The sequence below is a fragment of the Paenibacillus sp. MAHUQ-63 genome (genome assembly GCF_028765165.1).
GTDB lineage: Bacteria > Bacillota > Bacilli > Paenibacillales > NBRC-103111 > Paenibacillus_E.
Genome location: NZ_JARADB010000003.1, coordinates 115,343 through 172,398 on the forward strand (window position 1 = coordinate 115,343; position 57,056 = coordinate 172,398).

Below are 57,056 nucleotides of genomic sequence, written 5' to 3' on the forward strand. Positions count from 1 at the left end.
GATCTCCGTGCACGATATCGAAATCTTCCGCGATAGGCCCCTTGCCTTCATCGGGTCCGACAACCGTGCCTGTCGAGAGAATGACCGGCCGATTCTCGAATATCCAGCTCTGATGCCCCTTCAACATATGGTCAACCCCCACCCTTGATAATAAGATGCAAAAGGCCGACAACGAAAGCAGCCACGGTGCCGTACACAATTACCGATCCCGCCAATTTGAACATGTTGCCGCCGACCCCCAGCACAAGCCCCTCCGCCCTGTGCTCGATGGCCGCGGAGCAGAGCGAGTTGGCAAAGCCCGTGACGGGTACCGAGGATCCTGCTCCCGCCCATTGGGCCATTTTGTCGTAGATGCCGAAGCTCGTCAGGATGACGGAAATGATAATCAGGCAAGCAACCGTTGGATTGCCCGCCGTTTTTTCCGTAAAGCCGAAATAGTTGATAAAAATTTGCATGAAGCATTCACCGATCAAGCAGATCGTGCCTCCAACGAGAAAAGCCCGCAAGCAATTTTTCAATACCGGCCGCTTCGGCTCGATCCGTTTCGCTAGATCCTGATACTCCTGCTGCGTCATGGTCAGATTTTTCTTTTTATTGTTGGCCATACGTTCCCTCCTGGATATTCCGTACTCTTACGATCTCAACAAGACATGAAGATCTTGAATCACCTTCGTCAGCCTTTCGGAGCAATTTTCATACATCAGCTTGGCCTCGGGATGCTCCGTCGTCAAAGAAAAAAGTTCTAGATCGGCTTCGCATTTCTTCAACATGGCCAACAGCGCCGGACGCTCGGCAGGCCCAGGCACTTGCAATTTATCGTCGTACAGGTCGACGGTCAATTCACCGTGCGTATTCACTTGACCAAGAAAAACATTTTCTTTCGTTACTCCTAGCTTATCCAGTTCCGCTTGCAGCCATCCGACTCCTTTGCCAGCCTCAGCCAGCGGCTCTTCCTGTATGACACCGTCCATAATGACGGTTTGGGTCGGCTTCTCCTGAACCAGCTTCATCCCCAGATGCTTTGGCGTTAACGGCTGCAGTTCACTCTTCAGCAGAACGCTTAAGTCGCCGCTGGACTCCAGCATCGCGAACTCGACATCCGCTACCCGGAATACGCTTTTGGTTCGCAGCTGCTCCAGAAGCTCGTCTCCCGTATATCTTTCTTTTTTCAAATTATCCTCAAGCACTTTGCCGTCTTTGATCAACACCGTGCCCTTGCCCTCAAACCAGTTGCGCAGCGTCTTGCTTTTGAGCGTCAACAATTCCAAAAAGAAAGGGAGCAGACACCAAACCAATATAGCGATGATGCCATGCCAAAAATTGCTTTCTACGTCCGTAGAGATGACTCCCGCCAAATCCCCTAATGTAATTCCGATGACATATTCGAAAAATGTCAGCTGCGAAATTTGCTTCTTCCCGAGAATCCGCGTCATTACAAAAAGAATGACTAGTGAGCTGAACGCTCTGATAACGATATGCAACCAATCCGCCACAATCGTTCCACGCTCCTTCCTAAAGCTCTAAACAAAAACATTATGCACAAAAGAAGAGCCTGCTATCACCTCTGTCTTGATGGATTAAATTGTCAATAATGACTACGGAAAGTCGGGGTATATTAATGAGCGCAAACAAATGAAATCATCCTAAACAATTTGCTTGCAATCCCAATCCATGACGAAGAGGTGCCGAGATGACTGTAGCTTCCCAAGTAAAAACGACGTTAGCCTCCTTGAAAAGCGCACAAGCAAGCCTTGAAACATTCGCTTTGAGCACGCAAAATCAGGAGGCCAAGCAGCTTTATGAAACGGCTGCAATGGCTGCGCAAGATATCGTCAACCAAGTCGCTTCCCGCGTACAGCAATTGGAGAATGAAGAACCGCAGTACAAAGGCTTCTAATTCACTCCGATTGGCGGGCAAGCCAAAAACAGCCCTTAACGACAGAAGTCGTTAAGGGCTGTTCACATTGGGATTAATATAACATCAAAAGGATGACTGCAAGCAATACGAAAAGTACCAAAACAAACAAAATCAATCGATCTTCCTGCTCCATAAGAGCCGCCCTCGTTTCGAATGAAATATCCTTTATTGCAACGGCTGGCCGGATGCTTTCCGCAGCTCGTTGGCCAAGCGGTGAAATTCTTCTCTTGCTTGCGGGTCTTCCGTAGCCATATACGCCGCAGACAAGAAGGCAATGATTTTATTCGCGTCTTCCGCACTCAACACTGCTGTGTCCCCTCCTTACATCGTTGTACCGGGTTTACTTCCCGGTCCAATAGTCAAACGTCAGCAATCTGTTCTTGAAGAAGGCGTAAGGCAAATAACAATACCCTTGGTCCCCCCAACCCCGGCCCCACGAATTCCTCGCGATGACAACGCCCTGGCCTTTCTTCTTGCCGTCTCTATAGCCTACGGCAAGCATGGCATGGCCGCCGAGCAGCATCTCCTTGCTCCGGTTAGGATACGGAATTCGCCCGGTCCGCGCCGCCGCAAGGCTCTCGAACGAGGCATAAATCCATATGCCGAATACGACCGGCTGGCCGTCGGCCAACGCCGCTTTGATTCCTGCCAAATCGTGAATGCGGTGATAGCTCTCGATGCGGTACTCACCGGCGGTCGCTTCCGCTTCGCGGTCCGGCTTCACTTTGAATTTAGCTATCTGATAAGGCCACTCGCTTTCGGGACACACACCGATCTTCTGCAGCACCTTCATGCCGTCGCGAATGGTGGCGCCGGAATCCCGATTGACCGTTCCCTCCAAATCGCGTTCGTGCCAATAGTGAAACAGCCGGGATAACCGCAGATTGGCGTCCGGGTATCCGTTCTGTCTCAGCCAATATTCGCGAAGCCCGCTGACAATCGCATTCGACGTGCAAGAACCCAGGCTCCCTTGATTCACTACAGGAGACAGTCCCTTACGCAAGTCGACGGCAGCAGGCAGTTGAGATTCCCGAACATAATTTGCGCTTCGGTAATACAAATCGCGAAAGTCGCGCGGATCCCGTCTTACCGTCAGTTTCCGTTTCATCCGTTCCCCTCCCCGATGCTTCGCGCCCGTGTAATCCAGTGTATTCACCCATGGGCTGCAGCGTGCCAAAAGCGCGCATACCAGAGGCATGCGCGCGGCCGATCCTGCGTATTTATTTTTTCATCGCTTTCCGGTAAACGGCTAAGTATCGGTTCGTCATTCGGGACGTCGAGAACCGGCGTATGACGTACCTGCGGAGCGCTGCCGGTTCGGGGAAACGCCCCTGCTTGACTTTGGCGATCATTTCGGGGACGGACCGGCAGATCAGCTCGGGGAAGCCCGCCATGACCTCAGGCACCGCACCATGGTTCAACGCAATGACCGGCGTACCGCAGGCCATCGCTTCAATCATGACTAGCCCGAAGGGCTCCTCCCAGACCGTAGGGAACAACAGGCAGGAGGCGTGCTTCAACAGCTTCTGTTTTCTTCTGCCGCCTACAGGGCCGACGAATTTAATGTTGGGATTGCTGCGAATGCGCGGCATAATTTCCTTGCGAAACAAAGCCGCGTCCTTGACGGGCCCGGCAATGATGAGCTTGCGGTTCGTTTTTTCGGCAATCTCGATGGCATGCAGGACCCCTTTCTCACGCAAAATTCGTCCCATAAACACCATGACGTCGCTCTTTTTGGAACTGAATTCATATTCGTTCGGATTAATACCGTTGTAGATGAAATAGCCGCGATTGTTACCCATGACCATCTTCGCCCGTCTGGATACATAGACAGGATGCTTGACGCGCTGCCGAACGGGCAGATGCATCGTGCACACCGTAGGAATTCGCAGTTTGCGCGTACCCAAAGCCGAGGTGAACGTGTGATCGTGAATGACGTCGACGCGCGGAGGCAATTTGCGCAGCACGTACCCCCCGATCCCGGCGTCGCGAAGCCCTTTGGGGAACGGAATGAGTCTGGCACGTGTCCGACTGCCTTTAGCCGCGAACAGGATAACCTTGTGACCCTTTCGTACAAGGCTTTCGGTCAATTCATGAACAACCTTTTCCGTTCCTCCCTGATTCGTCGGCGGCAGCTTCTGGGCATCCGGATAATTGGATATCACTTGCACAATGTGAAGACGTTTCATTCACAGGTTCACTCCGTTTCCTTTATATTATCGTCATATGAATCTTGTAACATATCGAAATACGTTCGCAAGATTGCTAAGCTCTCTTTTCAAAATATGCAAGACTCCATGCATTGCCACGGACAAGTATCTTTCTCTCCAAAAATACTGGTTAAAAGAGGTCATAGGCAGCGCTTTCACTTTCGGCTATGATAGACCTGTGACGACGAATCACTTATGAAGAAAGGACCGACTGCTATGAGACAACTGACATCTTTGACTCGAACGTGCACAATGGGTCTGGCCGGTCTTGTAATGGCTGCGGCTCTGGCAGCTCCCGCAACGGCTCGCGAGAGCCAGTTTACTAGAAACGGTACGGGGCCCCTCTATTGGAGCACCTATGAATATCAATATACACATAATGCCCCTATGGACGAGGCGGAATGGAAAAAAAACATCGACTGGATTGCGAACGATTACAAACAGGCCGGGTACGACATGATTGCCTCTGACGGCTGGATCGAGGGCGCTCAGCGCACAAATGAAAACGGATACATTTTATCCCATAACGATGGCTGGCAGCACGATTGGGCGTATTGGTCTTCTTATATTCAGAAGAAGGGCATGAAGCTTGGCGTCTATTACAATCCGCTCTGGGTAACCCGAAGCGCTGCAGCCGATCCGACCAAGAAGGTCATCGGAACGAACTACAAAATTAGCGATATTGCCTCTTCCGCCGATAAGTTCAACGACGATCTGTACTGGGTCGATGTCACCAAGCCAGGAGCCAAGGAATATATTCAGGGTTATATCCAATATTTCAAAAATCTCGGGGTTCCTTATTTGAGAATCGACTTCCTCTCCTGGTACGAGACCGGCACGGATAAAGGCAGAACGATCGGTGTGAATCACGGATCGGCAAACTATCAAACCGCGCTGCGCTGGATGAAAGAAGCGGCCGGCGACGAGATGGAGCTGAGCCTTGTGATGCCGCATCTGAACAACCATGCTGCAGGCGAGCTGCCTTATGGCGACATGGTGCGGATTAACGAAGATCTGGCTCACGGCGGCTGGGAAAACCTGAGCGGACAACGGCAAAATTGGATGAACGGCTGGTCGCAGTGGGCGAACCCGTTCCAAGGCTTCACGGGCTTCTCCGACATTGCCGGACGCGGCTCCAACATGATTCTGGATGGCGATTTCATCCGGATGAATACGTTCCGAACCGATGAAGAACGCAAAAGCATCATCAATTTGTTCACAATGGCCGGCTCGCCGATCGCCATCACGGACCAATACGCCACCATCGGCAGCACCGGCGCCTTCTATAAGAACAAAAATATGCTGGAGCTGCATAATCAAGGCTTCGTAGGGAAGCCTTACTACAACAATGGGAATTCGTTCAGCAGCGATCCGCAGGCCAGAAATTCCGAGAAATGGCTCGGCCAATTGCCGGACGGCAGCTGGGTTGTCGGATTGTTCAACCGCTCCGATCAAGCCGCCGTGCGCTCTGTCGATTATGCCAAAGACTTGGGACTGAAGACGCCTGCGGCAACAACGGAGCTATGGACCGGGGCATCGCTTGGCAAGCTTGCGGCCTACTCCCCTTCGCTGCCCAAGCACGGCTCCCGCGTGGTGAAAATTGAGGCGGAAGGCTCGACTGTGAATTATGCGGCAGAAGTTGCGACATGGGTTGGCGGCACGCATTTTAACAATAACTATGCGGGTTATGAAGGCTTCGGATTCGTCGACGGCTTGAACGCCGCTGGCGCGAAAATCGTGTACGCGGTGGAGGCACCGGAAGACGGCGACTATGCGCTATCCTACCGCTATGCTACAGGTGACAAGGGTTCAAGTGCAAACAGTACGCTGCATGTAAGCGTTACCGATGAGCAAGGTGCTGCCGTTCAGCCTACGCGGGCAGTCGCCTTTGCTTCTACCGCCGGATGGAGCCATTGGTCCAATACGACAGGCCGCGTCCATCTGAAGAAAGGCGTGAATCTGATTACGCTGGAGCGGCAGAACTCCGATCAGGGCGAAATTCATTTGGACGGCATTACGCTGGATACGAACCCTCTGGCAAACGCGAATGCACTGCGGGTGATGAACGGCGATTGGGAAAGCGGTGACATTCGCGGTTGGCGCGAGTGGCACCCGGCCGGCCAAGCCCCCGCGTACGGCGTAGATTCGTTTGACGCCTACCAGGGCAGCTATAAGCTTTACTTCTGGAATACCCAAGCTTACAAACAGAGCGTCCATCAGATGCTGACCGGGCTGCCGAACGGCACTTATACCTTAAGCGCCCGGGTGAAAGAGACGGTCTACGGGAACAAGCCGAACACGGTCCGAATGGAGCTTAGCGAATACGGCGGATCACCGGTGTATAAGAACATCGTCCCTACAGCAGGCTATGTACGCATTCAAGCTAGCGCCAAAGTTTCGAACGGAAGGCTGGATATCGGATTTTACGTGGATTCGCCGGGCCTGACTTCCTTGCAAATCGATCAGGTGACGGTGGAGAAAACGAAGTAAGAAGCCGCCGCAAAAAGCCCGCAACGATGTTAACCATCGTTGCGGGCTTTCACTTGCAGTTTATCTCAAATAGCGTTGAAGCGGCAGTATTCCCTGCTTGCGAATACAGGCAGCAACCAGCTCTGCGACGGCAATGCCGCCTTGTTGCTGGAAATGCGTGTTGTCCTCGGCCCCTTGGGGGAAGTTCGGAAACTCTCCCGGCCAGGCCCATAAGAATAGCGACTTCGTTTCTTCCGGGCCGAGCGCTTCAAACAATCGCTTGCTCTCTGCGGCCAAATCGATCAGAACGACCTCTTCCGCTTCGGCCAGCTCCTTCATTGCCGTAATATAATCGCCATGCGTATCTATGAGCTTACCTTCGTTATCGAAAAATCTGCGCTGCACCGGCGTTACCAGAATCGGAGTCGCTCCCCGCTTCCGGGCTTCGCCGATATAGATCGACAAGTGCTCTTTGTACGTTGTATAAGGAGAAGTCGCCCGCTCCTCATCCAGCTTCTGGTCATTATGTCCGAATTGTATGAACAAATAATCGTTCGCATTGAGCTTCTCGAGGATCGGTTCGAACCGCCCTTCATTCAGAAAGCTTTTGGAACTGCGGCCGGAGACCGCATAGTTCGCCACCGCGGCGTCCGCTTTGAAGAACATCGGGAACATCTGCCCCCATCCCGCGTACGGATAACCTTCCAGCGGCTGATCGGTCACTGTGGAGTCTCCCACCAGGTAGAGGGTAGCCGCTTGCGGCGCGGAAACGATTTCCAAGGCGTTGATCCTCGGGGCAATCCCTGAGAAGGCGAGCCGTAGCTGCCCGTCTGTGACGTGCACGCTAAAGCTGTTCGCGGCAAATTCGCCTTCGGCTGTCCGGCACTCCGCCAGCAGCAGCCTCCCTTCACCGACCTTCAAGCCCGTACAAGTGGCGGATTTTGCATCGCCCATCAATGCATGAATCGTGTAGTTCCCGTCCGGCACATCCGCGATAAAGACGGCGCCGAGCGGAATACAGAAGTCCTGCCGCAGCGTACCCGGCTTCCCGCGATCACGCTCATAGATTGCCGCGCCTTCCATGAAGCCGTATCCGCTCTTCGCATTATACGTCGTACTGCCGCTAATCTTCGTGAATCCGGCTTTCGCGCTGCTTGTTTCCGGACCGAAGTCGAACTTCAAATGTATGCTCATCAGCTGTACCTTCCTACCATTCTCTGCGGTTCAGCAGGGAGGATAAGAACGTCAAGCCCAGCCCTTGACCCCAGCCTTGAATCCGCTTATACGGCACCCCTTTGTACCCGGCGAGATCCCTCATGACCGCGGTGCCCGCCGACACGCCCGTCACCGTACCGTCTTCGCTGATCCGGGAGAGGATGCCTTGAATCGACTTGTTCGTATATTTGTTATATAGCGGTCCGGCGCCGACAAGCGCTGCGGCGATACCGGCCGAGCCAGAGGTCTCCAAATAGGAATCCTTGTCCGTTAGCACCGTATGCCAGAGGCCGCTCTCATCCTGCAAACGAACCAGAGCGCTTAATTGATCGCGCAGAGAGCCTTCGATCATCATGAACGAAGGGTGCGTCACATGCACCAATTGCAAGGCGCGAGCCATCGTAATGGCAGCCCAAGAATTGCCGCGCGCCCAATAAATGCCTGACATATGATTCTGCGCCAGATTGTCCCAGCCGTGATAGTACAGGTTCGTCGTCCCGTCCTGCAAACAATTCTCATGACCGTGGTACTGCTTCAGCCCGTCTTCGAGATAATCGTCCCGCTTGAGCATGGAACCGATACGCACAAGGAAGTATCCCGCCATGAACATCGTATCCACCCAGGCCTGTTCAGGGAAATTGTACGTCTCCGAGTTTACGGTATGCTGGAAAATGCCGTCTCCGAAGCGCTCCGCTTCGTGGGTTAGGAAATCCGCCATCTGCGTCGCAATTTCGATATAGCGCTCTTCCCCTGTTTCCTTGTACAGCGTCAACAGGGAATGTCCGATCGAGATGCCGTTGACGGACAGCTTCGGCAGCCCGTCCTCCAGCTTCTCGTCAACCCAATCTTTCAACAGCTGCAAATACTCGGCTTTGCCGGTTGCTTCATAAGCTTCCGTAACCCCATAGAAAGCCACGCCCCCCGGCCAATCCCAATTAAAGTCCATGCGAAACGTTCGATGAACGACACGGTCTATCACGTTGCGAATTTCATCTTGATCGAATTGTAAAGCCGGCATCTCTTCAGTTCCTCCTTGTTGGTCGTATGTCATACGCTTCCTGCTATCCTTTCAAACCGCTCGTTGAGATCCCGTCAACAATATACTTCTGGAAGATGATAAATACGATAAAGATCGGAAGAAGCGATACGGTTGACATCGCGAACATACCGCCCCAGTTGTTCAAGGATTCGCTATCCAGGAACAGCTTCAGTGCAAGTGAAACCGGATACATCTCCGCGTTGTTCAAGTAAAGCAGCGGGGTATAGAAATCGTCCCATCTCCAGTAGAAGGAGAAGATCGCCGCCGTAACAAGGGCCGGAACAATGAGCGGTACGATAATTTTGAAGAAAATGCTGTATTTGCTGCAGCCGTCCATTTTGGCCGCCTCGTCAAGCTCGCCCGGAATCGTGCGAATGAATTGCATAATGAGAAAGATAAAGAACGGAATGCCGAAAAATTGCGGTACGATAATCGGTTTGAAGCTGGATAACCAGCCGATCTTGGCGAACAATACATACTGCGAGATGATTGTAACATCATGCGGCAGCAGCAGCGTCAGCATGACCATGGAAAACCAGAATTGGCTTCCTGCGAACTTGATGCGTGCGAAACCGTAACCCACCAGGGCTGAGGAAGCGACTGCACCAATGGTCGACAAGATGACGATGATGAAGCTGTTTTTCATAAAGGTCGCGAAGGTAATGCCCGCAAAGCCTTTCCATCCGGACAAGTAATTGCTCCACTCCAAGCGGCTTGGAATCAGGCTGGTGGCGGTCGTATAGATTTCTTCATTAGGCTTCAGGGAACTGGCGACCAGCCACAGTATCGGATAAATCGCTGTTATCGCAATCAGACAAACGATGAGATGGTACAGCACGGTTTTGATATTTTTAGCGCGTAGAGCCATGTCAGACCCCTCCTAGTTCTCGTAGTGAACCCAATATTTCGACGTTTTGAAAATGATCAGCGTGATAACACCGATCAAGATCAGCATAAACCAAGCCATGGCGGAAGCATAACCCATCTCGAAGAAGGTGAACGCCCGGTGGAATAAGTACAACGAATATAGCAGTGTATTGTTAAGCGGTCCGCCTTCACCATTGGAGATAATGTACGCCGGTGTGAACGTCAGGAAGCCCGAAATCGTTTGCAAAATCAAGTTGAACAGAATGATTGGACTTAGCAGCGGCAGCGTGATATTGAAAAATTGGCGAACCTTGCTGGCGCCGTCAACGCTTGCAGCCTCGTAATACGAACCGGGAATGTTCTTCAGACCGGCCAGGAAAATGAGCATCGACGATCCGAACTGCCATACGGACAGGAGCACGAGCGTGCCGAGCGCCGTTGCCGGATACCCGATCCAGGAGGTTGTCGTGTGAATGCCGATATTGTCCAGGAACGCGTTAATCAAACCTTTGTCACCGAAAATTTGGCGCCACATAATCGATACCGCAACGCTTCCGCCAATCAAAGACGGCAAGTAGTACGTTGCGCGGTAGAACCCGATCCCTCTTACTGCGCGGTTTAGCAGCATGGCAACCAACAAAGCGATAATCAGCCGCATCGGGACTGACGTAAGGACATAAATGAGTGTTACACGAATTGAGTCTATGATTTTGTCGTCATTGGTGAACATTTTCTCGTAATTCGCCAGCCCTACCCATCTCGGAGGCGACAGCAAATCATATTCGGTGAATGAGAAATACAGCGATGAAAACATCGGAAACAGCGTGAAGATAAGAAATCCGAGAATGAAAGGCGAGACAAACACATAGCCGACTATGTGATCATTTTCACGTAGTTTCATAGTTCCACTTCCTTTTGCTCTATTTATAGGGGGGCGGCCCCCATTTTCAAATTGAGCCGCCCTGCGTTACAGCTTGCGTTAGCGCTTCTTATTTTTCGCTAAAATGGCATTCGCTTCACTCATAAATTTGATGGCGGCTTCTTCGACCGAAATTTTGCGGAACAAGATTTGTTCCTGCATATCCCGCAGCAGCTTGCTCACTTCCGCCGATCCGATCGGATCGGGCGGGTCCATCGGTCTGCTGTTCTGCTCCGCCCAGGCGATATAATCGTAGACCTTCCGGTCTTCGACGGACAGCGAAGGCTTCAGAGCTTCCTTCACTTTGCTCGAAATCGGAATCCCCCGGTCGCCATTGATCAGCTTGTTGGCTTCCACATCGTTCAGAAACCAGGAGATGAATTTCGCAGCTTCCGTCTTCTGCTTGGAGCTCTTGGCAATGGAGAACAGCATCGTGGGCTTCAAGTATAAGCCCAGCTTCCCATTCGGCCCAGGCAGCCCGATTAAGTTCAGAGGCTTCTTGGCCGCCTCCTGCAGCGTCGCGAATTGATTGGACCAAGCCATCGTCATGAACCCGTCCCCCAGCGCAATGGGGTTTTCCTCCGGCGTCAGCTTGGACAGAGACTCTTTATCCCAGCTTCGCATGTAGCCGGCTTCGTACCATTTGAGATACATCGTGAAGTAATCTATGAAATATCGGGGGTCGCTAAACCCAAGACTTGTGCCATCCGGGTTGAAATAATGCTGATTCTGCGTGCGCAAATAATACGGAAAAAACTGATCGAACCGCATATGATCCAGCACTTTGCCTTGCTGCTTCATTCGCTTGGCGATTTGCTCCAAATCGTTCCACGTCCAGTTCGCAGGTATCGAGGAGATCCCCGCTTCCTGCAGCATCGTGGCATCGAAAGTTGTGCCCATCGCATTAAATCCGAGCGGAATGCCGTACAGTTTGCCTTCGACCCGGCCGGCATCGACCGACTTCGGCACTGCCGAGCTCACATCGATCGTTCCGCTGCGCGCAAGCTCCGACAAATCTTCCAATTGTTCTTTCGTCCCGTATTGGGTCAAGTACGAAATGTCCATCTGAATAATATCCGGCAGTTGATTGGCCGCCGCTTGCGGTGCAAGCTTCTTCCAGTAGTCGTCGAAGCCGGCATACTCGGTATCGATCTGCACGTTCGGATTCTGCTTCCGGTACATTTCGATCAGCTTCAACGTATAGTCGTGTCTGGCTTGGCCGCCCCACCAGGCTATCCTCAGCTTCACCTCTTGCTTGCGATCGTTATTTCCGCTCTCAACGGTCTTAGGCGTTCCGCTTGCTGGCGGTTGATTCGCGCTGCATCCGATCATAGCCATCATCAGTGGAATCAGGAGCAGGGACGGTAATCTTCTGCGTTTCATCGTTCGCTTCCCCCTAAATACCTTGCGCTCCACATTTCTTATTATGGGCTTACAGGAGCCAAAGTTGAATCAAAATTACCGCGATAAATGTTTAAAAAACAGTGTATACCCCTGTCACATCGACAGCTTCTTATACTCCGAAGGCGCACAGCCGGCAATCTTCTTGAACACTTGCGAGAAGTATTGCGGATTGTCGCCGAAGCCTAATTGTTCGGCCAATTCGAACATTTTGACGTCGTCGTTCGCTTTAATAAGCTCCATCGCTTTCTTGATGCGAACGGTCACCACATAGTTCGAGAATCGCTCACCGGTCTCTTTTTTGAACAATTTTCCCAAATAGTCCGGATTCATATACAGCATTTTGTGCGCAACCCAGTTCAGCGACAATTCCGGGTTGGACAGCTCCGCATTCACGATATCGATGACCTTCTGAACGACCTGTGAATGCTTGTTCCGGTTCTGTTCGAAGATCCCGCGGGTAATCTCGGAAGCGGTTTGTTTCAGCAGTTGAATGCTTCCCTGAAGCGTCTCCATCAGCGAGATTTGCCCGATTAGGCCCATGTACTGATGCATTTGCGGTTCCGCGCAAAGCCTCGTCATGGAGATGAACGTTTGGATGACGTACGATTTCGTCGTCTCGATGTCCAACCGGGAATTGACCAGCAGGTCTTGAAAGGCTTCGATACCCGCTTCGGCTTCCTCCCAGTTGCCTGCCCGAATCGGCAGCAGGATCCGGTCTTCGTCGTGAACGAAATCCGCTTGGCTGGGCACAGCGGAATCCAAAATATCGCGCATCGTAATCAGACCGCCTTCGCCCAGGTAGAACCGGTGGCTTAAGCAATCCAGCGCTTGCAAGTAGAGCCTGCGGGCTTCCCCGATCTCCCCGGCTTCACTTAAGGCGGCCGTCGTATCAATTTTATAATACAGCATGAAAATACGCCGGATTTCTGCAATTTGCTCGTGCAGACGCTGCATATCTTCTTGATCCTCGATCAGAACGATGATCTGTTCCGCTACGGTCGAGCTTAACAGCGGCTCGTCAAGAATGTCTTCGGCAATATTTTTCACTGCAAACAAATGCTCGTACTCGAACTTGTCCTCCATCCGGAACATCAGCAGCCGGACTTTCTTCCCGCTGACATGCAGCCCGAACAAATCCTGATAATATTCCCAATCCCGGCTCCCGTACGATTTATTCGTTACGAATTCCTTCAGAAACTGCTCTTTCACGTGAGGCAGCACCTTCTGCAGGTTCGCTTTCATCGATCGGACGAAATCCTCCTTGCTCTCCTCTTGCTTATACTCCGCGACAATTTCGCCCAGCGCCTTCAGAATGCTGTTCTCGTTGCATGGCTTCAGCAAATAATGTTTGACACCGTGCTGCATCGCGATTTGCGCATATTCGAATTCGTCGAACCCCGACAGCATAATAAAACGGGTATGCGGGTGCGTCTCCTTCGTTTTGGCCACCAACTGCAGACCGTCCATACCCGGCATCCGAATATCGCTGATCACGATATCAGGCTCATGCTCGCAAATGAAGGCATAAGCCTCGATGCCGTTGCGCGCCGTGCCGATCAGCTTCGTTCCGGCGGACGGCCAGTCCACGATCGAGGAAATCCCTTCCAGTATCATTCGTTCATCGTCAACCAACAGCACTTTATACATAGGTCATGAACCTCTTTTCGTCATCGGAATTCGTATCGTAATGCAGGCACCGCCGGACGCGCGATTCTCAACCTGAATGCCGTAATCGTCGCCGAACGTCAGCTTGATCCGTTCATCGATATTTTTCAAGCCGATGCCTGTGCCTTTGGATTTGCGCTCGCCGTTCAATATCTGCTCCAAGTACCCTTCATCGATACCTGGACCGTTATCTTCGACAACAAGCAGTACCGTCTCATCCTCTTCTCTGCCGGTTATCCGAATTTGGCACGGCTCCAGCATCACTTCTACCGCATACTTAATCGCATTCTCCAGCAGCGGCTGAAGTGTCAGCTTCGGGATGCTCTGCGTCTTAATCGAATCGGGAACATCCAACCGGAAATCCAGCCGTTCCTCGAAGCGGACCTTCTGAATGGTGATATAATGCTCCACCAGCTTCAACTCGTCTTCGATCGCAATCATATCCTGTTTAAGGCTGATCGACGAGCGCAGCAGATAGCCCAGCGATTCGACCATTTGGGAGACTTGCTTCTGTCCGTTCATCTTGGAGATCCAGTTGATGGATTCCAGCGTGTTATATAGAAAATGCGGATTAATTTGCGCTTGCAGGGAGCGGAACTCGGTTTCTTTGATGATAAGCTGCTTCGTATAGTTCTCTTTGATCAATTCCTGTATCCGCACGATCATCATGCGGTATGTTCGTTGGAGCAGCCCTACTTCATCCATTTGATTGGAGACAGGCAGCAGCGGCGGCAGCTCCGAATTCTCCAGATCCCCGATTTGCAGTCCCCGCATGTTGCTGATCAAGCCCTCGATCGGCCGTGTAACACTACGGGCAACCGCCATACCGAAACCGACAAGCAGGAAGAAGGAGATGAGGAACGCGGCGATCATCCAATTTTTCATCAATATGATATTGTGGAAAATCGTTTGGAACGGCAGCGTGTTATAATATGTCCAGCCCAAATAGTCCGAATGAATATGGGACACGAAATATTGGTCGCCGTCCTGCTCCAGGATGCGAAACCCTTTCGGCGATAGTCCGAATGTGCTGTCTTCGCTAATCAACGAAGTGGTGCTGACCGAACGGGGGTAAATCAGATGGCCGTCGGAGACGATGACCAGCTCCCCTTCTCGGGTGACCGCTTCTCTGGCATACTGATTCACCATTTTATCCAAGTTGACATGCAGCACGAGACTGCCCAGCTTCTTCAGCTCCAAATTGTCGGAGGATCGGATCTGCCGGGTTGCGATCAGACTGTAATCCAAGTCGTCCGGGTTCACCCAACCCAAGCTGCCGGCGCCGCGGTCCGACGTTTCTTGAATCAATTGTCTCCGTTCCGGCGTAAGCGTTGTCAAGTTGCCGCTGGAATAGCTGTTCCCCTTCACATCGGTAATATCAGCCGCCATAATATACGTCTCCGAGTTCATATACTGCACCAGCCGGTCAACGAGCTTAGCGCGGGACTGAATGCGGATATAATCGGATTCGTTCGAATTCATCACGATCAAGTGCTGCTGAATCTGTTCGTCGGACATAATCGAGAACGTCAACCGCTCCACTTTATTCAACTCATTCTCGATCAAGGTCGATGAGAGATTCAATACTTGAGAAGATTTTTCATAAATTTGCTGATCGTACATCGAGAAGGCGATCTGCAGCCCGACTAATGAAATACTTGAGCTGACAGCCATTGAGATCGTAATCAGCAAGAACAGTTTGGCTTTAATGCGCATATTACGGATTTCGTCAAACCATAGGCGAAAGCCCATTTTCATGATGGATCACCACATTTCGTTCTAAGTAAGAGACCTGTAGCAGTCTTCGCGGTTGGGCATATTATTCCCTTTATAAAAAGTAAAAAAGGACGTTGGGAATGATTCCCAACATCCTTGGCGGTCAAATATTTGGGGCAATCCATGGATTGGCTTGATGCGGCATCTCCGCAATAACGGTTACCGTTGACTGCTTGTGAACGAAGCCTCTAGGCCAAATAAAATACTTCGCGCATCGGCTGAATCGGGACGGCTTCACGGAAATCGAATGAGCCCACGACCATCTTGGACGTAATCGCGTTCCAACGGTTGCAAGCTTCGCTCTCAGCCAAGTAAGCGAAAGCTTTCTCCAAATCGTCGCAGTGGAACACATAGAAAAATTGATTGCCGTTCTGGAAAATGGAATAATCCCGGATCCCCGCTTTGCTGTGCTCCACCATAATTTCCGGCCAAGGAGCCAAATGCATACGTACGTATTCCTCCAGATCTTCCTCCCGAATCGTCCATGTCCATGCGAATTTACCGCTGCCTGTCATGCGTTTCACCCTCTCCTAATGTTGGATCACTCATGCTTTTACTTTAGCGCGCCCACCTCGTTCCGTCAATGCTTATCCTCATAAAAATAAAGAAAAACAAAAAACGGAAGCCCTGGAGGCCGCCGTTTTTTTGTCTTTAAATTTGTTTTTCTTTGATCGTCAAGATCAAAAACCAAATAAAGAAAGCGAAACAAAGAAATGCAAGGAAGCCGTACCCGCCAAAAATGTCATGCTTCCCTGCGAAATAGCCGAATCCCAAGCCGGCGAACGTATTCAGTGCATGTTCGCCAAGCGATTGGAAAGAATCGATGGTTGCCCGCATCGAGGAGCCGATTCGATGGTGCAGGTAGCCTGCCGACAGAGGCTCCATGACGCCTGCGAACAAGCAGACAGCCAGCATGGCGGCGAGTCCCGCATAGCCCTGACTCAGCGACACACAGGCGAAGCCAAGGGTCATGCCACCCGTGATAACAACAATCAACGTGCGGTAGCTGTACCGGCGCACCAGTGTATAAGCGAGCAGATTGCCCGGCAGCTGCAGCAGCATGATGGCGGCGGACAGGGCGCCGAAGAACAGGACCGGCATGCCGAGCCGGCTGGCGTACAGCTGCCAGAACTCTTCGATATAGCTCATCGCCGCACCGGTTACCATGCCGGAGATCATCACGAGACAGATCTTCGGGTTGCGCCGAAAGAATCGCAGCGATTCCTTCACATAAGCGCTCGCTGGGATCGAGGCTTCCTCCTCCGCAGCTTCTCTCCGCGGCTCGACAAGCAGGAAAGCCAGTAGAAGCGCTATCGCTGCGCTGACCAATGAAATCCAATAGTTCAGCTTCAGACCGAAGTGGCCCGCCAGAAAGCTTCCGCTGAGCGCCGCCAGGATGGCGGCGACGAAGTCACAGGCGTTCAATCGTCCCAGCGTTCGCTCGAACAGCGGCGCCTTCCCTTGCTCCTGCAGCGTATCATAGAGCAGAGCATTCTCCGAACCGCTGCTCGCACAGCGCGATATGCCCGCCAAGAAAGTGACCAGCGCAAAGTGCCAAAACTCACTCGCGCAGATCAGAATGGCGAATTCGCTGCATCCGAGCAGCGCGCTCAGCAGGAGCATGTTTTTACGGCCCCACTTGTCTGCCAGAATGCCGGTCGGCACCTCCAACAGCACGATGGTCAGGGCAAATATGATTTCCGTATACACGACCATCGGAATGGTCATGCCCCGTTCCTCCCAGTACAACCGTTCGATCACGTAGGCCGGGATGAGGCTTGAGAAAAAACGAAAAGCAAACAAAATCCGTAAGTTGAATCGGCTTGCCATGCGCGAAGCTCCTTTCCGTTATGGATGTGTGTATTCAACACGCAACCGCAACGGCGGGGCCCGCGAGCAGCAGAAGATCAGGTCTTAGCAGGGCGGTCTGGCTAACGCAGTCAATCTCATCATGCGCGCGCTCCTTCTCCGTCTTGTAACAGCCATTTATTGGGCTAACAATACCTTATATTGTTTAATAACGCTAAAGTGCATACCTTCATGATACAAATTAAAACTGAGAAATTGCTCGAGCGATTCCAGCTTCATTCCTGCCGAAGTCGTATAAGGAGGCACCTCGTCTTGCAGATAGGGCGCAAGCTGGCGGATTCGCGCCGGCTGTTCCTTCAGCAAGGCCGTCAGCTCTTGCAAGGTCGGGACGGCAAGGCCAGGCGGCGCCGTTAACGGAGACGTCTTGAATTCGAACTGTTCCTTGAATCCTTCGGGAACGAGCGTAGGACGTCCCGTGAATTGAAAAGCAAACCGTTCCAATACGACATAAATATGGCCTAGCTGCCACCGGATCGAATTGCGGAAGCCATCCGGAATCCGGTCTGCCGTCTCCTCGGAGATTCCCTCCACCGCTTTGAGAACCTGCGATCTTACGAAATCCAGCTGATTGAATAAAAAGTGCTCCATCGTCCTCACTCCTCCAGTTTTTCATTTGTGGCCTATTGTAGCATATTTCTCCGATTGGAAGTACATGGAATTTCAGGTCCTTTGGCTTAGCCAACGCACACTGTTCAGCACTAACCGCCGGTAAGCCTGAGGCGAGAAGGATGGGGCATGATGGCCGGGCTGCAGATAAACGACCTTCCCAAGTCCATATGCATGCTCCCATGCGGCGGGATACCGCTTGCCTTCGTATTCAAACTCCATGAACACGTTCTTCTTCGTGAATGGATCGAACTCGAACATGTAAGGCTCTTCCTCCAGCACAAAATCGGCTACGCCTTCCAGGAGAGGATGATTGGCGTCAGTTCCGTAATAAGCCAGCTTCTGATAGGGGGGATGCCCGGTGAATTGGGCGCCTATCATTTGCAGCAGCTCGTAGCTGCGCTGAAGCGAGATGCCGTTGTGAATGACAAGCAGACTTCCCCCGCCGGCTACATAGCGAAGCAGCCCCGCCGTTTGCCCGCGAGTGAGGTCTCTCTTCCAGCAATCGGTATAGGAAATGCAAACGGGATACGCCTCCGGCTCAAGGCAGGCGAAGCTGTCATAATTCTCCGTAGCCGTCAATTCGAATTCGTCTCCGAGTATGCCGGCAAGCTCGCTTCTCGCCGGCTCTAACGGATGCCAAGGAGCATCCGCCATATCACCGACCATCCATATTCTCGTACGCTTGTTCATAGCCTCTTCTCTCCTCATCTCCCAAGTTTACCAAGGCAGTTCGTTTCCGGTATCCGCTTCGATATACAGCGGCAGCTCGCGAAGCTGGTCCCCGTGCTCCTCGATCCGGCTTACGATATGAGCTGCAGCTTCCTCCGCCGTATACGTGCCGGCCGGATTCCATTCCCCGCTCATATACGATTTGACCCAGCCGGGATGAATCAGGAGCACCCTTCCGCCTTCCTTGCGAATCTTGTTATGTATAATCGTGGAGCCCATATTGAGCGCGGCTTTGGCCATACAGTATCCGAACCATGCTTCCCGGTTGCTGCTCCCGACGCTGCCGGCTTCGGAAGAAATGTTGACAATCAGCTTGCCGCCGTTCATGACCGGTTCGATTAACGCGTTCGACACCCGGATGGCGCCGACGGCCGTCACATTGTACACCCGCTGAATGTCGTCGAAATCCAGCTCGTCATGCACCGTCTTGACCGTGTCGCCCAGAATCGCCGCATTGTTAATGAGCAGGTCCAGCCGATCGGTCTTGCTTGTGATGAACTTCGCAGCCTCTTTCACGCTTTCGTCGGAACCGACGTCCAGCCGGAACGCCTGCAGCTTGTCCGGATACCGCTCGGCAAGCTTCGCCAGCTCCTCATGGCAGCCGCGAATCCCTCCTGCGTATACGATACATCCTTGACCAAGCAGCCGTTCCGTCATCGCGAGGCCAATGCCCCGGTCTGTTCCCGTAATACAAACGGATTTCCCCTGTAACATTCGACGTCCTCCCCCAAGCCCCATAATTTAGCCTTGCTTCAGTTCTTTCACCGTGCCGTCGCTGCAGCCTACGATGACGCCCGCCACCATGCCGATGAATAACCCGTTATCGACAACGCCCGGAATGCGGTTGATGGCATCGTGGCATTCGCTCGGGAGCGCGATTCGCTGGAACTCGCAATCCATGATGTAATTGCCGTTATCCGTAACGTAGGGCTGTCCTTCAACCATTCTCACATGGGGCTCGCAGCCTAACGCGCGCAGCTTCTTGCGAGTAAGCTCCCAACCGAAGGGCACGACCTCCACCGGCAGATGGAATCGTCCCAGCTCCCGGACGACTTTGCTCTCATCCACAACGACGATCAGCTTCCTGCTTGCCGCGGCTATAATCTTCTCGCGAAGCAGTGCGCCTCCGCCGCCTTTGATTACATTCCACGCGCCATCGACTTCGTCCGCGCCGTCAATCGTGATATCCAGCTCTTCGATGTCGGCGAGCGGGATCAAGGGGATGCCCAGCTCCACGGCCAGCCGCTCGGACTGCACGGATGTCGCCGCCGCTTGAATCCGGAGTCCGCCTTTTACTTTTCTGCCAATCTGCTGGATAGCCCAATAGGCCGTCGAGCCCGTACCCAAGCCTACGATCATCCCGTCCTGAATTGCCTCTACCGCTTTCTCGGCTGCCGCCCGTTTGCTGTTCTCATGAGCCATCGGCCATTCTCATTCCCTTCTGTTCGAGACATCCTGTCATTCTTCTTCCCGTCTTCATTCTTTCTCAGCCAGCTTCCGAATCAGCACCGCGACTTGCTGCAGCCCCCATTCCAATTCAGGCAGTGCGGCATAAGCGTATGAGATCCGTAATTCATTCCCTGCATGTCGATTATAAATCGAACCGGGATTTAACAAAATACCTGCTTTCCAAGCACGTTCAAAAAGCATCTGCATCGGCAATTTCACGTTGAGCCGCACCCAAATATAGAAGCCCCCGTCCGGAACCGTCCACATGGCAAAATCACCCCAATACGCCGTTAACAGCTGAACCGTCACATCCCTTTTATGCTTCAGTTCCCGCCGGATCCAAACCAAATTCTCCGCGTACAGACCTCTTCCGAACCATTCTGCCGCCGCCCATTGGGATAAAGAGCTTGAGCCGTAATCGTTCTGCATCTTGATATCGGCCAACCGGTCAATGACCGGCTCGGGTGCTACGACCCAACCGATGCGCAGCCCAGGGCTCAACGATTTGGACAAGGTCCCCAAATAGAGTACGAGCGCATGCGGATCCCGCGCCTTAAGCGGCTGAGGAGGCGGTTCGTCGAACCACAGCTCGCGGTACGCATCGTCCTCGATGATCGGCAGCCCCTCTCCCATACAGACGCGCATCAGCTCCTGGCGTCTGCCCTCCGTCATCAAGATGCCCGTCGGATTGTGGAATGTCGGGATCGTGTACAAGAGCGAGGCTTGATAACTTTCCTTGTAGCGTGCAATGCCTCCCGTCTGGACCCCTTCCGCATCCATTGGCAATCCGGCCAGCTTGATGTTGTTCGATTGAAAGACGTGCACGGAATACAAATATGACGGCTTCTCCACTAGAATGGACGATCCGCGGGGAAGCAGCCCGATGGAGATGAGCTGCAGCGCTTGAAGCGCACCGGATACGATAAGAATGTTCGCCGGCGAGGTATGAATCCCGATGCCCTGCAAATAAGTGGCGATTTGCCCGCGCAAGTTCAAGTTTCCTTTGGGCTCTTCATAACCGAGCGTGAACGGCCGGGCTGCGCTCTCTGCGAAAAGCTTTTGCATCTTAGCGGCCGGAAGCAGCTCCGGCGAAAGCTCGCCGGTGCCTAGACGGATGATGCCTTCCTGAAACTCGGCCCGATTAATGTGCTGGATAGCCGGTTGATTGGGGTAATGCGTGCCTGCCTCCACATAAAAGCTCCAATCCGGCGGAGGGGAAGCGGCCAGCACATTCCACGAGGCGTTGATGACCCGGGTCCCGCCCCTCGAGTTGCCCTCGAGCAACCCTTCCGCCATCAACTCGCTGACTGCGGTCACAACCGTGCTCCGATTGACGCCGAATAGCTCGGCTAGCGCGCGCTGCGACGGAATCTTGGTGCCTACGGCCCATTCCCCGAGCGAAATTTTGTCCATGATATATTGCTTGATTTGAACGTACAGCGGTATCTCAGACGAAAAGTCCGGTTGCCATTCCATGTGCTCATCCTTTCCTGTCTCCTTTACTATATCATTTGGTTGGGTATGATGCCATCCATTTGGTCGGAGACATACCGCGAGAAACTCTTATACTAAAGGGAAATCGGCATTCGACACCAGGTTAGGAGAGATCATGTTGTTTCAGACAGTTTTGCACGCTTTAATTTTAGGTTTCGGCCTCATTTTACCCGTCGGGGTTCAAAATGTTTATGTATTCAATCAGGGGGCCAGCCAGCGGACCTATTGGCAGGTGCTGCCTGTCATCGTGACGGCATCGCTCTGCGACACCCTGCTTATTGGGGCGGCCGTGATGGGCGTGTCCCTCGTCGTTTTCACCTTCTCATGGCTGCAAGCGGCGCTTTACGGCATCGGCTTCTTCTTCCTGCTCTACATGGGCTGGGTGATTTGGCGCAGCAAACCCGGCGCCGTCTCCTCGCAGGAGAACAGCCATCCGAGAAAACAGATATTGTTCGCGGCATCGGTCTCCTTGCTGAACCCGCATGCCATCCTGGATACGGTCGGCGTCATCGGAACGAACTCCTTGCATTATGCCGGAGCCGCCAAGTGGGTGTTCATGCTCACCATTATGCTCGTCTCCTGGCTGTGGTTTTTCGGCTTGGCGTTCGCCGGCCGTTTGACTCGCAAACGCGATACGGGCGGGCGTTTCATCGCCGGATTGAACAAGGTTTCGGCTTGTATGATCTGGGCCGTTGCTATATATATGGGGCTGCAATTTTGGTGAGCCCCTCCTCCGCTAACGGACACAGCGGATGCTATTCCACCGATGCGGCCCCGTTTCCAAAACTTACGGACACCAGAATCGCTATTCGCTGCCTTTGAACCGAAATCATGCGTAATTCGGAGGAATAGCGGCTGCCAGGTCCGTTAGAACCCGAATGGTCCGCTCGGCAACGCTGCTTGTCCTCGCACCACCGACATATTAAGAATCGCATCAACCACCTTTTCCTCCGGCAAACGGCTCACCCAACTTCCTAAAAAAATTACAAAAAAACCTAAAAACAATGGCGTACCCCCCCTCCCCGCGGAACGCTATACTAAAGTCAGCTCAAATGAAAGCACTTACAAAAATAGTGAAAAGGGAAGGGAGGTCCGCTTTTAACCATGCACTACATAAGAAAAATTGCGCTCTGGATCGATACATGCATTGAATCCGCCGCACTCATCGGACTGCTCACGATGATTATCATCGTCACGCTGCAGGTGATGACACGCAAGCTGTTCGATTTCGTTTTCTTCTGGTCGGAAGAGGTCACCATGCTGCTGCTCGTCTGGTTTTCGTTCATGGGCATCGCGATCGGCTTTCGGGAGAAGCTTCATCTAGGCATCGATTCCTTCACACACAAGCTGCCGCCTGCGATCAACAAAGCGCTGGACAAAATCATTCAGCTCGTCATCCTTGCTTTCGGCATCTACCTTGTGTCCTATGGCTGGGATTTCACCGTCATGATGCATGAATCCGAACTGCCGGCCACGGGTCTGCCGAACAGCACGCTGTATGCGATCATGCCGATCACGGGCATCATGACCTGCGCCTACGCACTCCTGCAGCTTTGCGGTATCGAGACGAAGCGGCACGCTCATCTCCAGGAAGGAGACGGCCATTAATGGATCCGACCATCGCTATTCTCATTCTTATCGTCTCCTTCGTACTTCTGATCGTGCTGCGCTTCCCGATCTCGCTGGCACTTGCAGGCTCCTCGCTGCTCACCTTGCTGTATTTGAAAGTCCCGCTGGCAACAGTTGGCCAGACGATGATTCAAGGGATGAACTCCTACTCCCTGCTGACCATCCCGTTCTTCATCTTAGCCGGTCAAATCATGAGTGAAGGCCAGATGGCCCTGCGCCTCATTAATCTCGCTCAAGTGCTCGTAGGCGGCATCCGCGGAGGTCTTGCCATGGTCAACTGCGTAGCCTGCATGTTCTTCGGCAACATTTCCGGCTCGGCCATTGCGGACGTATCTTCCATCGGCTCCGTCATGATCCCGATGATGAATAAGAAGGGCTACGATACCGACTACGCCGTAGGCGTCACAGTGTCCGCCGCGATCCAGGGCGTCGTCGTACCGCCAAGCCACAATCTTGTGCTTTACTCCCTCGCCGCCGGAGGCGGGATCTCCATCGCCTCACTGTTCCTTGCCGGGATCGTGCCGGGACTCATCTTGTGCATATCGCTCATGATTACAAGCTACGTGATCGCCGTCAAACGCGGCTACACCAAGAGCGAATCCGTTCCCCTGCGGGATGTGCCGCGCATAGTACGCGACGGACTGCTGTCCCTCATGACTGCGGTTATTATTCTCGGCGGTATTTTCACCGGTTGGTTCACAGCGACCGAAAGCGGCGCGCTGGCTTGTTTGTATGCGTTTATCCTGACATTTCTGGTTTATCGCGACATCCCGCTCTCCCGCATGTGGATCATCCTGAAGCGAACATTTCGCACGGTTGCCATGGTACTATTCCTGATCGCCGCCTCCGCAACCTTCAGCTATGTGCTGGCTTTCCTGAAAGTTCCCGGCATGCTCACCGATTGGATGCTCGGCATTACCGACAGTCCGATCGTCATTCTGCTCATCATCAACGTCCTATTGCTGCTGCTCGGGGCGCCGATGGATATGGCTCCGCTCATTCTCATTATGACGCCTATTCTGCTGCCGGTCGTCACCGCGCTCGGGATGGATCCTGTTCACTTCGGGATCATTATGATGTTAAACTTAGGCATCGGCTTGTTGACGCCGCCGGTTGGCACCGTGCTGTTCGTTGGCTCGGCCATCGGCAATATCTCGATATCCGAAGGCACCAAAGCCATGATGCCGTTCTTCTATGTCATGTGCGTCGTGCTCTTGATCCTGACCTATATCCCGGGTCTTGTCATGTGGCTGCCTAACCTAATGAAATAACCCATACCTATTGATGAAAAGGATGATTCCCATATGAAAATGAAGAAATCTTATATCACCGCTCTCAGCACCATGGTAGGCGCAAGCTTGCTGCTCGCCGCATGCGGCGGAGGCAGCGCCCCGGCAACCGGCGGATCCGCCGCTACGCCCGGCGCAGCCAGTCCTGCGGCAGCCCAGAAAGCCGAAGGACCTAAGCTGAATTTCCGGCTCGCCGAAACACATCCTGCGGATTATCCGACGACGATCGGCGATAAGAAGTTCGCCGAGCTCGTGAATCAAGCCTCTAACGGCCGCATCAAGATCGACGTATTCCCGGCCTCCCAGCTTGGCGAAGAGAAAGCGGTCATCGAGCAGGTGCAGCTAGGTGCAATTGAATTCACACGCGTATCAACTGGCGCGCTGGGAGGCTTCAATAAGCAATATGAAGTATTCAGCCTGCCCTACATTTTCGACAATGATAATCATCAGTGGAAATTTCTCGAAAGCGAGCAGGGCACGAAGCTGCTGGACAGCTTGGAGTCCTCCCGTATGAAGGGGCTGGCTTATTACAGCTCCGGAGCTCGTCACTTCTATTCGAAGAAGCCGATCAAAACGATTGCCGATCTGAAAGGAATGAAAATCCGCGTCATTCAAAACAAGGTCAATATTGACCTCATGAACGCGCTCGGTGCTAATGCGACGCCTATGCCGTACGGCGATGTGTTCAATGCGCTGCAAACCGGCGTCATCGACGCAGCGGAGAACAACTATCCGAGCTACTTCTCATCCAACCATTTCCAGCAGGCCAAGAACCTCATCCTTGACCAACACCAGCGCGTGCCGGAAGTGCTGCTGATCTCGAAGGTCGCGTGGGATAAGCTGTCCAACGACGATAAAACACTGATCAAGAAAGCGGCGCTGGAATCGGTCAAAACTCAGAAAGCCGAATGGGATAAATTCGAGAAAGATTCCGAAGCCAAAGTCAAAGCCGCAGGTGTCACGATTACCGAAGTCTCCGATCTGAAGCCTTGGCAGGACGCAGTCAAGCCGGTCATTGACAAATACCGCAACGAATACAAAGAAACGCTGGAAGCGATTGAGAAAGCGAGAAACTAATACGCCCAAAAAAAGAGGAGCTTGCGGCTGAATGCTGCGGCTCCTCTTTCTAGTTCCTTTTGCGGTATTCCAGCGGAGTGCTCCCCGTCAACTTCTTGAACGTATGGCTGAAATAAGCCGTATCCCCGTACCCCAGCCGCTCCGCGATTTCGGACACGCGCAGCGCCGTTTTGACAAGCAGCTTCTTCGCTTCTTCCATCCGCATCTCGATCACGTAATCGACGAATTTGCCTCCCGTTTGCTGCTTGAACAGCTGGCTCAAATAGCTGGAATTCAAGTGAACATGCGCAGCCGCATCGGTGAGTGTAATATCGCTCGCCAGATTAGCAGCGACAAACTGCTGCACTTGCTCAATGACGGACAGCTCCGCCGCTTCCGCCGGCAAAGCGGGCTCCCCTATGTCCAAGCTTTGCAGCCACCTGCCCAAGCAATCCGCCATGGCTTCCATTTCCACCGGCTTCAATAAGTAGTCTTTGACGCCATACCGAATCGCTTTCTGCGCGAATTGAAAGTCGTCATACCCACTGACCAGCACCAGGCTTGCGCGCATGGCCGCCATCTGCTCCGCCAATCCGATGCCGTCCATGACCGGCATTTTCACGTCGGAGATGACCAAGTCCGCATCATGGAGGCGCAGCGCGTCCAGCGCATCCAGCCCGTTCGCGCACTCCTGCACGATCGTTACCGGGAGCTGTGTGCCTTCCACTGCCTTGCGCAGAACAACTCTAACCCATTTCTCATCGTCCGCGAGAATAATTTTGTACACCGCCACTACGCTCCTTCCTTCATGCCGACTCCGAGCGGCAGTTTGATGCTGACCCGCGTGCCGGCGCCGGCGCTGCTCTCCAGCTCCAACCCGTAAGCATCGCCGAATAAATAGGCAATACGCCGGTGCACATTGACGATGCCGATTTGGGAGACGGCCGTCACCATATCCTTCTGCAGCAGATCGAGCTGCAGTGCCCGGAGTTTGTCCGCCGGTATGCCAGCCCCGGTATCCTGAATGCAGATTCTGAACTGCTGCTCGCCGGCGCGCTCAGCCGAAATCACGACATGGACCGGCCGGTCGCCCGTTTCGATACCGTGAATGACGCAGTTCTCGACCAATGGCTGGAGCGCGAATTTCGCAATCTGCTGCTGCTCCGCCCACTGCGGAATCCGAAACTCATAACTGAGCTTCTCCTCAAAGCGGTATTGCTGAATGCGCAGGTACATCTCGCAGATGTGGACCTCCTGCTGCACCGATATCGTCGCTCCCGCATGATTCAGGTTATAGCGCAGCAGCCTTGCAAGCGACGCGACCAGCACGGAGATGTCCGTCATATCGTGCTCCAACGCCATGCCCCTCACCGTTTCCAGCGCATTCATCAGGAAATGGGGGTTCACTTGGGATTGAAGCACCTTGAGCTCGGTTTCCTTCTGCCGGAGCTGGAGATCCTTCTCGCGCAGCTGCGAGTATGTAATCTCGTCGAGCAGATTTTGCAGTTTCTCCACCATTTTATTAAAATCGTTCGTTAGTTGGCCGATCTCATCCTTGGATTCGATGTCCGCACGAGCTCTGAAGTCGCCTGCTTTGACCCGCTTCATGAAATATTGCAAAGCCCGCACCGGCCTGACGATGCTGGAAGCGAATCCGATCCCGATCAGGTACGCGAGGACCAAGGTGACCGCTACCGTCCACCAGATCGTTTGCCGGATATAATGCGTCCCCCTCGTCAGCTCTTCTTCCGGGATGACCGTCACGAGCCGCCAATTCAAATATGCGGACCGGCTGAACGTGTAGAACGGCTTGTCTCCGGTCTGCGCCTGGTAAGAGCCGCTCTCCTGCTGCAACATATCATTCAGCGTTTCCCAAAGCGCAAGATGCCCGATCTTTGCGTATTCCGGCGAATAGATGTATCTTCCATAGGAGTCCAGAATCGATAAATAGCCGGTTCGGCCAATCGTCACCCGTTCGGCAATTTCTTGAATCCGTTTGAAATTCACTTCCATGATGAGCGTGGCAACAGGCTCCAGTGTGTTGGGGCTGACCAGTCGCTTGACGATCGACAGGACCGGCACACCTTCGAGCTCATACCGCTCGGAAGGCGGCCTGATGATGAGCATAATATCGCTGTTCGCAGGCACATTGGCGAACCACGGCTCCTTGATCAGTTCGAGGGCGGGCGTCACATTTTTGTTCATGCTCGTATCCAGTACGGCTTGGTTCTCCGTTACAAGCATGATCCGGGAAATATCGGCACGCGAATAAGCCGTATCCTTCAGAAGCTGCATCATCGGTTCGCGAATGCCGGAGCTCTGCACCTCCTGCTCGCTTGTCATGCGCAGAAATTGCTGCATGGCGGGGTGATTTTGCATGCGGATCGAGTCGATCTCAAAATCCCGGATATAGTATTCAATGTGCAGTTTGACCTGCTCGATAATTTGTTCGTTGCTCAAATTCGCTTCCTCCCGCAGCACTTGTGAAGATTTCTGGTAGGAGATCAGACCGACGGCGAGCAGCGGAATGACGACCAGCATAGCGGAATATACGAGCAGCTTCACCGTTAGCGGGCGATCGCGTAAGAACAGGCTTCGATAAAACCAGACCCAGGCTCTGCGGCTTCTTTTCCCCATACGCCTCCCCCTTATTCATTCAAATGTAAACGTATTCAACCAATCAAGAAAAAAACCAGCTGCAAGAGCAACTGGTTAACGTTTCACAAGATCTTCACGAATCGGTGTAAATACATCCAGCAAAGCGGATGCCTCAAGCGCAGTTACACCATGCTGAGCGCCGCTAGGGATGTAGACCGTTTGGCCTTGTTCGATGACCGTCACTACACCATCTATCGTAAACTCAATCTTGCCTTTTAAGCAATAGGACATTTGTTCGTGCACGTGACTGTGCTGATATCCGACGGCCCCCGGCTCGAAGTGAACCTCCATCATCATGAGACCGACTTCCGCTTTCAAAATGCAGCGTTTCACGCCCGGCTCTGCCGGTTCCCACACGCCAATATTCGACATTTGGCTTCCCCTCTCCATAAGCGATCATATTCACGTAAAAAAGGACCGCAAGCGGTCCTTCACTTACATCGTATATTATACCTCAAAAGAACCTAAATGAACATACTTGAAAACAAACGAACATCAAGCGGGTGCAATTTGTTCTGCCGACTCCTCAAGAATTGACAGACGCGCGATCCTTGCCTTTGTCGGCTTCGCCTGCATTCTTCGTAGCGGCTTCCCGGTCCTGCTGCATTTCCTGAACCGTTTTCACCTTCAAGCGAGCTGCGCCTTCATAATCGCGTGTCGGTATGAGGTTACCTGCAGCCAGACGTTTCTTGGCTTCTTCGACCGCCGAGCCGTACTGCGGCAGCCATTTCTCTTGGGCAACGAGCATTTCATCGACCAGCTGCCATATTTCCTTCGGATTGCAGACGGCTCCGACGAGCGGATCCATCATGAACGCTTGGCGCAGCAGCTTGTCATCGCCGTGCACAGCCGCTTCCACCGCCAGCCGCTGCACGGAGATGCTGACGTTGCAGACCGCCGCCGGGCCTAACGGCAGGTTGCCGACATGCGGCATGGAGATGCCGTTGCCGTCCACATAACCCGGCGCTTCGATGATGGCATCATCAGGCAAGTTGGCGATGATGCCTTGATTCACCATATTGAAATGACCGCGATACAGCCGGCCTGTTTCCAAGCCTTCTATAATATAGGAGCCGTGCTCTTCGCTGCGTTTCTCTGCCGCGTATACCATCGCCTTGTCTATCATCCAGTTCGGAAAATCCGTTTCGAACCAATTCCGGCCTTCCGTGCATACGCGCAAGTAGCCGCCGGTCTCGCCATTGATCCAGCTCCCCAGATCGATCCAATCCTGGATTTCGTCCGCCCGTTTGCGGTACCAAGGCACATACTCGCTGAGATGCCCGTTCGACTCCGTGCTGTAGTAGCCGAACCGGCGCAGCATGTCGATCCGGACTTTCTCCGTCCGGGCGAATTCCGGATGCTTCTCGAACGCTTCGAGCAGTCCCTCGGTCAGATCCTTGCCTTGATGGCGGGCCTGAATATACCAGGTTTGGTGATTGATGCCCGCACAAATAATGTCGACTTCCTCTTTCTTAAGGCCGTATACCTCGGCAATTTGCCGGTGACCGTGCTGTACGCCGTGACATAAGCCGATTGTCCGCACGCCGCCATACTTGTTGCAAGCCCAAGTCAGCATCGCCATGGGATTCGCGTAGTTCAAAAGCAGCACGTCCGGCGAAGCTACGTCGCGAATGTCCTGGCAAATCCGCAGCATCTCGGCGATGCCGCGCTGCCCGTACATAATGCCGCCGGCGCACAGCGTGTCGCCTACGCATTGGTCGATGCCGTATTTGAGCGGGATATCGACGTCGGTGGCGAATGCCTCCAGCCCTCCCACACGTATAGTACATAAAACATACTTCGCGTCTTTCAAAGCTTCTCTGCGATCCGTGCTCGCTTCAATCCGGATATTCAATCCGTTCTCCCGAATGTCTCTCTGGCATAGCTCCGTCACCATGTCCAGATTGTGCTGATTAATGTCTGTAAAAGCGACTTCAATATCGTGAAACTCCGGCACCGTCAACAAATCGCGGAGCAAACCGCGGGTAAATCCAATACTTCCTGCACCGATAAAAGCTACTTTAAATGACATCTATCTCGCCCTCTCTCTCATGTGCTCTACCCTTCACATTGTAACAAGCACGAAGGCGAAACCGTTATCAATTTTCTAACTTCATCTGCGCCATTTTGTCAAAAATCCTAACTTTTTTCAGGGTAGTTGCGCTGCTCCTTATAGACGGATTTGCGGAAATCCGCCGGCGTGAGCCCCGTATGCTCTTTGAACAGCATGTGAAAATATTGCCGGCTGCCCACTCCGATATAATCGCAGATGTCGGCGATCGGCACGTCCGTTTCGAGCAGCAGCATCTTGGCTTTCTCCATCCGGATGACCGTCAAGTAAGCCATTAACGTTTGGCCCGTATGCGCCTTGAACAATCGCTGCAAATATCCCGGATGCAGATTAACGGCTCCTGCTATGTCTTTCACTTGAATATCGCGGTCGTAGTTCTGATGCAAATATTCCGTGCTTAGCCGGACGTATCTCTCGCTAGGCGCGAGCCCGCTGCCCACCGATTCCTGCCAGAGCCGGGCTATGCGGATCAGCAGCTGCGCGATGAGCAGTTGGACCATCAGGTCGCTTTTGGCGGCCGCTTTATCCAGCTCGAGCACGAGACTTCTCATCGTATGGTAGACTTCGTCGCCGTCGCGCAGCACCAAATAAGCGGTTTCGGCCTCCAGCAGCGTGAGCAGCAAGCGGTCTTCGGCGGCTAATTCCTGAATGGACGGAAATACCCCTTTGCCCTGCGGAAAACGAAATTCCACGTTCAGCATTCTGCAGGTTTCGTCCACAATCAGGCGGTGCGGGACATCCGCATTAATAATAATGAACTCCCCTTTTGTGAGCGCAACCTTCTCGGTATGTGACGGCCCTTCTTGCACCTCGACCAAACAACTGCCTTGAATCGTATACATAATTTCCGTCGCATCGTGACGGTGAAACGGCATGGTAAAGCCGCGCCATTGCTTGAAATAGTACGCCATCACCTGCGGGTGGCCATGCTCCTGCAACATGAGCGCCGGGAATAGCGCAGCTTCACTTGTCATCCTTCATTTCCCCTTTCTGAATGGATAGCTCGTTAAAACGCCGCTCCCGTTAAGATCCTAAGGTCATTGTAACCGCCCGGTGCCGAAAAGAAAATCGTTCCAAGACGCCAAGAATCTGTTTTGTTTGTTTGGCAATTTTTGTATTGAATAAAAATACAAATATACGTATAATTATTCATTATTGAACATAAGGGAGTGACAGGCATGATACAACATACGAAGACATTGACGGATGATCTTCTGCAAGCGGCAAACCATTCTACTTTATTCGTGGCGAATAGGCCACAGGTCGTCATGGAGCGCGGCGAGGGCATGTATATGTGGGATACGGACGGCAACAAGTATCTGGATTTTATCGGGGGGTGGGCAGTCACCTGTCTCGGGCACGCACCGCAGGTCGTCAGCGATGCGCTGGCGGAACAGGCCGGCAAGCTGGTCCATGCGGGTCCCGGCTTCTATAACAAGCCGATGGTGGAATTCGCGCGCATGTTGACGTCGCTCACAGGGCTGGAGCGCGTATTCTTCGGGAGCACGGGAGCGGAAGCCAACGAAAGCGCCATTAAGCTGGCGCGCAAATACGGCGCCGTCCGCAAAGGCGGAGCCTACGAGATCATTACGGCCAAACGCAGCTTCCATGGCCGCTCCCTAGCCACCATGGCCGCGACCGGGAAGCCGGGCTGGGAGACGATGTTCACGCCGCAAGTACCCGGCTTCGTGAAAGTGTCTTTCAATGACATCGAGGCTGTGAAGTCCGCCGTGAACGAGCATACTTGCGCGGTCATGCTGGAGCTCATCCAGGGAGAAGGCGGCGTCTATGAAGCGAATGTCCCTTACATCCAAGAGCTGCGCAAGCTCTGCGACGAGAACGGCATTCTGCTCATCTTCGATGAGGTGCAGACCGGGATCGGACGTACCGGCACCATGTTCGGCTACCAGTATTATGGCGTGCTCCCGGATGTACTGACCTTGGCGAAAGGGATTGGCGGCGGTTTTCCGCTTTCGGCGATGCTGACGAAGGAAGCCTACAACCTGTTCGAGCCCGGCGATCAAGGCGGAACCTACACAGGTCAGCCGCTCGCTATGGCCGTTGGCCTTGCTGTTGTAAGCGAGGTGCTGCGCAGAGGCCTGCCTCAGCAAGCGGCGGAACAAGGAGCCTATTTGCTGTCTAAGCTTTATGCGATCCAAGACCGCTACGGCTTGCAAGAGATTCGGGGCAAAGGCTTGCTGCTTGGCTTCGATCTTCCGCGGCCTTGCGGAGCCGAGCTCGCCGCCATCTGCATGCAAGCCGGCCTCCTCATTAATTCGCCGAATCCGAAGACGATTCGTCTGATGCCCGCTCTCATCGTCACGAAGGACGACATCGATGACATGATCCGCCTATTGAGCGAAGCGCTGGATCAATGTTTGCTTTCCTAATTGCTGCACTTATGCAAAAACCCATCGGTCCGGCAGATCGAACGATCTGCCTGCCGATGGGTTTCTTTCGCATTCAGCGCGCGAACAAAACCGGAAAATACGGATTCGCAAAAGGCTGTCCGTTCACAGGGCGCGGTCCTAGCAAGCGGATGTTGTCATGCCGCTGAATGCCGGCGCGATAGCTTGTGCCGCCGGGCATCAAGTGCGCGACAACCGACATGCGGGGCTCATTCGTCCGGTTCGCACCCGAACCGTGGAACGTAAGCCCATGATGAAAGCTGGCCTGCCCTGCCTTCAAGATGCACGGTTCCTCCACCCACTCGCGACCGGCCGCATATTTGTCCCGCAGCTCTTCCATATTCGGATTGAAGAACGTATCGCTATCCGGGATCAACCCCCACTTATGCGAGCCGACGATCGTCATCATCCCGCCGTTCGTCAAATCCGTGTCCTGCAGAGCTATCCACACCGTCACCATATTCGGGTTGTCGGAGCATTGCCAGTACCCGTAATCCTGATGCCAGCCTACGTTGCCTGACGACGTGATCTTATCGCCTACCCCCGGCTTGTAGATCACCTGGTCATGCCACAGCCGAATCTCATCCGTATTCAGCAGGTCAGCGGCAAGCTCGCCGATCCAAGGATCCGTGACTGCGCGGCGTATCTCATCGTTAATCCACCAACCGTTGTCCAGCTTGCGCAGAGCGTCGGGATTGGAGCTGGGCCGGTAATGATTCATGGGCAGCCCGTCCCCGTCGTAATCCCCGGACCATACCCGCTCATGCGCTTGCCGCAGCCGAGCAATCTGATCGTCGTCCAACAGTTTGGGTGAAATCCAGTAACCGTCCCTTTCAAAAATTTCCTTATCCTGAGCCGTAATTTTGTAGGTTCTATCTGCTTGCAGCGCCATTTGGCATGCCTCCTTCCATATCTTGATTTCATCATACGGTTTTCGGCTTCCGTTGACGTCCAATTTGCTCCAGAGTAGTATGAGAAACATAGCGAGTATCGAGAATGTTTATGAAATTAGGAGGTTTCTTCTATGGCGGCTAAGCGATGGACCTACGACCTTGCCTCGGAACATGAAATACCGGATGTCCCGGAGCTGCTGCTATTCGGATTTGATGAGATCCGATCGGCGCTTCCGCTGACTTTCCACAAGCATATCGGGTATGAGTTTGTGCTGGTTGAACGCGGGAAGGCAAGCTGGGAGCTGGACGGAACGGTTTATGAGACGAAGGCGGGAGACTTGTTCCACACCCGTCCGGACGAGCTTCACCGCGGAGGCTTCAACGTGATTGAGCCGAGCCGGTTCTGGTGGTTTATCGTCACCCCGCCGCAAGGGGATGGCTGGTTTCGGCTGCCGGCAAGCGAATGCGAAAGCTTCCGGCGCGCGCTGCAGGCGCTCCCTCGCGTCCGCCACCTTGGTCACGACGCCGCTCAAAGCTTCGCGAAGCTGAAAGCAGCTCTGATCGGCGACAGTCCTTTGCGCTCCTCCGCAATCCGGCAAGCCGCGCTCGGTTTGCTGCTGGTTATTTTGCAGCCGTACGGACGGCAGCTGCCGCTTGCCGAAGATTTGACCCGGCAGTTCGAGAGACTGGTCAAACGGATCGAGGAAGAACCGCAATGGCGGCCGAGCATCGAGGAGCTGGCGCTGGGCGTGCGGCTCAGCCCTTCCCATTTCTTTCGCACCTTCCAAGCCTATTCCGGGCTTCCGCCGATGGTCTATATTGAACGAATGCGCATCCGGGCGGCGTGCAGCCGGCTTGCGGAGAGCGACGCTTCCGTTACGGACATTGCCGGATCACTTGGCTATGCTTCTTCCCAGCATTTCGCGACGGTGTTTAAGCGAATCATCGGCATGACGCCGCTGCAGTGGCGGACCTATGCAAGATCCGGAGTAGGACAATGATGGCGGGCGGCCTCGATGAGTGAGCCGGGCTTTCTTCATCAGCCGCAGATCGTAACTGGAATTTCTCCCGTTATTCCTGCGAAAATTAGCCCAGTTGTGCGAATAAAGGGAATTCCTACCGTTAATTCATCCCCTTTTCGCGTAGAGACGGCGGGAACGGGCCGAATAACGGTATTTTTTCCAGTTATCCAGCATTCGAGGCTCCGTCACGCTGCATTTAACAGGAGAAATTCCCGTTATGGGCTTGACTCTCGTTCAAGGAGGTGTGTCTTCTCGTTCTACCTCTGGGATTGGTTCTCGTTCGAGGAGGTGTGTCTTCTCGTTCTGTTTCTTCATCTGCCGCAGGCCGAGAAAATATCAAAAAAAAAAAAAACGAAGCAGGCACCGGCCTGCTTCGTTTTTTTGGCGTTAATCCCGCTCCTCAGTCGAGAATGCATCCTTAATATTATCCATGATTTCCTCGACCGCATCGCTCACCATATCTGTCGGCGTCGTATCCTCTTCATCGGGGAGGGTCGGAATCGTATCGTTGCACACGTGATCGAAATAATGACTTTTATCCATGACAATAACCTCCTGTAAGGTTGTTTTTTCCTGAATCTGTATCCCTTATTCACCATTTTCGAAAGATTTGAAACACCTAGCAAAAGGACTTGCCATATCGCCATGAATGGAGTAAATTAAACCTATATGAACTAATATCAACCCAAATAAACGATCCGAAGGAGCGATTTTCACATGGATATCCGCTATGCTTCCCACCCGAACGAAGTCAAACAATTCGACACAGAGCGTCTGCAAGCCGAGTTTCAAATTAACCAACTGTTTGTCCCTAACGAGATTAAATTAGTATACTCTCACGTTGACCGTTTCATCATCGGGGGCGTTCTTCCAATTACTGGTTCCCTGCAGCTGCAAGCTGATAAAAAAGAAATGGCAGCCGACTACTTCCTGGAGCGCCGCGAAATCGGTATCATCAACGTTGGCGGACGCGGTACGGTTACCGTTGACGGCACGGTTTACAACATGGATCCTAAAGATTGCATCTATATCGGACTTGGCGCCAAAGAAGTTTCCTTCGCCAGCGAGAACGCCGCCGAGCCTGCCAAATTCTACTTCAACTCCACACCGGCTCACAAAACATACCCTACGGTCAAAGCGGCAATCAGCGAAGCAACGCCCGCTCACCTGGGCAGCATTAACACATCCAATGAGCGCACAATCTACAAATACATCCACCTGGACGGCATCCAAAGCTGTCAGCTTGTTATGGGTATGACGCTTCTGAAACCGGGCAACATGTGGAACACTATGCCTTCCCATACGCATAACCGCCGTTCCGAGGTTTACTTCTACTTTGATATGCCGGAAGATGCCGTCGTTTTCCACATGATGGGCGAGCCTCAACAAACGCGTCACGTCGTTATGCGCAATGAGCAAGCGATCATCTCCCCAAGCTGGTCCATTCACAGCGGTGTGGGCACGAACAACTACACCTTCATCTGGGGTATGGCCGGCGAGAACCAAATGTTCGACGATATGGACGCCGTCGCAATGAAAGATTTGAAATAATCGGTCATCTCTCTTTGGGAAAGTGATGATATCCGATGAATCCTTTACGCAGATATGAAGTCATTATGGAAATACTCCTGGCACAGAAAGAAGTGACCGTTAACGAGCTTAGCGAACGACTGGACGTGACAGGCAAAACCATTCGCGAAGACCTGGCCAAGCTGGAGGAGAAAGGGCTGCTCGTCCGCATTCACGGCGGCGCGATGCTTGCCCAGAGCGACCAGCTTGGCATTCTCTCGGCGAAGGAGCCGATCGTGAAGCATGCCGATGAGAAATCGGAGATTGCCGCAATCGCGCTGCGGTATATTCAGCCGGGGGACATCATTGCCCTGGACGGCGGGAGCACAACATTGGAAATTGCCAGGCGGCTGGATAATCAGCCGCTTACTGTTGTGACGAACGATTTGCACATTATTGCCGAGCTGCTTCATAAAGAGGAAATCCGGCTTGTCGTTCCCGGCGGCTACCGGCTGCGCAATATGCTTGCAGGTCCTGAAGCCGTGGCCTATGTGAACTCCCTCAACATTCAGAAATCGTTCATCTCTGCGACAGGCGTACACCTCCAGCATGGATTTACGATTTATACGAGCGATCATGCAGATTACAAGCGGGCGCTGATCGGTTCGAGCGCAACCGTCTATGGTGTTGCCGATCACTATAAGTTCGGCCAGTGCGCCCTTCGCACTTTTGCCTCTCTCTCCGAGGTGGCCATGATTATTACCGATAGCCAACTGCCTGCGGAAACGGCCAAGCAATACCGTGATGCCGGCATTCAAATCGTCACGAATTAGTGAGAAGGAGTACTTATCATGACACTTTTTAACCTAGCAGGAAAAACAGCCTTCGTAACCGGCGCATCCGGCGGTCTGGGCCAAGCGATGGCCATCGGCCTTGCGGAAGCAGGCGCCAACGTCATTGCCGTCTCCTCTTCCGAAAGCGTAGCCACGGTCGAAGCCATTCGCGCTCTTGGCGGCCAAGCGGAATTAATCGCGGCAGATCTGAGCAACGAAGACATTCTCGAGGATGTTGTGGCTAAAGCGATCGGCATTTACGGCGGGATCGACATTCTCGTCAACAATGCAGGAATCATTCGCCGTACGCCGGCGGCCGACCATGCCCGTCAAGACTGGCACGATGTCATCGATCTGAACTTGAACTCCGCCTTCTTCCTGTGCCAGCTGATCGGACGCCATATGATCGAACGCGGAAGCGGGAAAATCATCAACATTGCCTCCATGCTCACGTACCAAGGCGGGATCAATGTACCTGGCTACACAGCCAGTAAGCATGCGATCGCCGGTGTAACCAAAGCTTTGGCGAACGAATGGGCAAGCAAAGGCGTGCAAGTGAATGCGATCGCACCAGGATACATGACGACGAACAATACGGCACCGATCCTGAAGGACGAGAACCGTACGAAGTCGATCACGGAACGCATTCCTGCCGGCCGTTGGGGTGCTCCGGAGGATCTCAAAGGTCCTGTCGTGTTCTTGTCCTCCAGCGCTTCCGACTATATGAACGGACACGTGCTGTGCGTGGACGGCGGATGGATGGCGAGATAATGGGAATCGGGACGCTCGCACATACCGTCGGTCATCTTCCGCTGAACCAGCTAACCGAGAAGCTGCGCGGACGCGGCATTGATTTCGTCCAACTGGCTCTTGGCAAAGCTATCAGTGATATCGATACAAGCTTAGGTAAGCTAAGTCCCGGACTTGCCAGCCACATCGGCGAGCAGTTCAACAACGCCGGCATTCGCATCGGCGTACTCGGTTGTTACATCAATCCGATCCATCCGGATCCGGAGCAGCGCCGCCGCGAAATCAATCGGTTCAAGGAGCATCTGCGCTATGCCCGGGATTTCGGAACGTCCATTGTAGCGACGGAGACGGCCGACTTGACGACCTATCTTTCTCAGGATGCTGAGCGCTACGAAGCGATCGGTTGGCAGCTTTTTAAACAAACTGTCGAGGAGTTGGCTGAGGAAGCGGAACGTTGGGGCGTGCACATCGGTCTCGAACCGGTGTTCACACACACATTGTCCAGCATCGAAAAAATGGTTCGGATCATGGAAGAAGTACCGTCCAGCAACATAGGCGTCGTATTTGATCCGGTCAATTTGCTGCCGCCTTCTTCTTTGGACACGCAAGAGGCTTTCTTGGATGAAGCCTTTGCCGCTTTTGGCGACCGCATCGTGCTGGCGCACTTGAAGGACGTTGCCGTCCAGGACGGTAAGTTGATTCAGCTGCGGTCCGGCCAAGGGATTTTCCAAACCAAGACATTCCTGCAGAAACTCCATCAGGCCAAACCTGGCGTCGACATTTCTTTGGAGCAGCTTACAGATGAAACGATAAATGAAACACTGCATTATGTAAGAAACTTGCTGTAGCAGCAATAAGCCCCGTCCTCCGATTGGAGGATAGGGGCTTTCCTGCATTTATTTCTGAATGTCAGGTTCCGTTATCACTTCATACTTGTCGCCTAAATACGACTGCAGCGCCTTCAGCGCGGCAACGCCAACCGCAATATCATCCTCGCCGGCCCCGCCGCTTACTCCGATTCCGCCTATGACGCTTCCGTTCACTACGATCGGGAACCCGCCGACAAAAATGGCAAATTTGCCGGGCATCATCGCATGGATACCGAACGCTTCACCATCGGCCGCCGCCGGACCTCCCCGCCTATTGAACAGATGCGTCGAGCGCCGATGGCCGCTCGCGGTGAATGCTTTGGCCATGGCCAGTTCCGGGCTCGTATTGCGCGCGCCGTTCATTCGTTCCATGGCGATCACATATCCGCCGTCGTCGACGATGCAGATCGTTTCCGCGGCATGCGCAGCGGCCGCCGCTGCAAGGCCCGCCGCGATCATTACTCGCGCTTCTTCCAATTCCAGCTTGAATACAGATTTCATTCCCAGCCGCCCTCCCAACATTCCGACACGATATGACGCCAAACCCTCTTTCATACATATGGAGATGCGGGAGGATTATGTCTGGATCTGCGGCTCTGAACCCTACCAAAACAGCCTATCCGGCTCAGCTGAGACCGAATAGGCTGTGATGCGATGCGATGACTGGATTACCCTTGAAGCTCGAACACTTCAGCCAGCAAGCGGTATGAATGAACTCTGGCTGCAATATCATGAATTGGCGAAACAACCATGATTTCATCAGCCTGATAAGCCTCGTTGAGCCGCAGGATCTCCGCTTTCACCTGCTGCGGTGTGCCTACGATCCGTTTGTGCTGGCGGTCCTGGATCATAGCCAAATCTCCTGGCGTGTACGGATAATTCATCGCTGTTTCGACCGATGGGAAGGACGGCAATAGCGCGCCGCGACCAAGCGAGAGGAAGAACAGGTCCGTGCTGGTGGCCAGCCGTTTCGCCTCCTCTTCCGTATCCGCACAGATGACCAACACGGCTGCCAACGAATGCGGCTTCTCATTTAAATTAGACGGTGTAAAATGTTCGCGGTAAATGCGCAAAGCCTGTTCACAATCCGCATTCCCGAAAAATTGTGCAAAACCGAAGGCAGCCCCTTGATCGGCAGCAATTCGGGCGCTGTCGTAGGAAGAGCCCAGCAGCCAAATCTCCGGCGCTGTCGCAATGATTGGCGAGGCATGCAGCGCCGCGAACCGGTGGTTGGCCGGCAATGAATCGTACAAATATCCGGTCAAATCAGCAACCTGCTGCGGGTATTGATCAACGCTCGTATATTTACCTTCCTGCAGTGCGCGTGTCGATATCGGCATGCCGCCGGGAGCGCGTCCCAACCCGACGTCGATCCGCCCGGGATGCAGCGCTTCGAGCAGGCGGAAATTTTCCGCTACTTTGTACGCGCTGTAATGCGGCAGCATAATGCCGCCGGAACCGAGACGTATCCGGTTTGTTTTGGCAGCCAGATGCGCGATCAGCACCTCCGGACTCGAATGCGCAAGCGCCTGCGAAGCATGATGCTCCGATACCCAATACCGCGTATACCCCAACCGGTCCGCTTCTTGCGCCAGCTCTGTCGTTTCAACGAGCGTTTGTGCCGCCGTGCGGCCTTCCCCTATTTGTGATTGGTCCAAAATCCCCAATTTCAACATCGTAAATCACCTCTGCCTTAACTGTAACACAAATAGGAACAGAATAGCAAAAGGTGACCTGGACGCTATTGAGCGACACGTGACCGCCGCTTGATCAAGGAGGATGAGGGCAACCGGGCTGCCCGCTCGCGCTGCTCTTCATTTTGCAAATAAACCGCTACCCCTTCGAACGCTTCTTGCGCATCCTCCCCCTCTATCTCCAACAAAATCGTAGCATTGGGAGGAACCGAAAGACTTAGTGACACGACACCGAGATGCCCTTTGGCATTGAGCATTCGCCCTTTGGCCCCCACATAAATCTGACTTTTGAATCGGTTCGCAATCGTAACAAAGTTAAGTACTTGATCTATCGTCCACGGCCGGTTCATTTCAAATGACCACTCAATTTTCATTTTCATTCGCTCCTTTATGAATGTCTTGATTCTGCATGATGCCATAAAAAAAAGCATGGATTCCGCATCCACGCTTCCGGTTTTCCGGTCAGTTCGGTTCGTTACAATTTCAGTTAATTCCAATAAGTTTACTAAGGTTTAATTTGTTGCGTTAATCTTATCATCGCCAACTGAACTTTGTCAACCTTTCAACTCCTTGAAAAAGGAACGTGGCTGCACTAACTTTGGAACAAAATTCCAATACCTTATGCGAAATCGCCGACTTCTCCATTGCGTTCAAGCAGCGAATCGAGTGCCTCGATCCCTTTACTAGCAGCAAATATGAAGCCATTCATAAATTTCTGATGGAATTAGCCATGATTAGACAATATCTCTCAATTTACACCTCTACCAAAAATAGCCGTTTGATGATAGTTTAAGATATACATCAAAGCGAGGGAGAGATCAGAATGAGAACCATTTATGAGAATTACCGGGGCTTTAAGATCAGCAAGGAAGATAGCACATATAATGCGATCTATTCGGACCGTGTGGTGTTTAGCCGTTGGCAGCTGAGCCAGGTTCTGGATACGGTCGATCAATACGTAGAGATAACGGACAGCAGCAATTCATCAGAGAACGAGTTTGGTTTGCCGCAAAACTAAACGACTACATATGTACGGAGCCCCGGAACGGGAATACATTTGAAAGCTGGCGGAGGATCTTTCCGCTGGCTTTCTGGCTTTTGCGAGGCACCGGTGTGTGTATTTGGGTGAGTGGTACAGGATGCCAGGATGCCATGAACGATTACAGGAATTCCTCCTGTTAATTTTACCTTAAGGAGCAGTTATAGCAGGATAACTGGAATGTCTCCCGTTAATCTGCCGCGTTGTCGCTTTGCAGAGGCATTTTCGTGCGAAATAACGTGACAATTTCCAGTTATGGCAGCTAGTAAACGGGACTTCGAAGATTTTAACGGGAGAATTTCCTGCTGTTCGCTAGTAGGGGCTGAGGATGGAGCAACTATCCGGGCTGCCATCGGAGCAATACGCAGCCACTTCCGGCCGTGAACTGTGGTTGATGTAGATGATGCGTGCGTTCTATGTAAGACTTGAGCGTTTGCGTGATATGAAGTTGTGATGTGGATGACTTAGAGTAGCTTGACTTGTGGTGGAGTTGTGGTTACTTAGAGTAGCTTGATTTGTGGTAGAGCTGTGATTACTTAGAGTAGCTAGATTAGTCAGGCGCGTTTAAGTGACGTCAGCGAGCGGTGCGGATGCTATGACTGTTAACAGGAATTCCTCCAGTTAATTTTACCGCAAAGAGCAGTTATAGCAGAATAACTGGAATATCTCCCGTTAATCTGCCGAAATGTTCCTGTGCAGAGGTGTTTTCGCGCAACCCCGCCTTAGGCCGGGGGCTGCTTGATTTCATTTTCATCCCGCATCGACGGAAGCTCAATCCGGGCACATACCCCCTGATCGTCACGAAGACTGTAATGCAAGCCGTAACGCTTGCCGTAATGCAGTTGGATCCTCTTTTGCACGTTAATGATGCCGAAGCCCCGATTGCTTTCCTTCCCGCCCAGAATGGCGTTCATCAGCTGGATATCCGCTTGCCGGTAGCCGTTATCCTCAACGCTGAGTGTAACGATGCCGCCGCCACTTCGCACCTTAATCCACAATTCCCCGTCCTGGCTCATGTTCTTAATGCCGTGGAGGATCGCATTCTCAATAATCGGCTGCAGGATGACCTTCGGTACGAGGAACTTTTTCGCCTCTTCCTCAATGTCCCAATGTACCTTGAACGCATATTCGTACCGGAACAATTGCAAACGCACGTAAGCTTCAGCGTGATTGATCTCCTCCGCCACCGGAATGAGCAGCTTGCCTTTACTCAATCCGATCCGCATGATGAGCGATAAATCTTTGATCATTTCCGCCGACTCCGCCGCTCCTTCCATGAAGGTATGCCAGTAGACGGATTCCAAGGTATTGTAGAGGAGATGCGGGTTAATTTGCGTGTGCAGAATCGACAGCTCAATCTCCTTATGCTTCAATTCCAGCTCATATTGATCGTATATCGTCTGATTTAACCGGTCCGTCATCCGTATGAAATGGTTGCTGAGCAGCACGATCTCGTTCTTGCTCTCCGAATGCATCGTAATGGCCAGCGGCCTGCCGGGGTGGTACGAGTTGGTGATGCGCGCCAGTCTGGAGATCGGCTTCAGAATCGACTGAATAAAGTACATGGACGCCAGAATGAGTATAAAAAAATAAATGACCATGATCCAGTGCACCAGCTTCTGTACGCTGATATGATCGATAATGATCGATTGCACGGGGACGCGCATCAGCAGCTTCGTATTCGTCACTTCGCTCGTATGAAGCACATGCATGTATGCCACGCCATCTTCCTTCAGCTTATAGACGCCTTCCGATTTGCCCGCCGCTACGGGGACGCTATCGCCAATCTCGAATTTAGGCGTATTCGTCGCCAGCACGACATTGTTCGGATTCAGCAGCATGATCTGGGCGTCGGCGTACTTCTCGAATGGCGTGAAATCCTGCTGCAAAGGCGTCTCGATACCCGAAACGACCAAATAGCCGATAACACTTTCGCCATGATAAATGCTGTTCATCTGTCTCATATACGCGACGGTTTTCACCTTGTTCGGATTGTAGCCGAATTTATCGATGATCTGAAGCACGCCTTTCCCCTTCGCCTGGCTAACTTCACGGTACCAAGAAAGCGCATCCAAATCCGTCGCATAAAAAATGCCGTTGTTTAAAATATCGGGATTCGGCACGAACGAATACTGCTTATCCTTATCCGAGAAAAACATCGAATACCGGATCGCATTCGTCGAATAGTTGTTCAAATATTTATCCAATGTCTTGAAAATTTCAAACCGCTCATATTCCGAAAAGGAAGGCAGACTGGCAAGCTGTTGAATCTCTTGGGAGATCATGATTTTCTCGGTTTTTTCGTCGAAATCGCTGCTTTCCCGGTCGAGCGTAAGGTGGCTGCCCCGCACCAATTGGAGCAAAGCATTCCCCACCTGCTCCTCGGTAATCGATTCGAGCTTCTTGGCGACAACCAGATCCAGCACCAGGATCGGGATGACGACGAACGTGATGAGCAGCACAATCAGCTTTTTCATCAGATTCATATTACGCAGCATTTGCAACATACTTACTTACCTGCCTTTCAACCGCACGATCTGCTCCCTACTTCGATACTTGGCACACAATCTCCTTTAAGCATAAGAGAACGCCACCAGAACGGAGTTCTGATAAGCGTTCCTCGACTATCCTTTGACGCTGGATACCGAAATGCCCCGGATAATGAACTTTTGAAAAACGAGAAAAAACAGCACAGGCGGCAGCATCGCCATCGTCAGCACAGCAAAGCGCACACTCCACGGAATGACCGAGGTCGGATAGACGACATACAGATAGATGCCTGTGGCGAGCGGGTACATGCTTCTTTCGGTCATCACCAGACTTGGCCAGTAGAAATCGTTCCATGTCGCGGAGAAAGACAGCATGAGCAGCGTCCCGATAATCGGCGTGGACAGCGGTACGGCGATCCGGACGAACGAGGAGAACTCCCCCGCTCCGTCGATTCGCGCCGCTTCCAGAACTTCTTGATGGATGCCGTCGAAGAAGTTCTTAAGCAGCAGCATGAAGTACGCATTCGCTGCAGCCGGCAGCCAGAATGCCCAATACGTATTCAGCATGCCCATACTCTTCAAATTAAGCAGGTTCGGCACCATATAGGTGGCCGGGGGGATGAGCAGCGTCGAGAAGAAGAACAGCGTCACCCACCGTTTGAAAGGCACTTTCAGATGCGACAGCGCGTATGCCGCCAAACCGATCAGAAGCAAGGATACAGCCACATTGCCGACATAGATGAACACCGTATTTTTGAGAAAAGTAAGGAGCGGCAGGTCAAATCCCGTGAAAGCGTCCTTATAATTCGTCCATACCCAGCTCTCCGGAAGAAAGGTCGGGGGGAAAGCGAAAAACTCCTCACGTGTTTTGAGCGAGCCGAAAAATGTATCGAAGAAAGGATACAGCATCGTCAGGGCCATCATCAGCAGCAGCAGCACCATGAGTGTATAGCCGGTGCGGACGGGGCCTTTTTTCATATCGTACCTGGAAATAATGCCGCGTTCTTGATGCTTCATGCCTTCTCACCTCTGCGCTGGAGCAAATTATACAGGACGGACAGCAGCACCAGGACGAAAAACATCAAACTGCCCATAGCGCTTGCTTTGCCGAAATCAAGATCGCGAAAAGCCGTATGGTTCAGCCACAGCAAATAGGTCAGCGTCGCATTATTCGGTCCGCCGTCGGTCATCGACAGCTGCGCTTGAAAGCCCTGCGATGTCGTGATCACCTGCAGCATCAGCAGCAGCATCATTAACGTGCGAATGCTTGGCAAGGTGATGTAACGAATACGCTGCCAGACGCTAGCTCCATCGATCTCCGCCGCTTCGTATATATCCCTCGGGATACCGACGATCGCAGCAATATAGATGAGCGTCGCTGCGCCGAAGCTCTGCCATGTCTCCATGACAACGATGGAGCCCATCGCCAGCCCAGGGCTGAAAAACTCCAGCTGCGGAAGGCCGATACGCTGCAGGAAGGAGTTGATCGGCCCTACCGCATCGTAAAACCACTGCCACATCCCATAGAGCACGATAGCCGGTATGGCGCTGGGCAAGTAGCCGACGATGCGCGCTCCGCCTTGGAACCGCTTCAGTTCCGTGACAGCGATCGCAATCAGCGGCGGTATCCAGAAACCGATAACAATCCCGAGCCCCATATAGATCAACGTATTTTTGACCGACATAAGCAGCAGCTCATCCTGGAAAATATTCAAGTAATTAGCCAACCCGATAAAATGATTGCCCTCGACAAAATCAATATTGTAAAAGCTGTAGATAATTCCTTTGACAATCGGCACCCACAGGAAAAGAATAAAGATCACGAGCTCCGGGAGTATGAACAGCGTCCCCCACAAATACCAATTGATTTTCTTTCTCGCTGATTTTGCCGCAACTGCGGGCTGTGCGCTCAATTCTGCACTCATCTGCAACACTCCTTATGAAATCGGACCTAAACCGCTGACGGCTTAGATCCGAATCGTTCCGGCCGTTATTCGACTTTGACTTTGTCAAATACTTCGGTTTGCACTTTGTTCGAAGCGTCGGCCAACGTCTTTTTCAAATCGACGTCTTTGGTTGTGAACACTTTCTGGATCACATTGGCCATCTCTGTGTAGTATTTTTGCGCTTCGTACTGCGCTTCCGGTTTGCCGTCCCATAAGGAGATCAATTGCGGATCATATTTGAATACGTTGTCATACTTCGCCAGAAGGTCCGTATACTTCTTGCCGAATTCGGAGGAGTCTTTCCAGTAGTTAATCGGCTGCGGAATGTACACCCGTTTCTTCGTTTTGCGGTCTTCGATTTCTTTCTGCGTTGAGTTCAGGAAATCGTCCGTGAAATATTCGTCGGTAATCCATTTGAAAGCAACCGCCTGCTGATCCTTGTCGCTCTTCGGATTGATCACGCGGTAGTTGCCGCCGAGCACGCCGGTATGCTTGCCGCCTTTGGTCAATGCCGGCATCGGATACACGATCAGATCCTCTTTGGCAATGCCGCCTTCATTAATGGCCGTGTCTGCCGCGTTGCCGCTTCCGCACATGACCATCGCGCCGCGCCCTTGCGAGAACGCGTTCAAAGCATCACCGTAACCGAGCGCCCAGTTTTTGGGAATGAGGTTCTCGTCCTTGAGCTTTTTATAAAATTCAAGCGCTTTCAATCCAGCTTCGGAATTGAATACACTGACGACCATGCCGCCGTCAAGCTTCTGCACGTCGCCGCCCGCCGCATACAGGAAATTCGTCCAGTTCCACCCTGCCTCCGGCCCCTTGCCCATCGGAATGAAGCCTGCAATCCCTTTGGCCGGATCGTTGATTTTCCTCGCTGCTTCAAGCAGATCGTCCCATGTCCAATCCATCGGAGGCAGCTCTACGCCTTTCTCCTTGAACAGCTTCTTGTTCAGCGTAATCGTCATCACGTAGCCGTCAATCGGCACGCCGTACGTTTTGCCGTTCACGACAAAAGGCTTGGAGAGCAGATCGTTCATATCTTGAGCATGTGCCCAGGCATTCATCGAATCGGTAATGTCAGCTACCCATTTCTTGTCAACCAGCACCTTGCCTTCGGTCGCATACGTCGTATACTCCGTCGGCGCGCTGTTGGAGGCCATCTTAATGCCGATTTCCAGCGGATTGTACTGCCAATCGTCTTTCTTGAACTCGACGTTCGGATTTTTCGCCTTAAAGCGGGCGATTCGCTGATCGAGCTGATCGTTCTTTTCCTTCTGATCCGGCTTGAACCCTTGTGCGGTAATGGTCACTTTTTTCGCTGGAGCCGCTGTAGCGGTCGTTCCTCCGGTTGTTGACGGGCTCGTGCCTGGCGTGCTTGGCGCGCTCGTCGCCGCCGGCTGCGTCCCGCATCCTGCGAGCAGGACCGTCAGCGCAATGACACCGAGTGCGGATGTTTGTTTGGCTTTCATATGTGGTTCCCCTTTCCAATCATGTAATCTTAAGTACTGCTGCAATTACGATTATAAAGGGAGCCCTGCTCTGGAGCGATGTGCCCTGTTACGCTTATCGTGTCGCATATTACGTACCGGATGACTTCAATTCCGAAATATTCATGCCATAATGCTTCTTGAAAATTTTGCTGAAATGCTCCGGCGACTCGTACCCGATCTCTTCGGATATTTCGTACCGGCGCTTGTCGGTCGTCAGGATCAGCTGCTTGCCTTTCTCCATGCGCAGCTGCGTCACATAATCCCAAATATTGATGCCCATCACTCTTTTGAACAAATAGCTCAAATAGTTCGGACTCAAATGCACGCTGTCGGCGATATCCTGAAGCTTCAACCCCTTGTTGCAGTAATGAAGCTCAATGTATGTTTTGGCATGATAAACAATCCGGTTATTGGCCTCGTCGACCTGCGTGTTCGTCATTTGCTGCTGATTCGTCGTCTTGCCGATATCCTCGATATAGAACATGTAATGGTCTTTCTGCTTTTCGCCCCAAGCCAAACTCTCCATGGCTTCATCGTAAATGTGCGGCCACTGTACGATCCCTTCGCGAATACGGGAAATCCCAATCTGGCACTTGACATTGACATACTTCTGCAGATTCGTATGCACCATCTGGGCCATCATCAGCATCTGGTTCATGCCAAGGGTGCCATGCTTCACTTCCTCCGGCATTTGCATCAGCAGGGCGAACGTTGAATTGTGCGTATGAATAACAAAATGGCTCCATGAGCCTGCCGTCTCTGTCATAATGTTGAGAGCAGCGTACTTCAGCAGGTTGCGGTCCTTCAGGGTCGATATGGGCTCGTCGCGAATGCCGCCACGGTCCAGCGACAGCTTGATCAACAGCATGCTGAAATGTGTGCCGGTCAAGCGGCCGCCAAGCCTCTCCCGAATGTCGGGCACCTCGGATTCATGAACGGTGCCGGTAACAATTTCGCTTAAATAATAGTTTAACTGCAGGTCGGTTACGTCTGCGATTGTGCTGCCCGTTTCCCAATTCGAGAAATGCTGCTGCCGCTCATCCTTCTCTTTCAACAGCTTGGATGTGACGGACAGGAGCTGCGGCGGAGTGATCGGCTTGACCAGATATTCCTTCGCTCCGAAACGGATCGCTTTCTGGGCGTATTCAAATTCACCGTGTGCCGATAAAATGACGATGGGGATCGACGGATCCTCCATGAATATATTTTCAATCAACTCAATGCCGTTCATTTGGTCCATTTGGATATCGGTAAACACGAGATCGATCTTCTCCAAATGAATAAAGTCCAACGCCTCAAAACCGTTATACGCGATAAAAACTTCGCCGATATCCAGCTTGGACTGCTTCAAAATCGCCGCCACGCCTTTGCAAATCATCGGTTCGTCATCCACAACCAAAATATTGACCATTTTGCCACCTCTTCATCCTTCACAAGCATCCTCTTCATTGTATGGTACAACGGACGGGTTTCCAATGAGTTTTATTACGATCAACGTGTCGGATATAGCGGGAAAGCCAACAATAAAAAACCGCCCCCATCGCAAGCGATGAGAACGGTTTAATCCCATTCATCTTTATTTCATTTGCTGCAGTAAATTGACGCGGTAGGCTTCGCTTTCCAAGCCTTGAATTTCCTTGTACTCTTCCTCCGTCAGCCTTCTCGGGGTACCGACCGACTTGGCGATCATATAAATTTTCGCGCTTTCCTCCATCACTTCCGTGCGGTAGTAAGCTTCGCGCAAATTTTTGCCGGTGGTCACAAGCCCGTGATTTTTCAGCAAAATAGAGCTGTACCGGTCCGCTTTCTCCGCTACGAGATTGGCCAGCTTGTCGGTCGTCGGCACGACGTACGGCACGAAGGCTACGTCGCCGACCAGCGCCGCTTGGTCCGGGAACAGCATCGGCAGTTCGTCGTCAACGAGCGTCAAAGCGATGCAGTAAGCCGGATGCGTGTGCACGATGGCGGTCATATTCGGATTAACACGGTAGCAGAACAAGTGCATCAGCACCTCGGAGGACGGACGATACGTTGTGTCCAGAATAGTCCCCGAAGGAATATCAACCGGCACCCACTGCTCCGGCTCGATATCCTCAAGCGCGAAGCCGCTCGGCGATAGGAACATCTTATCTTCGAATCTTGCGCTTATATTGCCGCCAGGACCTACGACGAGGCCTTTGGCAACGCTTTTGCGGGCATATTTCGTTAATTCTTCTCGGATGTGCTGCTCAGACATTGCTCTTTCAGCTCCTTACAGAATGGTTGGCAATCACTTGCCGATAGGTATGGTAAGCTTCCTGCCACTGCTCTTCATCCTTGGACGCGTACCGATCAGGCGGGAACGAATCCCTTACGGCTTGGCGGATTTGATCGAGTGACGAGACCTCGCCGTGCGCTTTGACCTGCATCATGATATTGCCGATGGCCGTCGCCTCTACAGGACCGGCGATAACCGGACGCCCCGTCGCATTGGCCGTCAGCTGGCAGAGCAGCTGGTTTTGAATGCCGCCGCCGACCATATGAATCGTTTGCAGCTTGCGCTCCAGCAGCTCTTCGATTTCGTCCAGCGTTTGTTTGAATTTCATCGCCAAGCTGTCGACAACACAGCGGATAATTTCCGCTTTCGATTGCGGAACGGATTGCCCCGTCTCCGCGCAATAGCGGCGAATACGTTCCGGCATATTGCCGGGAGCGAGGAATACCGGGTCTTGGGCGTCGACATAGCTGCGCAGCCCCGGCTCCGCCTTGGCGATCTCCTGCATGTCGGCGAAGCTGAGGGAAACGCCCTCCAGCTCCCACTGTCTCCGGCATTCCTGGAGCAGCCACAGGCCCATAATATTTTTGAGCATGCGAATCTTATGCTCGGCCCCGCCTTCGTTCGTAAAGCCGTACTGGAGACTTGCTTCCGTCAGGATCGGCTGATCGAGCTCAACACCCATCAGCGACCACGTGCCGCAAGAAATGAAGGCGTAGTCCGTCTCCAGAGACGGTATGGAAACGACGGCAGAAGCCGTGTCGTGAGAAGCCGAAGCGACGACGGAGACCGGCCCGATCTGCAGCTCCTCGGTAATCTCGCTGCGCAATTGGCCTTCGATCGTCCCGGGCATCACGATGCTCGTGAAGAGGCTGTCCGGGATGCCGAGCCTGTGCAGCAAGCTTCGATCCCAGTCTCTTGCCGCTGAATCGAGCAGCCCGGTCGTGCTGGCGATCGTGTACTCCGTGGAGCGGACGCCGGACAAGTAGAAACGGAAAAGGTCCGGCATCAGCAGGAGACGCACATCGTCCGGGAGGTCCAGCCCCTGCTCGCTTCTCTCGGCGTACAGCTGAAAAATCGTATTAAAGGATAAGGGCTGAATACCTGATCGGCTGTATAGATCTTGCTGGGAAGTCTGCTCAAGCAAAGCTTCCATCGCTTGGGCATTGCGGGCTTCCCGATAGTGATACGGGTTGCCGAGCAATCTTCCCTTGCCGTCAACGAAGCCGTAATCCACACCCCACGTATCCACGGCAATGGATGCGGGGCTGCCTGTTTCATGCTGTTTGAAGGCGTGAATGCCTTTTTTGAGCTCATGAAAAAGTCTTAGAAAATCCCAATACAATCTGCCGCTCAGTTCAACCGGATCATTGGCGAAGCGATGAATCTCTTCGACTGTCAGCTTGGAGCCGTTCCAGCGTCCCAGAATCGTTCTGCCGCTGCTAGCCCCGAAGTCGACGGCCAACATGCCCAGCGAATTCGTGCTCATGTTCGTGCTCACCGGCGCCACCTCAATTCGCGTTACTTATATAATGGACCGAAGGAAGCGCAAGCTCTGAAATCCGCGCCTTCCGGATCGGACGTGCCGAAATTGCTCCATACGCGAGGACGGAAGATGTGTTCTTTGGCCACGTTGTGCATGGATACCGGGATTCGAAGTATCGCCGCCAGCGTGATCAAATCGGCGCCGATATGGCCATAGCTGATCGAGCCGTGATTAGAGCCCCAATTATCCATAACGGAATATACATCCGTGAACGAGCCCTCGCCTGTCAGAATCGGAGCGAACCATGTTGTCGGCCAAGTGGAATCCGTACGGTCGTCCAACGTCTTATGAACATCCTCAGGCAAATCTACCGAGTAGCCCTCTGCCAGCTGCAGCACGGGACCCAATCCTCTCACAAGATTGATCCGGGACATCGTAACCGGCATGCCGCCTTTCGTCAGGAAATCCGAAGAGTAGCCGCCTCCGCGGAAGTATTCAACGGAAGCCGGACGCCAGGATGTCGCTTTCAAGCATTTGTCCACTTCCTCGTCCGTAATCTCCCAGTAAGGCTTCATAGCCGGCTTGCCGTCACGCGACTGCTCGCCTGTTCCGTCCAGCGCCGCAGGACCGGAGTTGATCAAATGCAGGATACCGTCTTTGGCAGCGCCGCTTAAGGTGTGACCGGTTACCCGTTTCACTGCATCCGGGCTCCAGTATGTTCTTACGTCGGCGAAAATTTGCGCCGTATTCGTCAACAGATTGCCGAACAGCATCGCAACCCCGTTCAAGCTGTCGTTCTCCGTAGCGACCAAATAAGGCGCGCGCTTCCCGTTCCAGTCGAAGGACGTGTTCAGGATCGCCTCCATGAAATCTCCGTTCGGGAAATGATCCGTCCAATGCCGCTGTCCTTGGAAGCCGGACAGAATAGCATTGTGGCCCAGCGCCTCTTCGCCGAATTCGAGATCGGCCAGACGCGGGTTGCCTACCATAAGATCTCGAACGATCAAGGACATCTTCACGACCGTTTCCCAGTCCTGATCTTTTTTCTCGCGCGACGTTTGGATCTCGGCCGGGTTCTTGTCCGGACCTTCCGCACAATTTTCTTTCACCCAGTTCAAGGCCAATTGGTACTCTTCCGGATCGAAAATTTCCTCATCGATTCGGCGGACCAATTCCGACATGTCCACATATTCGTTGCGCATGCCGAGGTAGTTCTGGAACAGCTCCTCGTTGACGATCGAACCGGCGATGCCCATGGACACGGAGCCGATTGCGAGGTACGATTTGCCTTTCATATAAGCGGCTGCGAGGCCGGCTTTGGCGAAGCGGATCAGCTTCTCTTGAACATCCTGCGGAATGTCCGTCGTTCCGGCATCCTGCACGTCCTTCCCATAAATGCCGAACGCCGGAATTCCTTTCTGCGCATGACCGGATAGAACCGCTGCCAAGTAGACGGCGCCCGGACGCTCTGTGCCGTTAAAGCCCCAGATCGCTTTCGGTGTCGACGGATCCATATCCATCGTTTCCGTTCCGTAGCACCAGCAAGGGGTAACGGTAATGGATACGCCTACGCCCGCTTTGGCGAATTTGCTGGCTGCCGCCGCAGCTTCCGCTACGCCGCCGATGCATGTATCTGCGATGATGCATTCGACGGGCTGGCCGTTCGGATATTTCAACGTCTCGCTGAGCAAAGCGGCCACGGCTTTCGCCATGTTCATCGTCTGCTCTTCGAGCGATTCGCGAACACCTTTTCTTCTACCGTCGATCGTTGGCCGGATGCCAATCTTCGGGAATTCCTGATTCCATCTGTGCGTGCTGTTTGCCATCGTATGTTCCTCCTAAGTTTTGAGTAACTGCATGGATATGCTGACACTTTATTGACACGATTAGAGAGTTACCGATAATTCAAACTATGTGGAAATAACGCCTTTTTTCAAAATAACATTGGCGTATAACGCCTTCTCGCTCGTTGCCACGATGGCGTAAGCTTGCTTCGCTCTTTCATAAAAAGCAAAGCGGTCCATATGCTCAATCGCTGGTGTCGAGTGCTTGCGAATCAGATCCGTATAAGTGTCCCAAATCGGCGTTTCCACCTTGTCACCCGGTACAACCGCCATCAAAGCGACCGGATGTTCACTGTACGTATCTAGCGGGAACAGCGATAAAACCGCTTCCAATAATTCCGGTACACCATGGCCGTCGCAGCGAAGCAGGCGATTCGTGTGACTGGCGGCCGGGAAGTTGCCGTCCGCCAGAACGATTTCATCGCCATGGCCCATCTCCATCAGCACCTTCAACAGCTCAGGCGACAGAATGGAGGGTATCCCTTTCAGCATATTCATAACCTCCTCAAATCATGTGTGTTATCGATAACTCAAAATTAACAACTTTAAGCCTTGCTGTCAATCTTTAATTTCTATACAATAGACGAATAGCAAGAGACAAGGATAAACGACATCGTCGTCCTTCCGATCAATCGAAAAAGGTGACGTTACTTGATTACAATTTATGATATCGCAGAGAAAGCCGGCGTTTCGGCTATGACCGTTTCGCGGGTTATCAATAACACGGGGAGGATCAGCGAAGCGACTCGCAAGCGCGTGCGCAAAGTCATGGAAGAGCTCCATTACATCCCGAACTCCATGGCGCGGAGCCTCGTCCTCCAGAAGACCAAAATATTGTCGCTGCTCATTACGGATATTACGAATCCGTTCTATACAACACTTGCCCGCGGGGCCGAAGATACGGCGCTGCGGGCCGGATACCGGCTGCTCTTCGCCAACAGCGACGAGGACTATGCGAAGGAGAAAGACTATGTCGATATGATGCTGTCGACGCGGGTGGACGGCGTGCTGTTCGCGCCGACCGGGGATCATTCCCTGGAGAACTTGCTCCAGCTGCGGAAGCATAACATCCCTTTCGTCGTGCTGGACCGCGAAATTCCCGGCATCGATGCGGATGTCGTGCTCGGAGACAGCAAAGAGGGCGCACGCAAGCTCGTTGAGCATTTGATCGGCCTGGGGCACCGCCGCATCGCGATGATCAACGGGTCGCCGGATGTATCTACGGCCCGCCTGCGCTATACCGGTTATCGCGAAGCGCATCTGCTGAACGGGTTAACCGTCGAAGACTCGCTTGTGGTCCATATGAATTACCGGGATTTCCATGACGAATCCGCCTTGGACGCCCTGATCCATCACGAGGATCCGCCTACCGCAATATTCGCAGCCAACAATATGCTGGCTGTCGGCGTCATCCAAGCGCTGCGCAAGCGCGGCATGCAGGTTCCCCGCGACGTGTCGGTCGTCTGCTTCGACGACTTCGGACACGCCGAGGCGATCAACCCGTTCTTGACGGCTGCGGCGCAGCCCGCCTACCAGTTCGGCGCGCTGGGCATGCAGCTGCTGATCGAACGCATCGAGGGCGATGCGGCTCTAGAGAATCGCAAAATGATTCTTCCTTCCGAGCTGCTCATCCGATCATCCACGCAAGCTGTTCAATAGACGGCTCTGCGTCACTGCGAACATGAAAGGTGAAAGGAGTTCCTATGAACCCTCCAGTTAAGCAAGCGCTGCAAACGACCATCGACAACTGGAACGCAATGACCGCTTCCCACGGCGATGAGCAGGAAGCCGTAGCGGACCAGTTCCAGTCCTCTTTCTACGCATTCATCGAAGTTTTCCGAGACTGGGTTCTCTCGCTCTTGCCGCGTCCCCATACGGTGAGCGAACTGTTCGATTTGGATATGGTTCAAGACATCCTGGACGTCCTGCCCGCTCCCCTGCACCTCAATTTCGAGACGGAAGCCGAGCTGATCCTGGACAATTTGCTGAGAGTCGATGAGGACAAATACGATTAAGCTCCGCATAAACCTTAATGAACGGGATCATTTCCCATAAAGAAAAAACTGTCCCCGAAGATCAGCAATGACCTTCAGGGACAGCCCTATACGTTTTTATCTACGAAAGAAACGTGATTCTGCTCGGCGAACTTCTTCAATCTAGCCGCCATTGCCGCAACATCGAATCGGTTCAGCGTTCGATTATATACCCAACGAGGCGACTTCCCTTTCAGATGGATCACAACTTGACCCGGAGCGTACTCAATCTCGTTAATATTGTCCGCATTAAGAATTAACTCGCGGGCAAACCCCCGCTTCGACAGACTCGACTTGCTTACCTTCAGATATGGCCTGCGAACAAAATAGACGAATACCCCCACAACCAAGTAAGCCAAAGTCGTATACCAGTACATGGCATCTCCGCTCGTTTTAGTCAATGTTAGCAATAGAAAAACGGAAACCAGGACGAAAAACAACGCTAATATAATACTTCTCCCCTTGAATACCTCACTGCGATCCGGATCTGTGGAGATCGGGGCGATCCCTCTCTTCGTTCTGTCCTTGTTTAATTTCTTCGTGTTCTTGCTGACCATTCGTTCCCACTTGCGTGACATGCTGTTCACTCCTTGAATTCTGCTTTTCTGCTTTTCTGCTATTCTGCTTCTCCTCAACTTGCCGGTCCGTTCATTTCAACATTCGATGCACTAGCCCTTCATACCACTTCCATGGCAAAAGGCTTCGCGCCCACAGCCCCATCCGGACACCGCGTCCAAGCGGATACCGCAGCTTCGGGCGGGGGTTGTCCACAAGGTGCGTAATGTGATCGGCAACCTCCTGCGGATCCGGAGCGGTCATAGACGCTTTGCGCGAATATGCCAGCATGCGGCTTAGCCGCTGCGCGTAAGGCGAGTTCTCCGGCGCGTGAACGGACTCGAAGCCTTTGCGCCATATATCCGTCCGGTAAGCGCCAGGCTCCACAAGGACCACACGCACGCCGAACGGCATCATCTCCAAGCGCAGCGACTCGCTAAAGCCTTCGATCGCGAACTTGGACGTGCTGTAAGGCGCATATCCCGGAAAAGCGGAAAGTCCGCTAACACTGCTTACGTTCACGATGCAGCCTGACCGTTGAGCCCGCATATGCGGCAAAACCGCTTTGGTCATCGCGATCACGCCGAAGACATTCGTCTCCAGCTGAGCTCTCCACGCTTCCATCGGGACGTCTTCCACGTAGCCGCCGAGCGCGAAGCCCGCATTATTCACGAGGATATCGATCCGTCCGTGATCTCGCATGACGGCCTCTACAGCTTGTTCAATCGAAGGACTCACCGTTACATCTACGACCATCGTATCGATATAATCTCTAACCCCGGCACGCTGGGCCTGATGCAGCAAAGCCTCGCTTTTGCCCAAGTCGCGCATCGTTGCCATGACGCGGTACCCTTTCTGAGCCAGCGCGACGGATGTGATTAACCCGAACCCGCTGGATGCGCCGGTTACCAGAGCGACTCCGCGTGTAGAACGCATTTGCGCTGCCCCCTTCTTATTGAGCGCTACTAATGAGCACTACCGATGAGCACTACCCTCCATAATCCCATACAAACCGCATATTGTCGATGTAAAAGTTGTGAAACATAATCATCCTTCTTCAGGCATGCCCATATGGTTGAGGTTTTAATCACTTGTGAATGCCGCAGACGATCGGGCGGTAAATTCGGGTGGTTTGCGGGTGGTTTGCCCGCTAGCCGGCTCTGCCGCCGGCAGCCCGGCCGCTCTAACGGACACAGCGGCCGTTATCCGGCGTTATCGGGCTGTTCCGCGAAGGCTAACGGACACAGGTGCCGCTATTTGTGCAAATTCGGCATGAAATCGCCGAAAACCGTTAAATAGCGGCCGCTGTGTCCGTTAGCCCCGGAACAGGACCGATTTCCGCCGATTAGCGGCTGCTGAGTCCGTTAGAAGCCCGTTCAGCCGTTCGGCGACATTTTGCGGATGAAATACCTTACTTACTGTATTGCGGAAACATAAAGTTTTTGTAATCAGGCATAAACTGACCGTACATCTGCATAGGATATAGAGTTGGTGATTATTGAAAGCTTCATGAAACCTTTACAGAAAATCATGCAGGCACAGGAAGGGAAGTTGATTTCTTATACTTACACTGGAGAACATTTATCGTATTGAAGCAAGCTGCA

The 57,056-nt window shown here is 52.9% G+C and carries 57 protein-coding genes (1 of these 57 cut by a window edge); 15 read left to right on the plus strand and 42 right to left on the minus strand.

Features of this window, described 5'->3' with window-relative positions:
- The 3 genes in view from spoVAD to PUT07_RS16895 are tightly spaced (at most 27 nt apart) and all read right to left on the minus strand, a layout consistent with a single transcriptional unit that may run on beyond the window.
- Nucleotides 1-127, minus strand: the start of a protein-coding gene (gene spoVAD / locus PUT07_RS16885) for a stage V sporulation protein AD (RefSeq protein WP_274469462.1). It extends 893 nt beyond the left edge of the window; the window shows 127 of its 1,020 coding nt (coding positions 1-127); the start codon lies at nt 125-127; the stop codon falls past the left edge of the window.
- A 4-nt stretch (nt 128-131) separates the two neighbouring features.
- Nucleotides 132-605 (minus strand): stage V sporulation protein AC, encoded by a 474-nt coding sequence (spoVAC, locus tag PUT07_RS16890; RefSeq protein ID WP_274469463.1) that lies wholly within the window; start codon nt 603-605, stop codon nt 132-134.
- Nucleotides 606-632: 27 nt separating this feature from the next.
- Nucleotides 633-1,493 (minus strand): DUF421 domain-containing protein, encoded by an 861-nt coding sequence (locus PUT07_RS16895; RefSeq protein WP_274469465.1) that lies wholly within the window; start codon nt 1,491-1,493, stop codon nt 633-635.
- Between the two features lie 197 nt (nt 1,494-1,690).
- On the opposite strand from PUT07_RS16895, the gene PUT07_RS16900 reads away from it, so the two are divergent.
- Nucleotides 1,691-1,897, plus strand: a complete 207-nt coding sequence (locus PUT07_RS16900) for a DUF1657 domain-containing protein (RefSeq protein WP_274469466.1) — start codon at nt 1,691-1,693, stop codon at nt 1,895-1,897.
- A gap of 186 nt (nt 1,898-2,083) precedes the next feature.
- Here PUT07_RS16900 and PUT07_RS16905 read toward each other — a convergent pair whose 3' ends face one another.
- From PUT07_RS16905 to PUT07_RS16915, 3 genes are all read right to left on the minus strand, one after another.
- Entirely contained in the window at nt 2,084-2,224 is a 141-nt protein-coding gene (locus tag PUT07_RS16905; RefSeq protein WP_274469467.1) for an N-acetylmuramoyl-L-alanine amidase, read from the minus strand.
- Between the two features lie 34 nt (nt 2,225-2,258).
- Nucleotides 2,259-3,026 (minus strand): C1 family peptidase, encoded by a 768-nt coding sequence (locus tag PUT07_RS16910; RefSeq protein ID WP_274469468.1) that lies wholly within the window; start codon nt 3,024-3,026, stop codon nt 2,259-2,261.
- Between the two features lie 112 nt (nt 3,027-3,138).
- The gene (locus PUT07_RS16915) at nt 3,139-4,107 is read right to left on the minus strand and encodes a glycosyltransferase family 4 protein (RefSeq protein ID WP_274469470.1); all 969 of its coding nucleotides are present in this window, start codon (nt 4,105-4,107) and stop codon (nt 3,139-3,141) included.
- Between the two features lie 237 nt (nt 4,108-4,344).
- Between PUT07_RS16915 and PUT07_RS16920 the strand changes: the two genes are divergently transcribed.
- Nucleotides 4,345-6,618: a hypothetical protein gene (locus tag PUT07_RS16920; protein WP_274469471.1), complete on the plus strand. Its 2,274-nt coding sequence runs from the start codon at nt 4,345-4,347 to the stop codon at nt 6,616-6,618.
- A gap of 60 nt (nt 6,619-6,678) precedes the next feature.
- Here PUT07_RS16920 and PUT07_RS16925 read toward each other — a convergent pair whose 3' ends face one another.
- The 14 genes from PUT07_RS16925 to PUT07_RS16990 all read right to left on the minus strand — a co-directional run bounded on the left by PUT07_RS16925 (nt 6,679) and on the right by PUT07_RS16990 (nt 21,614).
- A complete protein-coding gene (locus PUT07_RS16925; protein WP_274469472.1) occupies nt 6,679-7,791 on the minus strand; it encodes a rhamnogalacturonan acetylesterase in 1,113 nt (370 codons plus the stop codon).
- Between the two features lie 13 nt (nt 7,792-7,804).
- Complete coding sequence (locus PUT07_RS16930; protein ID WP_274469474.1) at nt 7,805-8,830, minus strand: glycoside hydrolase family 88/105 protein; 1,026 nt, start codon at nt 8,828-8,830, stop codon at nt 7,805-7,807.
- Between the two features lie 43 nt (nt 8,831-8,873).
- Nucleotides 8,874-9,719, minus strand: coding sequence for a carbohydrate ABC transporter permease (locus PUT07_RS16935; protein WP_274469475.1), 846 nt, complete (start codon nt 9,717-9,719; stop codon nt 8,874-8,876).
- A 12-nt stretch (nt 9,720-9,731) separates the two neighbouring features.
- Complete coding sequence (locus tag PUT07_RS16940) at nt 9,732-10,619, minus strand: carbohydrate ABC transporter permease (RefSeq protein WP_274469476.1); 888 nt, start codon at nt 10,617-10,619, stop codon at nt 9,732-9,734.
- Nucleotides 10,620-10,697: 78 nt separating this feature from the next.
- The gene (locus tag PUT07_RS16945; RefSeq protein ID WP_274469477.1) at nt 10,698-12,020 is read right to left on the minus strand and encodes an ABC transporter substrate-binding protein; all 1,323 of its coding nucleotides are present in this window, start codon (nt 12,018-12,020) and stop codon (nt 10,698-10,700) included.
- Between the two features lie 114 nt (nt 12,021-12,134).
- Nucleotides 12,135-13,688 (minus strand): response regulator, encoded by a 1,554-nt coding sequence (locus tag PUT07_RS16950; protein ID WP_274469478.1) that lies wholly within the window; start codon nt 13,686-13,688, stop codon nt 12,135-12,137.
- 3 nt (nt 13,689-13,691) lie between these two features.
- Nucleotides 13,692-15,464 carry a cache domain-containing sensor histidine kinase gene (locus tag PUT07_RS16955; RefSeq protein WP_274469479.1) on the minus strand — a complete coding sequence of 591 codons (1,773 nt, stop codon included), beginning with the start codon at nt 15,462-15,464 and terminating at the stop codon, nt 13,692-13,694.
- Nucleotides 15,465-15,670: 206 nt separating this feature from the next.
- A complete protein-coding gene (locus tag PUT07_RS16960; RefSeq protein WP_274470857.1) occupies nt 15,671-15,997 on the minus strand; it encodes an L-rhamnose mutarotase in 327 nt (108 codons plus the stop codon).
- 136 nt (nt 15,998-16,133) lie between these two features.
- Nucleotides 16,134-17,312, minus strand: a complete 1,179-nt coding sequence (locus PUT07_RS16965) for an MFS transporter (protein ID WP_274469480.1) — start codon at nt 17,310-17,312, stop codon at nt 16,134-16,136.
- A gap of 156 nt (nt 17,313-17,468) precedes the next feature.
- Nucleotides 17,469-17,939, minus strand: coding sequence for a DinB family protein (locus tag PUT07_RS16970; RefSeq protein ID WP_274469481.1), 471 nt, complete (start codon nt 17,937-17,939; stop codon nt 17,469-17,471).
- A 72-nt stretch (nt 17,940-18,011) separates the two neighbouring features.
- Nucleotides 18,012-18,650: a ThuA domain-containing protein gene (locus PUT07_RS16975; RefSeq protein WP_274469483.1), complete on the minus strand. Its 639-nt coding sequence runs from the start codon at nt 18,648-18,650 to the stop codon at nt 18,012-18,014.
- A gap of 27 nt (nt 18,651-18,677) precedes the next feature.
- A complete protein-coding gene (locus PUT07_RS16980) occupies nt 18,678-19,403 on the minus strand; it encodes an SDR family NAD(P)-dependent oxidoreductase (RefSeq protein WP_274469484.1) in 726 nt (241 codons plus the stop codon).
- A 27-nt stretch (nt 19,404-19,430) separates the two neighbouring features.
- Entirely contained in the window at nt 19,431-20,111 is a 681-nt protein-coding gene (gene rpiA / locus PUT07_RS16985; RefSeq protein ID WP_274469485.1) for a ribose-5-phosphate isomerase RpiA, read from the minus strand.
- A gap of 54 nt (nt 20,112-20,165) precedes the next feature.
- A complete protein-coding gene (locus PUT07_RS16990) occupies nt 20,166-21,614 on the minus strand; it encodes an aminotransferase-like domain-containing protein (protein ID WP_274469486.1) in 1,449 nt (482 codons plus the stop codon).
- Nucleotides 21,615-21,750: 136 nt separating this feature from the next.
- Here PUT07_RS16990 and PUT07_RS16995 point away from each other — a divergent pair, with 136 nt between their 5' ends.
- Entirely contained in the window at nt 21,751-22,356 is a 606-nt protein-coding gene (locus PUT07_RS16995; protein ID WP_274470858.1) for a LysE/ArgO family amino acid transporter, read from the plus strand.
- A gap of 143 nt (nt 22,357-22,499) precedes the next feature.
- On the opposite strand, the gene PUT07_RS17000 is transcribed toward PUT07_RS16995, so the two are convergent.
- Nucleotides 22,500-22,637 carry a hypothetical protein gene (locus PUT07_RS17000; protein ID WP_274469487.1) on the minus strand — a complete coding sequence of 46 codons (138 nt, stop codon included), beginning with the start codon at nt 22,635-22,637 and terminating at the stop codon, nt 22,500-22,502.
- Nucleotides 22,638-22,736: 99 nt separating this feature from the next.
- On the opposite strand from PUT07_RS17000, the gene PUT07_RS17005 reads away from it, so the two are divergent.
- The 3 genes from PUT07_RS17005 to dctP are packed head-to-tail and all read left to right on the plus strand — an operon-like array spanning nt 22,737 to nt 25,627.
- Complete coding sequence (locus PUT07_RS17005) at nt 22,737-23,240, plus strand: TRAP transporter small permease (RefSeq protein ID WP_274469488.1); 504 nt, start codon at nt 22,737-22,739, stop codon at nt 23,238-23,240.
- A complete protein-coding gene (locus PUT07_RS17010; RefSeq protein ID WP_274469489.1) occupies nt 23,240-24,532 on the plus strand; it encodes a TRAP transporter large permease in 1,293 nt (430 codons plus the stop codon). The genes PUT07_RS17005 and PUT07_RS17010 overlap by 1 nt, the downstream gene beginning before the upstream one ends.
- Before the next feature lie 33 nt (nt 24,533-24,565).
- On the plus strand, nt 24,566-25,627 hold the full coding sequence (gene dctP / locus PUT07_RS17015) for a TRAP transporter substrate-binding protein (RefSeq protein WP_274469490.1): 1,062 nt from the start codon (nt 24,566-24,568) through the stop codon (nt 25,625-25,627).
- Nucleotides 25,628-25,676: 49 nt separating this feature from the next.
- On the opposite strand, the gene PUT07_RS17020 is transcribed toward dctP, so the two are convergent.
- From PUT07_RS17020 to PUT07_RS17040, 5 genes are all read right to left on the minus strand, one after another.
- Nucleotides 25,677-26,393 (minus strand): response regulator transcription factor, encoded by a 717-nt coding sequence (locus PUT07_RS17020; protein WP_274469492.1) that lies wholly within the window; start codon nt 26,391-26,393, stop codon nt 25,677-25,679.
- A gap of 5 nt (nt 26,394-26,398) precedes the next feature.
- Nucleotides 26,399-28,243 carry a cache domain-containing sensor histidine kinase gene (locus PUT07_RS17025; protein ID WP_274469493.1) on the minus strand — a complete coding sequence of 615 codons (1,845 nt, stop codon included), beginning with the start codon at nt 28,241-28,243 and terminating at the stop codon, nt 26,399-26,401.
- A 75-nt stretch (nt 28,244-28,318) separates the two neighbouring features.
- On the minus strand, nt 28,319-28,636 hold the full coding sequence (locus PUT07_RS17030; RefSeq protein WP_145657127.1) for a cupin domain-containing protein: 318 nt from the start codon (nt 28,634-28,636) through the stop codon (nt 28,319-28,321).
- A 154-nt stretch (nt 28,637-28,790) separates the two neighbouring features.
- Entirely contained in the window at nt 28,791-30,296 is a 1,506-nt protein-coding gene (locus PUT07_RS17035) for an alpha-glucosidase/alpha-galactosidase (protein WP_274469495.1), read from the minus strand.
- A gap of 107 nt (nt 30,297-30,403) precedes the next feature.
- Nucleotides 30,404-31,309: an AraC family transcriptional regulator gene (locus PUT07_RS17040; protein WP_274469496.1), complete on the minus strand. Its 906-nt coding sequence runs from the start codon at nt 31,307-31,309 to the stop codon at nt 30,404-30,406.
- A gap of 204 nt (nt 31,310-31,513) precedes the next feature.
- Here PUT07_RS17040 and PUT07_RS17045 point away from each other — a divergent pair, with 204 nt between their 5' ends.
- Entirely contained in the window at nt 31,514-32,725 is a 1,212-nt protein-coding gene (locus PUT07_RS17045) for an aspartate aminotransferase family protein (protein WP_274469497.1), read from the plus strand.
- A gap of 73 nt (nt 32,726-32,798) precedes the next feature.
- On the opposite strand, the gene PUT07_RS17050 is transcribed toward PUT07_RS17045, so the two are convergent.
- A complete protein-coding gene (locus PUT07_RS17050) occupies nt 32,799-33,635 on the minus strand; it encodes a phytanoyl-CoA dioxygenase family protein (RefSeq protein WP_274469498.1) in 837 nt (278 codons plus the stop codon).
- Nucleotides 33,636-33,767: 132 nt separating this feature from the next.
- On the opposite strand from PUT07_RS17050, the gene PUT07_RS17055 reads away from it, so the two are divergent.
- Complete coding sequence (locus PUT07_RS17055) at nt 33,768-34,637, plus strand: AraC family transcriptional regulator (RefSeq protein ID WP_274469500.1); 870 nt, start codon at nt 33,768-33,770, stop codon at nt 34,635-34,637.
- Nucleotides 34,638-35,045: 408 nt separating this feature from the next.
- Here PUT07_RS17055 and PUT07_RS17060 read toward each other — a convergent pair whose 3' ends face one another.
- Nucleotides 35,046-35,201, minus strand: a complete 156-nt coding sequence (locus PUT07_RS17060) for a hypothetical protein (protein WP_274469501.1) — start codon at nt 35,199-35,201, stop codon at nt 35,046-35,048.
- A 174-nt stretch (nt 35,202-35,375) separates the two neighbouring features.
- Between PUT07_RS17060 and kduI the strand changes: the two genes are divergently transcribed.
- Genes kduI through PUT07_RS17080 form a run of 4 tightly spaced genes read left to right on the plus strand, consistent with a single transcriptional unit; the run spans nt 35,376 to nt 38,598 of the window.
- The gene (gene kduI / locus PUT07_RS17065) at nt 35,376-36,209 is read left to right on the plus strand and encodes a 5-dehydro-4-deoxy-D-glucuronate isomerase (protein WP_274469502.1); all 834 of its coding nucleotides are present in this window, start codon (nt 35,376-35,378) and stop codon (nt 36,207-36,209) included.
- A gap of 35 nt (nt 36,210-36,244) precedes the next feature.
- Nucleotides 36,245-37,000 carry a DeoR/GlpR family DNA-binding transcription regulator gene (locus PUT07_RS17070; RefSeq protein ID WP_274469503.1) on the plus strand — a complete coding sequence of 252 codons (756 nt, stop codon included), beginning with the start codon at nt 36,245-36,247 and terminating at the stop codon, nt 36,998-37,000.
- An 18-nt stretch (nt 37,001-37,018) separates the two neighbouring features.
- Nucleotides 37,019-37,771: a 2-dehydro-3-deoxy-D-gluconate 5-dehydrogenase KduD gene (gene kduD / locus PUT07_RS17075; protein ID WP_274469504.1), complete on the plus strand. Its 753-nt coding sequence runs from the start codon at nt 37,019-37,021 to the stop codon at nt 37,769-37,771.
- The gene (locus PUT07_RS17080; protein WP_274469505.1) at nt 37,771-38,598 is read left to right on the plus strand and encodes a sugar phosphate isomerase/epimerase family protein; all 828 of its coding nucleotides are present in this window, start codon (nt 37,771-37,773) and stop codon (nt 38,596-38,598) included. Before kduD ends, PUT07_RS17080 begins: the two co-directional genes overlap by 1 nt.
- A gap of 48 nt (nt 38,599-38,646) precedes the next feature.
- Here PUT07_RS17080 and PUT07_RS17085 read toward each other — a convergent pair whose 3' ends face one another.
- The 3 genes from PUT07_RS17085 to PUT07_RS17095 all read right to left on the minus strand — a co-directional run bounded on the left by PUT07_RS17085 (nt 38,647) and on the right by PUT07_RS17095 (nt 40,687).
- Entirely contained in the window at nt 38,647-39,120 is a 474-nt protein-coding gene (locus PUT07_RS17085) for a GlcG/HbpS family heme-binding protein (RefSeq protein ID WP_274469506.1), read from the minus strand.
- A 167-nt stretch (nt 39,121-39,287) separates the two neighbouring features.
- Nucleotides 39,288-40,295, minus strand: coding sequence for an LLM class flavin-dependent oxidoreductase (locus PUT07_RS17090; protein ID WP_274469507.1), 1,008 nt, complete (start codon nt 40,293-40,295; stop codon nt 39,288-39,290).
- Between the two features lie 65 nt (nt 40,296-40,360).
- Nucleotides 40,361-40,687 (minus strand): HPr family phosphocarrier protein, encoded by a 327-nt coding sequence (locus PUT07_RS17095; protein ID WP_274469508.1) that lies wholly within the window; start codon nt 40,685-40,687, stop codon nt 40,361-40,363.
- A gap of 449 nt (nt 40,688-41,136) precedes the next feature.
- On the opposite strand from PUT07_RS17095, the gene PUT07_RS17100 reads away from it, so the two are divergent.
- The gene (locus PUT07_RS17100) at nt 41,137-41,331 is read left to right on the plus strand and encodes a hypothetical protein (RefSeq protein ID WP_274469509.1); all 195 of its coding nucleotides are present in this window, start codon (nt 41,137-41,139) and stop codon (nt 41,329-41,331) included.
- Between the two features lie 743 nt (nt 41,332-42,074).
- On the opposite strand, the gene PUT07_RS17105 is transcribed toward PUT07_RS17100, so the two are convergent.
- From PUT07_RS17105 to fucU, 9 genes are all read right to left on the minus strand, one after another.
- Entirely contained in the window at nt 42,075-43,859 is a 1,785-nt protein-coding gene (locus PUT07_RS17105; protein WP_274469510.1) for a sensor histidine kinase, read from the minus strand.
- Between the two features lie 117 nt (nt 43,860-43,976).
- The gene (locus PUT07_RS17110) at nt 43,977-44,858 is read right to left on the minus strand and encodes a carbohydrate ABC transporter permease (RefSeq protein WP_274469511.1); all 882 of its coding nucleotides are present in this window, start codon (nt 44,856-44,858) and stop codon (nt 43,977-43,979) included.
- Nucleotides 44,855-45,766 (minus strand): carbohydrate ABC transporter permease, encoded by a 912-nt coding sequence (locus PUT07_RS17115; RefSeq protein WP_274469512.1) that lies wholly within the window; start codon nt 45,764-45,766, stop codon nt 44,855-44,857. The genes PUT07_RS17110 and PUT07_RS17115 overlap by 4 nt, the downstream gene beginning before the upstream one ends.
- 65 nt (nt 45,767-45,831) lie before the next feature.
- Nucleotides 45,832-47,259 carry an ABC transporter substrate-binding protein gene (locus tag PUT07_RS17120; protein ID WP_274469513.1) on the minus strand — a complete coding sequence of 476 codons (1,428 nt, stop codon included), beginning with the start codon at nt 47,257-47,259 and terminating at the stop codon, nt 45,832-45,834.
- 109 nt (nt 47,260-47,368) lie between these two features.
- Nucleotides 47,369-48,691, minus strand: coding sequence for a response regulator transcription factor (locus PUT07_RS17125; RefSeq protein WP_274469514.1), 1,323 nt, complete (start codon nt 48,689-48,691; stop codon nt 47,369-47,371).
- A gap of 165 nt (nt 48,692-48,856) precedes the next feature.
- Nucleotides 48,857-49,516, minus strand: coding sequence for a class II aldolase/adducin family protein (locus PUT07_RS17130; protein ID WP_274469515.1), 660 nt, complete (start codon nt 49,514-49,516; stop codon nt 48,857-48,859).
- 7 nt (nt 49,517-49,523) lie between these two features.
- Nucleotides 49,524-51,035, minus strand: a complete 1,512-nt coding sequence (locus PUT07_RS17135) for a rhamnulokinase (protein ID WP_274469516.1) — start codon at nt 51,033-51,035, stop codon at nt 49,524-49,526.
- Nucleotides 51,036-51,055: 20 nt separating this feature from the next.
- A complete protein-coding gene (locus PUT07_RS17140; RefSeq protein WP_274469517.1) occupies nt 51,056-52,846 on the minus strand; it encodes an L-fucose isomerase in 1,791 nt (596 codons plus the stop codon).
- An 84-nt stretch (nt 52,847-52,930) separates the two neighbouring features.
- Nucleotides 52,931-53,356 carry an L-fucose mutarotase gene (fucU, locus tag PUT07_RS17145; RefSeq protein WP_274469518.1) on the minus strand — a complete coding sequence of 142 codons (426 nt, stop codon included), beginning with the start codon at nt 53,354-53,356 and terminating at the stop codon, nt 52,931-52,933.
- 159 nt (nt 53,357-53,515) lie between these two features.
- Between fucU and PUT07_RS17150 the strand changes: the two genes are divergently transcribed.
- Both PUT07_RS17150 and PUT07_RS17155 read left to right on the plus strand, forming a co-directional pair.
- Nucleotides 53,516-54,523: a LacI family DNA-binding transcriptional regulator gene (locus tag PUT07_RS17150; protein WP_274469519.1), complete on the plus strand. Its 1,008-nt coding sequence runs from the start codon at nt 53,516-53,518 to the stop codon at nt 54,521-54,523.
- A gap of 44 nt (nt 54,524-54,567) precedes the next feature.
- On the plus strand, nt 54,568-54,879 hold the full coding sequence (locus PUT07_RS17155; protein WP_274469520.1) for a hypothetical protein: 312 nt from the start codon (nt 54,568-54,570) through the stop codon (nt 54,877-54,879).
- An 86-nt stretch (nt 54,880-54,965) separates the two neighbouring features.
- On the opposite strand, the gene PUT07_RS17160 is transcribed toward PUT07_RS17155, so the two are convergent.
- Nucleotides 54,966-55,475, minus strand: coding sequence for a hypothetical protein (locus tag PUT07_RS17160; protein ID WP_274469521.1), 510 nt, complete (start codon nt 55,473-55,475; stop codon nt 54,966-54,968).
- A 70-nt stretch (nt 55,476-55,545) separates the two neighbouring features.
- The gene (locus PUT07_RS17165; protein ID WP_274469522.1) at nt 55,546-56,388 is read right to left on the minus strand and encodes an SDR family oxidoreductase; all 843 of its coding nucleotides are present in this window, start codon (nt 56,386-56,388) and stop codon (nt 55,546-55,548) included.
- Nucleotides 56,389-57,056 lie beyond the last annotated feature (668 nt).

Excerpts from the sequence above, each read along its gene's own strand:
- spoVAC (WP_274469463.1), bottom strand. The coding sequence starts at position 605 with ATGGCCAACAATAAAAAGAAAAATCTGACCATGACGCAGCAGGAGTAT.
- PUT07_RS16900 (WP_274469466.1), top strand. The coding sequence starts at position 1,691 with ATGACTGTAGCTTCCCAAGTAAAAACGACGTTAGCCTCCTTGAAAAGC.
- PUT07_RS16910 (WP_274469468.1), bottom strand. The coding sequence starts at position 3,026 with ATGAAACGGAAACTGACGGTAAGACGGGATCCGCGCGACTTTCGCGAT.
- PUT07_RS16915 (WP_274469470.1), bottom strand. The coding sequence starts at position 4,107 with ATGAAACGTCTTCACATTGTGCAAGTGATATCCAATTATCCGGATGCC.
- PUT07_RS16920 (WP_274469471.1), top strand. The coding sequence starts at position 4,345 with ATGAGACAACTGACATCTTTGACTCGAACGTGCACAATGGGTCTGGCC.
- PUT07_RS16925 (WP_274469472.1), bottom strand. The coding sequence starts at position 7,791 with ATGAGCATACATTTGAAGTTCGACTTCGGTCCGGAAACAAGCAGCGCG.
- PUT07_RS16930 (WP_274469474.1), bottom strand. The coding sequence starts at position 8,830 with ATGCCGGCTTTACAATTCGATCAAGATGAAATTCGCAACGTGATAGAC.
- PUT07_RS16935 (WP_274469475.1), bottom strand. The coding sequence starts at position 9,719 with ATGGCTCTACGCGCTAAAAATATCAAAACCGTGCTGTACCATCTCATC.
- PUT07_RS16940 (WP_274469476.1), bottom strand. The coding sequence starts at position 10,619 with ATGAAACTACGTGAAAATGATCACATAGTCGGCTATGTGTTTGTCTCG.
- PUT07_RS16945 (WP_274469477.1), bottom strand. The coding sequence starts at position 12,020 with ATGAAACGCAGAAGATTACCGTCCCTGCTCCTGATTCCACTGATGATG.
- PUT07_RS16950 (WP_274469478.1), bottom strand. The coding sequence starts at position 13,688 with ATGTATAAAGTGCTGTTGGTTGACGATGAACGAATGATACTGGAAGGG.
- PUT07_RS16955 (WP_274469479.1), bottom strand. The coding sequence starts at position 15,464 with ATGAAAATGGGCTTTCGCCTATGGTTTGACGAAATCCGTAATATGCGC.
- PUT07_RS16960 (WP_274470857.1), bottom strand. The coding sequence starts at position 15,997 with ATGACAGGCAGCGGTAAATTCGCATGGACATGGACGATTCGGGAGGAA.
- PUT07_RS16965 (WP_274469480.1), bottom strand. The coding sequence starts at position 17,312 with ATGGCAAGCCGATTCAACTTACGGATTTTGTTTGCTTTTCGTTTTTTC.
- PUT07_RS16970 (WP_274469481.1), bottom strand. The coding sequence starts at position 17,939 with ATGGAGCACTTTTTATTCAATCAGCTGGATTTCGTAAGATCGCAGGTT.
- PUT07_RS16975 (WP_274469483.1), bottom strand. The coding sequence starts at position 18,650 with ATGAACAAGCGTACGAGAATATGGATGGTCGGTGATATGGCGGATGCT.
- PUT07_RS16980 (WP_274469484.1), bottom strand. The coding sequence starts at position 19,403 with ATGTTACAGGGGAAATCCGTTTGTATTACGGGAACAGACCGGGGCATT.
- rpiA (WP_274469485.1), bottom strand. The coding sequence starts at position 20,111 with ATGGCTCATGAGAACAGCAAACGGGCGGCAGCCGAGAAAGCGGTAGAG.
- PUT07_RS16990 (WP_274469486.1), bottom strand. The coding sequence starts at position 21,614 with ATGGAATGGCAACCGGACTTTTCGTCTGAGATACCGCTGTACGTTCAA.
- PUT07_RS17005 (WP_274469488.1), top strand. The coding sequence starts at position 22,737 with ATGCACTACATAAGAAAAATTGCGCTCTGGATCGATACATGCATTGAA.
- PUT07_RS17010 (WP_274469489.1), top strand. The coding sequence starts at position 23,240 with ATGGATCCGACCATCGCTATTCTCATTCTTATCGTCTCCTTCGTACTT.
- dctP (WP_274469490.1), top strand. The coding sequence starts at position 24,566 with ATGAAAATGAAGAAATCTTATATCACCGCTCTCAGCACCATGGTAGGC.
- PUT07_RS17025 (WP_274469493.1), bottom strand. The coding sequence starts at position 28,243 with ATGGGGAAAAGAAGCCGCAGAGCCTGGGTCTGGTTTTATCGAAGCCTG.
- PUT07_RS17030 (WP_145657127.1), bottom strand. The coding sequence starts at position 28,636 with ATGTCGAATATTGGCGTGTGGGAACCGGCAGAGCCGGGCGTGAAACGC.
- PUT07_RS17035 (WP_274469495.1), bottom strand. The coding sequence starts at position 30,296 with ATGTCATTTAAAGTAGCTTTTATCGGTGCAGGAAGTATTGGATTTACC.
- PUT07_RS17040 (WP_274469496.1), bottom strand. The coding sequence starts at position 31,309 with ATGACAAGTGAAGCTGCGCTATTCCCGGCGCTCATGTTGCAGGAGCAT.
- PUT07_RS17045 (WP_274469497.1), top strand. The coding sequence starts at position 31,514 with ATGATACAACATACGAAGACATTGACGGATGATCTTCTGCAAGCGGCA.
- PUT07_RS17050 (WP_274469498.1), bottom strand. The coding sequence starts at position 33,635 with ATGGCGCTGCAAGCAGATAGAACCTACAAAATTACGGCTCAGGATAAG.
- PUT07_RS17055 (WP_274469500.1), top strand. The coding sequence starts at position 33,768 with ATGGCGGCTAAGCGATGGACCTACGACCTTGCCTCGGAACATGAAATA.
- PUT07_RS17060 (WP_274469501.1), bottom strand. The coding sequence starts at position 35,201 with ATGGATAAAAGTCATTATTTCGATCACGTGTGCAACGATACGATTCCG.
- kduI (WP_274469502.1), top strand. The coding sequence starts at position 35,376 with ATGGATATCCGCTATGCTTCCCACCCGAACGAAGTCAAACAATTCGAC.
- PUT07_RS17070 (WP_274469503.1), top strand. The coding sequence starts at position 36,245 with ATGAATCCTTTACGCAGATATGAAGTCATTATGGAAATACTCCTGGCA.
- kduD (WP_274469504.1), top strand. The coding sequence starts at position 37,019 with ATGACACTTTTTAACCTAGCAGGAAAAACAGCCTTCGTAACCGGCGCA.
- PUT07_RS17080 (WP_274469505.1), top strand. The coding sequence starts at position 37,771 with ATGGGAATCGGGACGCTCGCACATACCGTCGGTCATCTTCCGCTGAAC.
- PUT07_RS17085 (WP_274469506.1), bottom strand. The coding sequence starts at position 39,120 with ATGAAATCTGTATTCAAGCTGGAATTGGAAGAAGCGCGAGTAATGATC.
- PUT07_RS17090 (WP_274469507.1), bottom strand. The coding sequence starts at position 40,295 with ATGTTGAAATTGGGGATTTTGGACCAATCACAAATAGGGGAAGGCCGC.
- PUT07_RS17095 (WP_274469508.1), bottom strand. The coding sequence starts at position 40,687 with ATGAAAATTGAGTGGTCATTTGAAATGAACCGGCCGTGGACGATAGAT.
- PUT07_RS17100 (WP_274469509.1), top strand. The coding sequence starts at position 41,137 with ATGAGAACCATTTATGAGAATTACCGGGGCTTTAAGATCAGCAAGGAA.
- PUT07_RS17105 (WP_274469510.1), bottom strand. The coding sequence starts at position 43,859 with ATGTTGCAAATGCTGCGTAATATGAATCTGATGAAAAAGCTGATTGTG.
- PUT07_RS17110 (WP_274469511.1), bottom strand. The coding sequence starts at position 44,858 with ATGAAGCATCAAGAACGCGGCATTATTTCCAGGTACGATATGAAAAAA.
- PUT07_RS17115 (WP_274469512.1), bottom strand. The coding sequence starts at position 45,766 with ATGAGTGCAGAATTGAGCGCACAGCCCGCAGTTGCGGCAAAATCAGCG.
- PUT07_RS17120 (WP_274469513.1), bottom strand. The coding sequence starts at position 47,259 with ATGAAAGCCAAACAAACATCCGCACTCGGTGTCATTGCGCTGACGGTC.
- PUT07_RS17125 (WP_274469514.1), bottom strand. The coding sequence starts at position 48,691 with ATGGTCAATATTTTGGTTGTGGATGACGAACCGATGATTTGCAAAGGC.
- PUT07_RS17130 (WP_274469515.1), bottom strand. The coding sequence starts at position 49,516 with ATGTCTGAGCAGCACATCCGAGAAGAATTAACGAAATATGCCCGCAAA.
- PUT07_RS17140 (WP_274469517.1), bottom strand. The coding sequence starts at position 52,846 with ATGGCAAACAGCACGCACAGATGGAATCAGGAATTCCCGAAGATTGGC.
- fucU (WP_274469518.1), bottom strand. The coding sequence starts at position 53,356 with ATGCTGAAAGGGATACCCTCCATTCTGTCGCCTGAGCTGTTGAAGGTG.
- PUT07_RS17155 (WP_274469520.1), top strand. The coding sequence starts at position 54,568 with ATGAACCCTCCAGTTAAGCAAGCGCTGCAAACGACCATCGACAACTGG.
- PUT07_RS17160 (WP_274469521.1), bottom strand. The coding sequence starts at position 55,475 with ATGTCACGCAAGTGGGAACGAATGGTCAGCAAGAACACGAAGAAATTA.
- PUT07_RS17165 (WP_274469522.1), bottom strand. The coding sequence starts at position 56,388 with ATGCGTTCTACACGCGGAGTCGCTCTGGTAACCGGCGCATCCAGCGGG.